This is a genomic window from Nitrospirae bacterium YQR-1 (genome assembly GCA_039908095.1).
Classification (GTDB): Bacteria; Nitrospirota; Thermodesulfovibrionia; order Thermodesulfovibrionales; family Magnetobacteriaceae; genus Magnetomonas.
This window is the reverse complement of sequence record JAMOBJ010000014.1, coordinates 1-57,671: the sequence shown is the minus strand read 5'-3', so window position 1 is coordinate 57,671 and position 57,671 is coordinate 1. Positions and strand designations below refer to the sequence as shown.

52 protein-coding genes and 1 CRISPR repeat array (1 of these 53 running past the window's edge) are annotated in these 57,671 nt (G+C 41.7%); of the genes, 12 read left to right on the top strand and 40 right to left on the bottom strand.

The genetic code is table 11. From position 1 onward, the window contains the following. Positions 1-234: the 3' portion of a DEAD/DEAH box helicase gene (locus tag H7844_08605; GenBank protein MEO5357344.1), read on the top strand. The gene continues 3,117 nt to the left of window position 1, outside the view; 234 of the gene's 3,351 nt are visible here — the last part of the coding sequence; its start codon lies beyond the left edge, outside the window; the stop codon is at positions 232-234. A 39-nt stretch (positions 235-273) separates the two neighbouring features. Here the strand turns inward: H7844_08605 and H7844_08600 are convergent, their stop codons facing one another. Together H7844_08600 and H7844_08595 are read right to left on the bottom strand one after the other, a co-directional pair. Next, positions 274-1,458: a hypothetical protein gene (locus tag H7844_08600; protein ID MEO5357343.1), complete on the bottom strand. Its 1,185-nt coding sequence runs from the start codon at positions 1,456-1,458 to the stop codon at positions 274-276. Positions 1,459-1,519: 61 nt separating this feature from the next. Continuing rightward, a complete protein-coding gene (locus tag H7844_08595) occupies positions 1,520-2,599 on the bottom strand; it encodes a GNAT family N-acetyltransferase (protein MEO5357342.1) in 1,080 nt (359 codons plus the stop codon). Positions 2,600-2,894: 295 nt separating this feature from the next. Between H7844_08595 and H7844_08590 the strand changes: the two genes are divergently transcribed. Further along, positions 2,895-3,455: an acyltransferase gene (locus H7844_08590; GenBank protein ID MEO5357341.1), complete on the top strand. Its 561-nt coding sequence runs from the start codon at positions 2,895-2,897 to the stop codon at positions 3,453-3,455. Positions 3,456-3,481: 26 nt separating this feature from the next. Here the strand turns inward: H7844_08590 and H7844_08585 are convergent, their stop codons facing one another. Beyond that, positions 3,482-4,459 carry a glycosyltransferase family 2 protein gene (locus H7844_08585; GenBank protein ID MEO5357340.1) on the bottom strand — a complete coding sequence of 326 codons (978 nt, stop codon included), beginning with the start codon at positions 4,457-4,459 and terminating at the stop codon, positions 3,482-3,484. A gap of 30 nt (positions 4,460-4,489) precedes the next feature. Then, the gene (locus H7844_08580; GenBank protein ID MEO5357339.1) at positions 4,490-5,641 is read right to left on the bottom strand and encodes a DegT/DnrJ/EryC1/StrS family aminotransferase; all 1,152 of its coding nucleotides are present in this window, start codon (positions 5,639-5,641) and stop codon (positions 4,490-4,492) included. 221 nt (positions 5,642-5,862) lie between these two features. Here H7844_08580 and H7844_08575 point away from each other — a divergent pair, with 221 nt between their 5' ends. Both H7844_08575 and H7844_08570 read left to right on the top strand, forming a co-directional pair. Further along, complete coding sequence (locus H7844_08575; protein ID MEO5357338.1) at positions 5,863-6,381, top strand: Uma2 family endonuclease; 519 nt, start codon at positions 5,863-5,865, stop codon at positions 6,379-6,381. A 376-nt stretch (positions 6,382-6,757) separates the two neighbouring features. After that, positions 6,758-7,420, top strand: coding sequence for a DNA alkylation repair protein (locus H7844_08570; protein ID MEO5357337.1), 663 nt, complete (start codon positions 6,758-6,760; stop codon positions 7,418-7,420). Positions 7,421-7,615: 195 nt separating this feature from the next. Here H7844_08570 and H7844_08565 read toward each other — a convergent pair whose 3' ends face one another. From H7844_08565 to H7844_08555, 3 genes are all read right to left on the bottom strand, one after another. Next, positions 7,616-8,131: a CBS domain-containing protein gene (locus tag H7844_08565; GenBank protein MEO5357336.1), complete on the bottom strand. Its 516-nt coding sequence runs from the start codon at positions 8,129-8,131 to the stop codon at positions 7,616-7,618. A 240-nt stretch (positions 8,132-8,371) separates the two neighbouring features. Next, complete coding sequence (locus tag H7844_08560) at positions 8,372-8,746, bottom strand: response regulator (protein MEO5357335.1); 375 nt, start codon at positions 8,744-8,746, stop codon at positions 8,372-8,374. Between the two features lie 84 nt (positions 8,747-8,830). Then, positions 8,831-11,896 carry a PAS domain S-box protein gene (locus tag H7844_08555; GenBank protein MEO5357334.1) on the bottom strand — a complete coding sequence of 1,022 codons (3,066 nt, stop codon included), beginning with the start codon at positions 11,894-11,896 and terminating at the stop codon, positions 8,831-8,833. Positions 11,897-12,452: 556 nt separating this feature from the next. On the opposite strand from H7844_08555, the gene H7844_08550 reads away from it, so the two are divergent. From H7844_08550 to H7844_08535, 4 genes are all read left to right on the top strand, one after another. Next, the gene (locus tag H7844_08550) at positions 12,453-12,632 is read left to right on the top strand and encodes a universal stress protein (protein ID MEO5357333.1); all 180 of its coding nucleotides are present in this window, start codon (positions 12,453-12,455) and stop codon (positions 12,630-12,632) included. A gap of 448 nt (positions 12,633-13,080) precedes the next feature. Then, entirely contained in the window at positions 13,081-14,043 is a 963-nt protein-coding gene (locus tag H7844_08545) for a sulfite exporter TauE/SafE family protein (GenBank protein MEO5357332.1), read from the top strand. 25 nt (positions 14,044-14,068) lie between these two features. After that, positions 14,069-14,485 (top strand): hypothetical protein, encoded by a 417-nt coding sequence (locus H7844_08540; protein MEO5357331.1) that lies wholly within the window; start codon positions 14,069-14,071, stop codon positions 14,483-14,485. Between the two features lies 1 nt (position 14,486). Then, the gene (locus H7844_08535; protein MEO5357330.1) at positions 14,487-15,338 is read left to right on the top strand and encodes a universal stress protein; all 852 of its coding nucleotides are present in this window, start codon (positions 14,487-14,489) and stop codon (positions 15,336-15,338) included. Positions 15,339-15,481: 143 nt separating this feature from the next. Here H7844_08535 and H7844_08530 read toward each other — a convergent pair whose 3' ends face one another. The 7 genes from H7844_08530 to H7844_08500 form a co-directional block, all read right to left on the bottom strand. Next, a complete protein-coding gene (locus H7844_08530) occupies positions 15,482-17,581 on the bottom strand; it encodes a response regulator (GenBank protein ID MEO5357329.1) in 2,100 nt (699 codons plus the stop codon). Position 17,582: 1 nt separating this feature from the next. Continuing rightward, positions 17,583-19,493, bottom strand: a complete 1,911-nt coding sequence (locus H7844_08525) for an ATP-binding protein (GenBank protein ID MEO5357328.1) — start codon at positions 19,491-19,493, stop codon at positions 17,583-17,585. Then, positions 19,493-20,311 carry a substrate-binding domain-containing protein gene (locus tag H7844_08520; GenBank protein MEO5357327.1) on the bottom strand — a complete coding sequence of 273 codons (819 nt, stop codon included), beginning with the start codon at positions 20,309-20,311 and terminating at the stop codon, positions 19,493-19,495. Before H7844_08520 ends, H7844_08525 begins: the two co-directional genes overlap by 1 nt. A 254-nt stretch (positions 20,312-20,565) precedes the next feature. After that, a complete protein-coding gene (locus H7844_08515) occupies positions 20,566-21,360 on the bottom strand; it encodes a prepilin peptidase (protein MEO5357326.1) in 795 nt (264 codons plus the stop codon). Then, positions 21,360-21,674 (bottom strand): hypothetical protein, encoded by a 315-nt coding sequence (locus tag H7844_08510; protein ID MEO5357325.1) that lies wholly within the window; start codon positions 21,672-21,674, stop codon positions 21,360-21,362. The genes H7844_08515 and H7844_08510 overlap by 1 nt, the downstream gene beginning before the upstream one ends. A 35-nt stretch (positions 21,675-21,709) precedes the next feature. After that, entirely contained in the window at positions 21,710-22,810 is a 1,101-nt protein-coding gene (gene nusA, locus H7844_08505; GenBank protein ID MEO5357324.1) for a transcription termination factor NusA, read from the bottom strand. After that, positions 22,807-23,262 carry a ribosome maturation factor RimP gene (locus tag H7844_08500; protein ID MEO5357323.1) on the bottom strand — a complete coding sequence of 152 codons (456 nt, stop codon included), beginning with the start codon at positions 23,260-23,262 and terminating at the stop codon, positions 22,807-22,809. Before H7844_08500 ends, nusA begins: the two co-directional genes overlap by 4 nt. A gap of 189 nt (positions 23,263-23,451) precedes the next feature. Between H7844_08500 and H7844_08495 the strand changes: the two genes are divergently transcribed. Then, complete coding sequence (locus tag H7844_08495) at positions 23,452-24,174, top strand: formylglycine-generating enzyme family protein (GenBank protein ID MEO5357322.1); 723 nt, start codon at positions 23,452-23,454, stop codon at positions 24,172-24,174. Between the two features lie 106 nt (positions 24,175-24,280). Continuing rightward, positions 24,281-26,215: a hypothetical protein gene (locus H7844_08490; protein MEO5357321.1), complete on the top strand. Its 1,935-nt coding sequence runs from the start codon at positions 24,281-24,283 to the stop codon at positions 26,213-26,215. Between the two features lie 102 nt (positions 26,216-26,317). Here H7844_08490 and H7844_08485 read toward each other — a convergent pair whose 3' ends face one another. Both H7844_08485 and H7844_08480 read right to left on the bottom strand, forming a co-directional pair. Further along, positions 26,318-26,785: a hypothetical protein gene (locus tag H7844_08485; GenBank protein ID MEO5357320.1), complete on the bottom strand. Its 468-nt coding sequence runs from the start codon at positions 26,783-26,785 to the stop codon at positions 26,318-26,320. Then, positions 26,778-27,527, bottom strand: a complete 750-nt coding sequence (locus H7844_08480; protein MEO5357319.1) for a ParA family protein — start codon at positions 27,525-27,527, stop codon at positions 26,778-26,780. Before H7844_08480 ends, H7844_08485 begins: the two co-directional genes overlap by 8 nt. Before the next feature lie 146 nt (positions 27,528-27,673). Here H7844_08480 and H7844_08475 point away from each other — a divergent pair, with 146 nt between their 5' ends. Then, the gene (locus H7844_08475; GenBank protein MEO5357318.1) at positions 27,674-28,612 is read left to right on the top strand and encodes an SDR family oxidoreductase; all 939 of its coding nucleotides are present in this window, start codon (positions 27,674-27,676) and stop codon (positions 28,610-28,612) included. 51 nt (positions 28,613-28,663) lie between these two features. On the opposite strand, the gene H7844_08470 is transcribed toward H7844_08475, so the two are convergent. From H7844_08470 to H7844_08420, 11 genes are all read right to left on the bottom strand, one after another. Further along, on the bottom strand, positions 28,664-29,821 hold the full coding sequence (locus tag H7844_08470; GenBank protein ID MEO5357317.1) for an 8-amino-7-oxononanoate synthase: 1,158 nt from the start codon (positions 29,819-29,821) through the stop codon (positions 28,664-28,666). Between the two features lie 308 nt (positions 29,822-30,129). Next, complete coding sequence (locus H7844_08465; protein MEO5357316.1) at positions 30,130-30,558, bottom strand: peptidylprolyl isomerase; 429 nt, start codon at positions 30,556-30,558, stop codon at positions 30,130-30,132. Positions 30,559-30,660: 102 nt separating this feature from the next. After that, complete coding sequence (locus tag H7844_08460; protein ID MEO5357315.1) at positions 30,661-31,857, bottom strand: Fe-S cluster domain-containing protein; 1,197 nt, start codon at positions 31,855-31,857, stop codon at positions 30,661-30,663. Position 31,858: 1 nt separating this feature from the next. Next, positions 31,859-32,452 carry an electron transport complex subunit RsxA gene (locus H7844_08455; GenBank protein ID MEO5357314.1) on the bottom strand — a complete coding sequence of 198 codons (594 nt, stop codon included), beginning with the start codon at positions 32,450-32,452 and terminating at the stop codon, positions 31,859-31,861. Positions 32,453-32,542: 90 nt separating this feature from the next. Next, positions 32,543-33,190, bottom strand: coding sequence for an electron transport complex subunit RsxE (gene rsxE, locus H7844_08450; GenBank protein ID MEO5357313.1), 648 nt, complete (start codon positions 33,188-33,190; stop codon positions 32,543-32,545). Next, entirely contained in the window at positions 33,159-33,758 is a 600-nt protein-coding gene (locus H7844_08445) for an FMN-binding protein (protein MEO5357312.1), read from the bottom strand. Before H7844_08445 ends, rsxE begins: the two co-directional genes overlap by 32 nt. 4 nt (positions 33,759-33,762) lie before the next feature. Next, positions 33,763-34,764, bottom strand: coding sequence for an RnfABCDGE type electron transport complex subunit D (locus tag H7844_08440; GenBank protein ID MEO5357311.1), 1,002 nt, complete (start codon positions 34,762-34,764; stop codon positions 33,763-33,765). A gap of 21 nt (positions 34,765-34,785) precedes the next feature. Beyond that, entirely contained in the window at positions 34,786-36,102 is a 1,317-nt protein-coding gene (gene rsxC / locus H7844_08435; GenBank protein ID MEO5357310.1) for an electron transport complex subunit RsxC, read from the bottom strand. 133 nt (positions 36,103-36,235) lie between these two features. Next, the gene (locus H7844_08430; protein MEO5357309.1) at positions 36,236-36,718 is read right to left on the bottom strand and encodes a hypothetical protein; all 483 of its coding nucleotides are present in this window, start codon (positions 36,716-36,718) and stop codon (positions 36,236-36,238) included. Positions 36,719-36,740: 22 nt separating this feature from the next. Next, positions 36,741-38,204 (bottom strand): glycoside hydrolase, encoded by a 1,464-nt coding sequence (locus H7844_08425; GenBank protein MEO5357308.1) that lies wholly within the window; start codon positions 38,202-38,204, stop codon positions 36,741-36,743. Positions 38,205-38,381: 177 nt separating this feature from the next. Beyond that, entirely contained in the window at positions 38,382-38,969 is a 588-nt protein-coding gene (locus H7844_08420; protein ID MEO5357307.1) for a UbiX family flavin prenyltransferase, read from the bottom strand. 120 nt (positions 38,970-39,089) lie between these two features. Here H7844_08420 and H7844_08415 point away from each other — a divergent pair, with 120 nt between their 5' ends. Further along, positions 39,090-40,415, top strand: coding sequence for a hypothetical protein (locus H7844_08415; GenBank protein MEO5357306.1), 1,326 nt, complete (start codon positions 39,090-39,092; stop codon positions 40,413-40,415). An 82-nt stretch (positions 40,416-40,497) separates the two neighbouring features. On the opposite strand, the gene H7844_08410 is transcribed toward H7844_08415, so the two are convergent. From H7844_08410 to cas3, 13 genes are all read right to left on the bottom strand, one after another. Further along, positions 40,498-41,421 carry an LD-carboxypeptidase gene (locus H7844_08410; protein MEO5357305.1) on the bottom strand — a complete coding sequence of 308 codons (924 nt, stop codon included), beginning with the start codon at positions 41,419-41,421 and terminating at the stop codon, positions 40,498-40,500. Between the two features lie 66 nt (positions 41,422-41,487). Then, the gene (locus tag H7844_08405) at positions 41,488-42,261 is read right to left on the bottom strand and encodes an SH3 domain-containing protein (GenBank protein ID MEO5357304.1); all 774 of its coding nucleotides are present in this window, start codon (positions 42,259-42,261) and stop codon (positions 41,488-41,490) included. A 103-nt stretch (positions 42,262-42,364) separates the two neighbouring features. Then, complete coding sequence (locus tag H7844_08400; protein ID MEO5357303.1) at positions 42,365-44,182, bottom strand: BatD family protein; 1,818 nt, start codon at positions 44,180-44,182, stop codon at positions 42,365-42,367. 340 nt (positions 44,183-44,522) lie between these two features. Beyond that, positions 44,523-45,599: a 3-isopropylmalate dehydrogenase gene (locus H7844_08395; protein ID MEO5357302.1), complete on the bottom strand. Its 1,077-nt coding sequence runs from the start codon at positions 45,597-45,599 to the stop codon at positions 44,523-44,525. A 496-nt stretch (positions 45,600-46,095) separates the two neighbouring features. After that, complete coding sequence (locus H7844_08390) at positions 46,096-46,509, bottom strand: hypothetical protein (GenBank protein MEO5357301.1); 414 nt, start codon at positions 46,507-46,509, stop codon at positions 46,096-46,098. Between the two features lie 324 nt (positions 46,510-46,833). After that, positions 46,834-49,566: direct repeats of the CRISPR family, unit length 32 nt; unit sequence GTTTCAATCCACGCTCCCGCGTGGGGAGCGAC. A 181-nt stretch (positions 49,567-49,747) separates the two neighbouring features. Then, complete coding sequence (cas2, locus tag H7844_08385) at positions 49,748-50,035, bottom strand: CRISPR-associated endonuclease Cas2 (GenBank protein MEO5357300.1); 288 nt, start codon at positions 50,033-50,035, stop codon at positions 49,748-49,750. 29 nt (positions 50,036-50,064) lie between these two features. Further along, complete coding sequence (locus H7844_08380) at positions 50,065-50,229, bottom strand: hypothetical protein (protein MEO5357299.1); 165 nt, start codon at positions 50,227-50,229, stop codon at positions 50,065-50,067. Continuing rightward, positions 50,220-51,251, bottom strand: a complete 1,032-nt coding sequence (gene cas1c, locus H7844_08375; GenBank protein ID MEO5357298.1) for a type I-C CRISPR-associated endonuclease Cas1c — start codon at positions 51,249-51,251, stop codon at positions 50,220-50,222. The genes H7844_08380 and cas1c overlap by 10 nt, the downstream gene beginning before the upstream one ends. Before the next feature lie 15 nt (positions 51,252-51,266). Beyond that, positions 51,267-51,926 carry a CRISPR-associated protein Cas4 gene (gene cas4 / locus H7844_08370; GenBank protein ID MEO5357297.1) on the bottom strand — a complete coding sequence of 220 codons (660 nt, stop codon included), beginning with the start codon at positions 51,924-51,926 and terminating at the stop codon, positions 51,267-51,269. Continuing rightward, positions 51,916-52,869, bottom strand: a complete 954-nt coding sequence (gene cas7c, locus H7844_08365) for a type I-C CRISPR-associated protein Cas7/Csd2 (GenBank protein MEO5357296.1) — start codon at positions 52,867-52,869, stop codon at positions 51,916-51,918. The genes cas4 and cas7c overlap by 11 nt, the downstream gene beginning before the upstream one ends. Position 52,870: 1 nt before the next feature. After that, complete coding sequence (gene cas8c, locus H7844_08360) at positions 52,871-54,778, bottom strand: type I-C CRISPR-associated protein Cas8c/Csd1 (GenBank protein MEO5357295.1); 1,908 nt, start codon at positions 54,776-54,778, stop codon at positions 52,871-52,873. After that, positions 54,775-55,518, bottom strand: a complete 744-nt coding sequence (gene cas5c / locus H7844_08355) for a type I-C CRISPR-associated protein Cas5c (GenBank protein ID MEO5357294.1) — start codon at positions 55,516-55,518, stop codon at positions 54,775-54,777. The genes cas8c and cas5c overlap by 4 nt, the downstream gene beginning before the upstream one ends. A gap of 13 nt (positions 55,519-55,531) precedes the next feature. Further along, on the bottom strand, positions 55,532-57,671 hold a 2,140-nt coding region (cas3, locus tag H7844_08350; protein ID MEO5357293.1), incomplete at its 5' end, for a CRISPR-associated helicase Cas3'.

Below are 57,671 nucleotides of genomic sequence, written 5' to 3'. Positions count from 1 at the left end.
TGGTGGAATCCGGCAGTTGAGAATCAGGCCTCAGACAGGGCACACCGTATAGGGCAGAAGAATAAGGTAATTATCACCCGGCTTCTTATGCAGCATACCGTGGAAGAAAAGATTATGCACCTGAAAAAACAAAAGTCGGAAATATATAACGCCATTATGGACCCTGCCACAGTGACGGACAAGGTGGTTTTATCTAAAAAAGATTTCGAATATATTTTAAACGTTACAGCGTGATAACCGGCTGCACAGGAGGCGCCGGTGTCAGGATTTTTTTTAAAGGTTTTTGCCGCTGTTAAATCTTTTTTGCGGTTTCTCAACGGCATGGGTAACACTAAATAGCCCGTATAGGGCGGAAAATGCTATAAACCCTGAAATATACTGTCCGCTTGGCACTATTATCAATCCAACCAGAGAATTAAAAGCTATGGCAAACCATAGTGCCAGCTCCATAGACCATGGTTTTTTATAAGTTAAAGAAGCTATGATTCCTATATTAGCAAAGACAAGAAAATAAATATACAGAACAGCCAGCTTTGTTCCCAGATTTATAATAATAACCCATGGATTGTTCTTTACAATTTTAAAAAATTCCTTTTTTAAAATTTCATGATATTCTTTATACGCCGAGTGAACTGGTATCTCCGCTAATTGTGGATTAATTTCCTTAACTTTCTGCTCGCCGACATAATCAGAATAGAACGGTTTGACAATATCATTTTCTGCATATGCAAGCCCTATGTAGGCGGAGTGCCACAGTGGTTGAGACATCTCTATCAGATCAATCGCTGCAAATTTGTCTCTCAAAAAAGCATTCTTCTCCGGTAACAGGACATTTTTATAATAGAACCCGGGAATACTCATGGAGATTACTATTACAGCACACACCAGAAGTTTTAATTTGGTAGTATATTTAACATGTAGAATTACCAGGGTGAGGATAAAAAGTAAAAGCCCTGTAACTGAATGGCTTCTGATTAAATTGGTAATTGATAACATAAAACCAATAATAAAATATATTGAAAGGAGCTTATAAGTTTTATAGTCTTTTTTAAATAAAATTAAAATCCAGGGAACGAATACTACAGATACCATAGGGGAGACAAGGTATTCTTCCGTAATTTTACTTATCATATAAAAATAAAAAATGAATAAATAAACAAAAGAAACGGCTAGTTGCGGAAGTTTATTTTTAAACAGAATAATAAAACCGGTTACAGAAAAAACCAGAGATAGCACTACAAGGCCTCCCCAAAAAACATTAATGGCCTGGTCAATAGTCAGCCCGAAATAAAAAGCGATTTTAGGAATAAAATAGTAAATACCCGGTGAACCACCCCATCCGGCTGGAATAAACTTACCATCTGAAAAACCAACTAACGGGATTTTGGTTCTAACATAACCCTCGTAGGCTTCGACAAGAAAATCATACCGGCAACCCTTTATTACAAATGATTTCATTTATTGGGTTGTATTGTAGCAAATATGATTTTTTATTTCAATCCGGTGTTATTTCTCAGCTTTATTGCAGGGGGGCCCTGTAAAGAGGGAAGTACTGTACAACAGTCTCTGTGTTACACAGGGAACACAAGGCGTCGTATCTTTGTGAGTCGGTAATCACGCCGCCTTTGAAGCAATCAATCAGTGTGTTGGAAAATCTCTTTTTATATTCCAGCAGATTAGGACGGTCAGGATGTCCGCCGCCAAGAAAAAAACAATCGTAGCCATTTTGGCAGCCCCACTGCATAATCTTATCCAATAAAAAGTCATTTGCCCTCATAGTCTGTCCATAAGCTGTAGATGCCGATAGAAAATAGTGAATGCGCCTGCCATACACTAAAACTATAATGCCGGCAACGGCAACCTCATTGTGGTATAGCATGAAGTATTTACAGTGCGGGTAGAGTTCAAGCGAAAGAACCCTAAAAAACTCTTCGGAGAAGTGGTAAAATTGATTGGCTTTTACTCTGTCCATCGTGTCCGTATAAAGCAATTTAAAATCCGGCAGTGCGCTGGAGAGTTCCTCCACCTCATGGCATATGCGGTATTTTATATCTGCTCTGTTTGCTTTTTTTATATTTCTTGAACGATACCCTGCTCTTACAGCTTCAATACCCTGATTCAAATTTACCACTACAACTTTGTCATTGTGTACATAATCCAGATATTTTCCGAAATAATCCTTATAATTAAAAAGTAAAGGGTTAAATCTTATGAAATGTGAGACGATATGTTCTCTCTTAAAAAAATCCTTTAATGCGCTTAAATATTCATCAAACAGTGCCTCAGTCATATGTCCGTCTGAACAAACCGGACCGCAGTAACCATAAGGGGATAGTGAGTCCTGCCAATTCCACTCCAGGAGCTCTCCATATCTATTTGTGTAAGTGGATTTGAACTCATCAAGCTCTCTTAGACAGAAAGGTTCAATAATACAGAAGTCCTCTTTTTTAAAACAAAAAAGGAAGTGTTTATTACCTGTAGCCGCCTCAAATGCCCTGGCATAACCATGCAGAAAATAAATATCCACTTCATTTAAGCATTCAATTTGCTTCTGCCACCTTGTTTTGTCGGCAGTTGAGACAACAAAGACATCTGTCATATTGCAGAGATACCTCCTGTGACAGGATTAATACCAAGCAGCCCTCAATCGTCTAACTTTGTCGGCATCGTCACAAGCTCCGGGGCGTACGAAAAAGTACGCCTGCGTTTACTTCTGACTGCAGCTTAGTATAAATGCTATGATGCAATTATACAGGCTACATACCGGAAAATGTCAATAATCTTGAAATGCAGGAATTTGTAACTTGGTATTAGACTTGACAACTATGATGTAACAATGATAGTTTGGAAAGCGGGAGAGATATATTTAACAGGTAATATTATGGAGGTTTTTTATGTCATTTCTATCACAAGAGCAGCTTGAAAAAATGAACTTTAAGAAGATTGGGTCAAATGTTCTTATAAGCGATAAGGCATCAGTCTATCAGGCAGAGAAAATAGAAATAGGTGATAACTCGCGGATTGATGATTTTTGTGTGATTTCAGGCAAGCTGTCAATTGGCCGAAATGTACATGTAGCAGTATTTTGTAACCTGGAAGCCGGCACTGAAGGAATTGTTTTAGAGGATTTTGTAACTCTTGCATACGGCTGCCGTGTGTTTTCAGAAAGCGCCGACTATAAGGGCGGCACTCTCACCAACTATACCGTACCTGCTAAGTACAGAGTAGGATTCAAAAAACACGTTCACATAGCACGACATTGTATTGTTGGCACAAATAGTGTTGTTTTTCCCGGTGTTACGCTGGCTGAGGGAACATCCGTGGGGGCAATGTCTCTGATAACAAAGTCAACTGAGCCATGGTCAATATATGCAGGCTGCCCGGCACGTAAGATTTCAGAAAGGAAACGTGATTTATTAGAGCTTGAGAGCAGATATCTGGCTGAGCAACAATGATTTCTTCATGTACATTTCGTTGGATTTCACTTATTGAAGCTGCCGGTGTCTTGCCTTTCATCGGTGAGCACCTCATCTATTATGTAAACAGGCCTCTTTCTTACCTCATCGAGTATCCTCCACAAATATTCGCCGATTATACCCAATGTAAACATAATAAGGCCCCCAAACATTGTTATTAAACAAGCTATAGAGGTCCATCCGATGTACCCTTCAGGATGCAATAGTTTTTGTACGGATATATATATTGCGTAAGTAAGGCTCAAAAAAAACACTATTATACCGGTTAATGACATAAACCTGATTGGAGTATAGGAAAAGGATACGAAGGTGTCAATAAAGAGTTTAAACTTTTTAGCAAATGTCCATTGAGAGCGGCCATAGATACGTTTCTTTCTTGTATAGAGTATGATTTCATGTGAAAAACCTAACGAAAAAATAAGAACACTTAAATGTGTGTTTTTCTCCTCCATTGTTCTTAAAATGTTAACTATCTCTCTGTCCATCAGGCAGAAATCAAAACCTCCGTAAGGATAATCTCTGACGGCAAACATATTTACCAACCTGAAATATAAAAAGGAAAAAACCTTCTGCAATAAAGGGTCTTCTCTATTTTGTCTTTCTGCAATAACAAGTTTTGTTCCTTTTTCCCATATTTTCAACATCTCTGTAAAGAGCTCAAAAGGGTCTTGCATGTCGGCTGATATTATTCCGGTGCAGTGGCCCTTAGCTATTTGTAGGCCTGCATAGATTGCGGAAACCTGGCCGAAATTTTTAGTAAGCTTTACCCCTCTTATAATTTCAGGGTGAGAAGTGCAATATTTTTTGATTATTTCATAAGAATTATCTGTCGAACCATCGTCAACTAAAATTATTTCAGTCTTATATGCCTCTATTTTTTCTATAACTGACAGCATTAAAGGTATTGCAACGGTAAGACTGCCCTCATTTTGATATACTGGTATAACAACGGAAAATATCTTTTTATTCTCGTTTGATTCCATTGAATAAAACCTCCACCGGCATCATAATAATCAGTGTTCCTTTATATATTTTATTATATCGCATATTTTCTCTGCATCTGAAACACTCAGAGCACCGTAAAGGGGAAGACAAAGCACTTCATCAGCAATAGTATTAGCTGCCGGCAAATGGACTTTTGACGATGAATAATGCTGCCTGTAACAGGCATACTCACTGCACAGAGGGTAAAAATACTTTCTCGTGATTACATTATATTTTTTAAGAGCACTGTGAAGCTCATTTCTGTTTTTTCCAAATATCTGCTTATTTACCCTTACAACCATGTATTGATAATTGGGTAAAACCTGCGGCATTGTTTCAGAGACGCCGCTACAGATGGTTATTCCGTCAATGATGTTAATATGTTCTTTGTAAACACCAAAGAGGGTTTTTCTTTTTTGTATTTCCTGCTCTAATATTTCAATAACTGAAATACCCAGAGCGGCCTGAAGCTCATTCATTTTGCCGTTTATCCCGGGCATAATAACTTCTTCTTCGTTCTTAATTCCGAAATTTTTCAGAAAATCGATTCTTTTCTTTAAATCCGGGTCATTAAATGTTAAACAACCGCCCTCGGCTGTATGAAACATTTTTGTAGCATGGAAACTAAACATTGAAATATCTCCAAATGTTCCTATCCCCTTGCCGTCAATTTCCACGTTAAACACATGTGCGGCATCGTATATGACCTTCAGGCCGTAGAATTTAGCGATTTTCTCTATACCGTAAACATCACAAGGCCTGCCAAATACATGTACGCCCAAAATAGCGCTGGTTTTTGGTGTTATCAACATCTCAATTTTTTTAGTATCTATGTTAAGAGTCTGCTCGTCAATATCGCAGAAAACAGGCACAATGCCGTTCCAAACCAGCACATGGGGGGTGGCGGGGAAAGTAAAAGGGGTTGTTATTACCTCTCCGCTTAAACGAAGGGCCCTGCAGGCAATAATAAGGGCTATCGTGCCGTTATTAAATAAGGACAGGTTGGGAACTTTCAATTGTTTCATTAACATTGACTCCAGCTTATTATGCTGAGCTCCGTTATTTGTAAGCCACCTCGATTGCCATATTTCCTTAAGTTTTTCTACATAGTCATCAATGGAGGGAAGTAACGGAGATGATATGTACAAGGGTTTTTCAAAAGATGCGGGCTCACCAGCCACGATGAATACTCCCATATTCAGTCACTTTTAAACCGGACAGAGATTTGCTTGCCACAGTAAATGTGCCTAAACTTTTCTTCATATTGTTTTCCGCCGGCATATCAACATAATCTTCCTAACAGCTGCTATAATGACACATGTGTTATACATAAGTCAATGATGGTGAATTCTGGATATCAAGTTCTATTGACAAAAATGTGAGTTTGGCACTAAGATAAACCATGACTACGGAAACCATAGTAACGGATTTAGACTTAACGGAAATCATTAACGGAGAAGAGATTATGGGACCTAGTCCATTTAGATATCATCAGAAGGTTAGCAGCAACCTAAATTACATTATTCACCATTATGTTAAAACAAGAGACTTAGGTCAGGTTTACTATTCGCCTTTAGACATAATCTTTGATGAAGGTGTTAACAGACTTCAACCCGATATACTGTTTATAAAGAAAGAAAACCTGAGTATTGCCCAGGACTGGATAAGAGGCGTACCGGATATGGTTTGTGAGATAATATCAGCAGGCAGTTATGAGATGGATACAGCAGTAAAAAAGGCTATCTATGAAAAATACAAGGTGCCGGAGTACTGGATAGTTATGCCGGAGCCGCAGACGATTGAGGTATTAACAATCATTGGTGATAAGTATAAATTACACTCCTTTGCGGCAATTGAAGGTTTTGTTACATCTGAAGTCATTGAGGGCCTTCAAGTTAGCATTACTGAGGTGTTTGAGTAACCTGTAGAAGTATAGTGGACCCCATTGTCAAGAACACATTACGCAAAAACAGGAATATTGTATAGAAACATTGTGAATATAGGGGTTTCTATTGCCATGTTTAAGATATTTCACAAAGAACCTCTTAACATAAACTCTTTTAAAAAAGCTAACAGGCTTTTTGCAGTAAAAAAAAATCTCTGTGCAGGCTTTATCAGCAACTAATACCAAGTTGCAGTCAGAAGTAAACACAGGCGGTAAGGAGAAAGCGACACCTCCCCTTACAGGGGATTCCTTTTAGGGGAGAGTACGCCCCTGAGCTTTTGACCAAGCCAACGAAGTTAGACGATTGAATGCAACTTGGTATAAATACAAATATGAGAAAAACGGTGATAACATGAATATTGAAAAAAAGACATACGAAATTATTGAAAAACTGAAATCCCTTGCAAACCCTGAAAATGTAAAGGGTATGGCACGGTATGGAATAAACCCTAAAAACACCCTTGGTGTAAGTATTCCTGCTCTTAAGGCAATCCTAAAAGAGGTTGGTAAATCCCACGAGCTGGCATTGAAACTCTGGGACAGCGAAATCCACGAGGCAAGGATTCTTGCAGCACTGATGGATAACCCCAAAGAGGTGACTGAGGCGCAGATGGAACGCTGGGTTACGGACTTTGACTCATGGGACGTCTGTGATCAGGTTTGCAGTAAGCTATTTGATAAAACCCCTTTTGCTTACTCTAAAGCTGAAGACTGGTGCAAACGGCAGGAGGAATTTGTAAAACGGGCTGGATTTGTTCTAATAGCCGCCCTGAGCGTTCATGACAAAAAAGCTGAAGACAACGAATTTCTTAACTTTTTTGCCTTAATCAGAGAGGCTTCCACAGATGAGCGTAATTTTGTTAAAAAAGCCGTCAACTGGGCACTAAGACAAATCGGAAAAAGAAACCAAACTCTGAGGCCGGAAGCCATAAAACTGGCACATGAGATTTATAACATCGGAACAAAATCGTCAAAATGGATAGCACGTGACGCTCTGCGTGAGTTAATGGACTAAAAATGGCCTGGTACCAAGTAGCAGTCATTCGATTAGCTATAGTGGATTCCGAAAATGAGACAATCAGTTAAGATAGAGCTGGTTGTATAAAATGTAGGGAAGAGAAGAAAAACAAAATTCCAGTCAACCGTAAACTTTGGTTTGAATACTCCAAATTTTCCGGAGAGGGTGGAAATCCTTCCGGATTGGCAAGAACTACTCTTTTAATACAGCATTTGATAATACATCAAAAACCTCGGCTATCCTGACAATACCTATTAGTTTTTTCTTATTCTCAATAACCGGCAATACATCGAGGTTGTTGTGTGCCATCAGGTAAGCAGCTTTACTCAGGGGCTCGTCCGCATCTACAAAGTAGCGGACAGGAAGCATAATATCACTAACTGGTTTGTGGGCCTGCTCATCATCTTTATTAAGGTCAAACATAGTGTCCCACGGCAAGGGTGGTAACGATTGGTCCTGTTCTGTAATCTGCTTATCTGTAGTCAAGTCTCCGGGCTCAAGCCCTCTCAAAATCTCCTTCACACCCACTATACCGACAAGATTATACAGTTCATCAAAAACCAGTAAAACCTGCGGCGGTAACATTTTTGAGTTTGCACTCATCTCCACCAGCAAAGTGATTGATTGTTTTATATTGAACCAATATGGCATATGTGGTAATTCCAGAATACCTATCATTACATCACGAATTTTCCTTGATTTCAACATGTCTTTTCCTTACTAAATAATAGTGTGTAGAGCTGTATTTCTTTATAACGCACTAAACCGAATTTTGCAACCATCCCCCTACAACTGTATTGAGTTACGATAGTATCATGTTTTTTTTATTAAGTCAATAGTTTTTTTAGTTTTATATCAGCATCCAGGTTCCCATTTATTATCTGTGCTGAAAATGATACAACACTGAATCTATATTACCGGGGAGCGTTTATGGCACAAATAATGAAGTCATCTCCCCAGAGCCTTCAGAATTGAGTTTATCAATTGTGCTATCTCAGGCGGTTTACCCAAAATGTCTGAGATACCCACTGCCTGTGCCTCCTTTATATCCGCCTCATTCGAATAACCGGAAAGTATTATCACGGGCAGGGTTGGCATAGAAATCTTAAGCCGCCGTAAAACCTCAATGCCATTCATCAGAGGCATTTTCATATCCAACACTACTATATCAGGCTTTAGTTGCTCTACACTATTAATAGCATCCAGACCGTTATACGCAACGGAAACATTAAATTTTCTCAATTTTAATCTCATGGCTAAAGCATCCACAAACTCCTTTTCATCGTCAACCAACAACACCTTTGTATCTGATGGAGTTTCCAATTTCTCTCTCCTCTTACGAGTTAAATTTCAGACAGCTCTGATAATCCTATACTTACACGTTGTTGGGTATTATAGCAAATCTCTTCACATCTCAATCCTAAACTCACACCCGTGATCAATGTTTCTTGCTATAATGGCGCCTTTCATATTTTTCTCTATTATCATCTTTGCCATATACAATCCCATTCCAGTTCTTTGTGATTTATCTTTTGTAGTGAAGTATGGTTGAAACAACTTATACATTATATATTCAGGGATTTCACCACCATTATCTGAAATGGATAATATTACTCTGCCGGTAGCATTCTTATTTAACTTTATTTTGATAATTCCACTCGTTATATTTTTTTCTTCAAATTTATCCGTAGCATTTGTAAGAATATTTAAAATTACATGGGCAAATTCATTCGGATAGCCATGCATCATCAAACTCTCGTCTAGTTCTTTAACAATAGCAATACCCCTATCTTTGATGTACCCTGAGATAAGCATTTCAGCCTTGTTTATCTCATCTGCTATATTAAATTCTTTTTGTTCCTTTTCATGGATGTAAAAACTTCTAAAATTATCGATTGTCTGTGACAATTTCAAAAGTTCAGTCATAGCATTTTTAACATTTTCGGCGGCATATGCCTCATCTAATTCACCATGCAGGTATGCATCTTTTATGTCCTGAATTGAAACTCCAATTGCACACAGTGGTTGTCTCCAGTGGTGCGATATATTTACAAGTAATTCACTCATGGATACCTGCCTGGATTGTTCAAACATCAGCCTGTCCTTAGTACGGCTTTTAGCTACCTCTTCCTCAATTCTTTTTTGTAAGTTAAAGTTTACAGCCTTTATTTCATCCTCAATTTGCTTACGTTGTGTTATGTCTCTTATAAATGAAAACATTATGTTATCGCTTTTAATAAAATTAACACTTACCTCAACATCAATAACATTGCCATCCTTGCACTTTTGTTTTGTTTCAAATCTGTCTCCTCCCGTCTCTTTTATTTTTATTATGCGTCTTTTGGTTTCATCAGAAGACTCTAATGCATCTATATCATTTACTCTCATTTGTAATAACTCTTGCTGTGTATATCCTGTCATATTACAATATGCTTCATTTATTTGTATTATTTTCCCTTCTATGTCCACTATCAAGAAACCATCAGTAGATGTAGATAAAATTGTTTCGTATCGCTGTTGTAATTTTACTTTTTCTGTAATATCCCTCAAGATAATGGAAGTTCCAATAATCCGTTTACGGAAATCATATACAGGAAAAATAAATACTGATACCAAAATGTTTCTTCTGTCCACAGTATTAAAAGCTGTTTCAAAGTGTGTAATTATTTTGCCTGAAGCAATACGGGATAAAGCCTGTTTGTATTCCTTTCGCTGGTCAGATGAGAAAATATCTATTATAGGCGTTCCTATTTTCTCATCGGAAGAATAACCCAAAATCCTCTGGGCTTCATGGTTCCAGCTAATGACTATTCCCTCTTTGGACAGTACAATTATAGCATCTTCTGATGCTTCAACAATTGCATCCAGTTGAGCCTGTCTATTTCTATGCTTGAGTTGCTCTGACGCCAGCCTGTCTACACGAATCACAATTTCTTCATTAGAAAAGGGTTTAACTATGTAATCTTTGACCCCTGTCTTTAGCATTAGTAGCCGCAAATTGTCGTCGAGTTTGGCAGTAAGTAATAAAATGGGGATATCAGCTGTATCAGGATGTCCACGCAACTCCATCACCATCTTGTCTCCGCTCATCCTGGGCATCATAATATCAGAGAGTATTAAATCAGGTTGGAGTTCTTGAGCCTTAAGTAAACCATCCTTCCCATTGAAAGCAGTGGCAATATGATAATGCCCTGAAAGCAATGATACAAGGTATTTGCTCATATCCGGATTGTCCTCAACCACAAGAATTAATGGTGCATCAGGTCTGTTGGAAACCATCGAAATCTGGTTTTTAGATTGTTCTCCGGCCATCCGTAGCTCCTCTATTGCTTGTGTGCTGATTTCCTTATCTAACATGGTGGGTTTTGAGATGATAGCCGTTCCTTCCGGAGCTTTCAGAGGAAGTCTGATGACAAACAATGCTCCTCCGCCCGAAGATTCACCAACTGCAACCGTACCCCCATGTAATTCTGTAAATTCTTTAACAATGGCTAAACCCAGACCAGTACCTCCCTGGGTGCGTGTAGCATCACCATCTATTTGACGAAACCTCTCAAAAATTATTTCGCGCATATCCGTTGCAATGCCTATACCGTTGTCCTCTATACTTAACACTGCCTGATTGTCAACTACTTTTACAACGAGTTGGATTTCACCCCCATCCGGAGTAAATTTGAAGGCATTGGAGAGCAAATTCAGCAAAATGCGCTGTACCTTCTCTGCGTCTGCATGGGCAAAAATCGTTTCAGGAACTTGTGTAGAAAAACTGATGTTCCGGCTCTGGGCTAATACCTCAAATTGTGAAGCTATCACCCTTGCCAAATGTGCAAGGTCTGTCTCAGAGTACTGAAGAATCATCTTTTGTGCTTCTAACTTGGCGACGTCAAGTAAATCACTAACATGGCGATAAAGAAAACGGGCGTTACGCTCCACGACTTCTAATCTTTGTCTTAAATTTTCAGGTAATTCATTATTTTCAGCAATAGCATGGATAGGACCGAGGATTAACGTAAGCGGAGTCCGTAATTCATGGCTTACATTGGCAAAAAAATTAGACTTGAGTTTATCAAGTTCACGAGTCTGCTCGTAAAGCTTCATGATTTCGTCTTTGGCGGATCTAGTTTCTACAAGGGCCTCTTCCAACATTCGGTTAGCTTTATTCAACCGTCGCTGTGAATCGCTAAACAGATATCCCATAATCAAAAATAATCCTATTGAGTAAAGGTTTTCTTTGTTTTCAATACGCCATGATAACTGAGGGGAGATGAAAAAAAACCAGACCATTGCGGTGGAAAGAAAAGTACTGGCAAGCCCGCCCCACAAACCACCTATACGGGCGCTGAAAAAAACAGATGGGAAAAAAAGAAACCATACAAAAGGCTTGATAAACGGCCATAAAGACCACTGTATTACAAGGGCTAAAAATGGAATCAAACAGGAAAGCAATATTCTCGTAGAATTAGTTATTTTCATGTTATATTCCCTTTCCCATGTCAGATTAATTGGCGGAATGCAGCTTATACCAAGTTGCATTCATTCAATTAACTTCGTTGGCTTCGTCGAAAGCTCCTCACCGTACTCTCCCCTAAAAAGGGGATTCCCCTGTAAGTGGAGGTCGCTTTCTCCTTGCCGCCTCGTTATGCTTCTGACTGCAACTCGGTATTAATCTCTCACGCTACATCCTGTTTAAATAATTTTGGAATTCGTGTTCAAAGTTATCACTAAATAAACCGGCGCCGAGTTTTTCCTCAATCTCTCCGATTTGGTAGAATTTCACTGCTTCGATTTCCTCAGCGTTAAACGCTATCTGTCCGTCATAAGTAAGGCAGTAGGAATAAGCTAGTCTGATTCATATGCGTTTAAATGAATGTATTTATAGAGAAACACTGGAGCTTCTTTTATACCCAGCCTGAAATATTCCACCAAAAAATTACCTCCGGCAGATTTTAATATTAAAAAAGTACATCTGTAATTCTATCACTAAGTGATAAAACTTTTCAATCATTTTTCTAAGAAACTCCCAAAGTGTGTGTTTAAATCGAACATTCATAATAATGTGGTTAACGCCTCCATGGAATCAGACGCAGACTTGGTAATAATAGGCTCACACGGTAGAACCGGTATAGAGAAACTCCTAATGGGAAGTGTGGCGGAACGCGTTGTAGCACTTGCCCCTTGTTCGGTTCTTGTTGTTAAAACAGCTATGTAGTAATACAACACATTCAGAGGAGAGAGCAAATGTTGCAACGGTAAAAAAAGTTTAAAAAAAATATGACATGTGGATGACGGCAGTGTGACTTCATAAAAAACTCAGCAGTCTTTACATGAGTGGATATAATTAAATCAGTGACTTAAGTTCACTCATATAAAGCAGTAGAAAGAATTTCGTGGGGCCTTCCATTCGGTTTTTTTGATAGAGTAGAAATTTGTAAAAAAAAATATTGAAAAAACAGGCTTTTTTGTTTATACTAATCGAACCTGTAGAACCGGGTAAAAAACAGGCTTTAGTAACTGTTTTTTTTGGTTTAGATATTTTTTTAGGTTAATGATTGTTTTAGGGGAACAAAATCCTAAAAAAACCTAAAAAAAATATATTACTGGATAAAACGTTTAGTATATTTACACAATATAAGTAATCAATAAGGAGGCCAATGTAGATGCCGGATTTGAGAAAGTATTTGTTGGTAACTATGGTGATTTTAGTAGTGCTAAGTGTATGTAACGGCGTGTTTGCATCGTCAGGAGTAGAGGAGCCGGTGAAACAGGCTGCAAATGTACCATGGTGGGTGTGGCCGCTTTCCCTTTTTGTATTAACCTTTGTACTAGGCATTGTAGCAGTGCTTGGCGGTGTTGGAGGTGGAGTGCTTTTCGTTCCGATAGTGGGAGGTTTTTTCCCATTTCATCTTGACTTTGTAAGAGGGTCAGGATTATTGGTGGCTTTAGCGGGAGCATTGGCGGCAGGCCCTGGGCTTCTGAAAAAAGGTATGGCTGATTTACGTCTTGCGCTTCCGGTAGGGCTAATCGCCTCAACCTGTGCTGTAGTCGGCGCTATGATTGGTCTTGCTCTGCCCACTAATGTTGTTCAGATATCTCTTGGCGTAACAATACTTGGTATAGTAATCATTATTATGAAGGCTAAGAAGTCGGAGTTCCCTGAAGTTAAAGAAGCCGACCCACTTTCCACAGCACTTAGAATAACCGGCGTATATCATGAGGTATCTACAGGACAACAGATTAACTGGAAAATCCACAGAACTCTTAAGGGATTCTTCCTATTTATAATAATAGGAGTAATGGCCGGCATGTTTGGCCTTGGCGCAGGGTGGGCAAATGTGCCGACTTTGAATCTTCTTATGGGAGCGCCTCTTAAAGTGGCCGTTTCATCATCTAAATTTTTACTTTCCATAACTGATACGTCTGCCGCCTGGATATACATAAATAACGGCGCAGTGTTGCCTATGATAGTGGTACCATCAATTATAGGTATAATGCTGGGCTCAATGGTAGGTGTTAAGATATTGGCAAAGACCAAACCGTCCGCCGTCAGATATGTTGTTATCACGATGCTTCTTTTTGCGGGTTTAAGGGCGCTTTTAAAAGGCCTTGGCATATGGAATTAATCTTTTAATAAAGGAGAGCTACGTTATGGGAAAAGAAATACATGCAACGGAAGAGCAGCTGCGATACGCAAAACTACTTGACATAGGAATGAAACTTGGAATGCTGATGCTGATAGTGTCTTTTGCACTTTATTTAACCGGGGTACTTAAGCCGGAGGTACCGGTGGATGAGCTGCCTAAGCTCTGGGGACTCTCTGTACATAAATACCTTGAGGTGAAGGGGTTGCACGGCGGATGGTCATGGCTTTACCTGCTTAATAAGGGGGATTTTCTAAACTTTATAGGTATTGCTTTTCTTGGTGCTGTAACAATTATTTGTTTTCTTGCCATAATCCCCATTTTGTTTAGAAAGAAAGACACCGCATATGGCATTATAGCCTTGGTAGAGGTGATAGTGTTAGTTTTAGCGGCATCAGGGCTGTTAAAGACAGGAGGCCACTAACATGGAAAGTGACAAGTACAGAATGCACTTGATGGGGGACTTAAAGTCCATCATTTTGGCAACCGATGGTTCAGATTACAGTAAAGGCGCCATAGCCGAGGCAATTAGTTTTGCACGTGCATGTCAGACAAGACTGACAGTACTGAGGGTTTTTGAGTTTAACCCTGAGTTGGAAACAGAAGGCATGAAGTATGTTGAGAAGATGGAAGAGGAAGCCGGCAGACACTTTGAGGCTGTCAGGGATTTAGCCGCAGAGGAAAACGTTGAGTGCGATATAGTGGTAAGGAGGTCAGTTCAGCCCTATGAGTCTATAATAGATGAGGCAAAGAAGAGAAAAGCTGACGTCATAATAATGGGAAGGCGCGGCAGGACCGGCCTTAAACTGATGATTATGGGGAGTCAGACGGCTAAAACCATAGCCTACTCTCCGTGCAAGGTTCTTGTAGTACCCAAAGATACAGAGATAAAAGGTGAGAACATTATGCTTGCCACAGACGGTTCAAAATACAGCATAGCTGCTGAAAGTGAGGCCATCAACATGGCGGCCAGTTGTCCGTTTGTGAAACATTTTCTGGCAGTTGCAGTTGCAAAAAACAAAGAGGGATTGCATGATGTCGAGAAAAATCTGGACAGAGTAAAAGAAAATGCTGCCAAACGAGGTATTGCCGTTGAAACACTTATTCTTACCGGCGAACCATATAAGGCTATTGTGAACGCTTCAATGGAGTCAGGCGCTGATTTGGTTATCATGGGTTCACATGGTAGAACCGGCCTTGACAGGCTGCTTATGGGCAGTGTTGCCGAACGGGTTGTATCACTTGCACAGTGCTCTGTGCTTATCTCTAAAGTGTAGTGCTAAGGGGGAAGATGCCACCCGCTACAGAGCGGGTATCTTCCCCCTACCCACTGATACCAATTTGCATTCAATCGTCTAACTTCGTTGGCTTGGTCAAAAGCTCCCAGCCACCTCGTTACTCTTTTGACTGCTACCCTGTATTAGTGCTCTCCGGTATATTTCTTAATGATTTGAATCAATTCTGCAGCTCTGATAGGTTTTGTTATGTAGTCGTCCATTCCTGCCTCTATGCAACGCTCCCTGTCTCCTTTTAACGCATGTGCAGTCATTGCAATAATTGGAATTTTGCGGGTGGTTTCCGAGGCCCTTATTATTTTTGTCGCCTCAAAGCCATCCATCACCGGCATTTGCACGTCCATCAAAATCAAATCAAACATTACCTCTGAAGCAAGTTCAACAGCCTTTTGTCCGTCCACTGCCTCAGTTATAATAAACCCATTTTTTTTCAATATTCCTTTGGCTACCACCCGGTTTGTCTGATTATCCTCAACCAACAGGATTCGCAAAGAGGAATCCACAGCTTCAATAGACGCCGGTAAAGCTATTTGCACCTGCTCTGCCTCTGTTTTGCCCGATTGTTTAGAAGAAAGTACCCTGGTAACGGTGTTTATTATATCCTTATACTTTATCGGTTTAATTATATAGGAAGATGCCCCGGTCTCTGTGCATCTCTCCAAATCCCCCGCTCTCTGGTTTGAGTTTAACATCATAACGATTGATGACGGGATACCGGAGTCGGCTTTTATCTTCTCAGCCATTTTAAAGCCGCCTGTACCTGAGAGACGGACGTCCACAAAGATAATATCATACGGGCTGCCGGATGCCTTTGCAGCCTCCAGTTTCTTAAGTGTTTCTTCCGCCCCGATTGCCTCACTTATCTCATTACCTGAGTCAGTAAGAATGTCCTTTATTATGTTGCGGCAACTGGAATAATTACAGGCTATCAGTACCTTCATGTTATTAAAATTACTCATCACAGATGTATTTTCATCGGCGATTAGCGCAAAACATGCCGTGAAATGAAACTTGCTTCCTTTACCCTCAGTACTCTGTATCCATATCTTGCCGCCCATCAGTGTTACCAATTGTTTCGTTATAGTAAGCCCCAGACCAGTCCCTCCATATTTCCTTGTTGTTGAGCTGTCTGCCTGAGAAAAGCTCTCAAATATTTGGTTAAACTTTGAAACAGGTATTCCTATACCGGTATCGCTTACGGAAAAATGTAACATGACGGATTTATCATCAGTACTGTCGGGCTGTTTTTCAACTTCTACCAATATTTCCCCTGTTGTGGTAAATTTCATCGCATTGCCCACTAAGTTAAGAAGTATCTGCCCAAGGCGTGCCGGATCACCTTTTAATTTTAAAGGTACTCCGGGCTTTATATGGCTTGAGAGTTCCAGGCCCTTTTTGTGTGCCTGAATCGAAAGTGGTTCACACATGTTTTCCACTAACTCACGCAAGTCAAAATCGGTCTCCTCAAGCTCAAGTTTCCCGGCCTCAATTTTTGAAAGGTCCAGTATGCTGTTTATAAGACCTAAAAGAGTATTGGCTGAATTAAGCACAGTTTCGATGTATTCCCTCTGCTGCCGTTGTAGCTCTGTATCAAGAACAAGCTCAGTCAATCCAATAATGGCATTCATAGGGGTGCGGATTTCATGGCTCATGTTGGCTAAAAATTCAGTCTTGGCAATGTTTGCAGCCCTTGAAGCCTCTTTTTCTATGATTGCCTTCTCAAGGTCTCTTTTAGTGTTCTCAATTGTTAATATGTCTCTGTATGTCCTTAAGGATAAAATCATCACAATATTAAATTTGTCTATTGTCAATTCGGTTTTTTCTATGTAATCATTGATATCGTAATTAATTATAACATCATGTTTTGGAGCCTGCCCTGGTTGGCCTGTCCTTAGAATGATCCGTACATGATTGTTTTTCAGCTCTTCTCTGATGTATTTTGTAGCATAAAGTCCGGAATGGTCGTCCTCCATCACAACGTCCAAAAGAATAACCGCAGTATCAGGGTTTTCAGCAATTAGCTTTTTTGCCTCGCCTCCGGAGTAAGCGCTTAAAAATTCCAGAGACTTGCCTTCATAGACAAAATTATTCAATGCTAATCTCGTCATCGTGTGCACTTCGGGCTCATCATCTGCTATCACTACCTTCCACTTTTCAGCAGTCTCTGACAGATTGCCTAAATTCCCATCCTGATAGAAAAAACTGTCGTTATCATGGTTAAACATACTATCCTCTTGCCGCAGCAGGAAAATTAATAATAAATTCCGCTCCTTTTCCCAACATGCTTTTACACTCGATGTGTCCGCCAAGGGTCAGCGTAACTATATTATATACAATATGTAGCCCAAGCCCTGTGCCGCCTGTCCCCCGGCGTGTTGTAAAAAAAGGGTCAAATATCCTCTTTAGATTCTCCTCTGGCACACCCTTGCCGTCATCTCTGTATTGTACAATAATTTCCTGTTCAAAAGCGATTACTTCAATTGTTATTTTGCCCTTATCTCCGGGTTCATATGCATGCAAAATAGAATTCATCAGGAGGTTTGTTATTACTTGTGCAAATGCTCCCGGATAGCTGTCTGTTTCAATATCTTCTGAACATCGAATTTCAACAGTATGCGGGTGTTTCTTGAGTTTGGGCTGAAGACTCAGCAGTATCTCCTCTAAATAATCCTTTATCTTAAACTTTCGCCTCTCTTGTGTTATCTGATCTGTTGATACCATCTTGAAACTCTTAATTAAGTCGGCAGTGTGAAGAAGGTTTTTTAGTATGATGGAGCTGCCTGCTCCCATCTCAGTTATGTATTGCTCAAGTTGCAGCTTATGAAGAGATTTATCGTTGAATGCCGCCATTATATCTCCGGTAGTTTTAACAATAGATGAGGACAGTGTAATAGCAATGCCTACAGGCGTGTTTATTTCATGAGCGACCCCGGCCACCAGTTGCCCGAGAGAGGCCATCTTTTCCGCCTGCACCAGTTGAGCCTGACTCTTTTTGAGATACTCATAAGCCGCCTCTAATTCCTCAAGGTGCATATCGCGGGCCTGCTGCGTTTTTTTTAAATCTGTGAGCATATTATTAAAGGATCTTGCTAAAACTCCAATCTCATCTTTTGTATTAATGTCGGTTATCTGAGAATAATCCCCTTTGGCTACCACCTCTGTAAATGAAATAAATCTTTTTAGCGGATTGGTTATATTAGTGCTTATGTTAGTGGTTATCATCGTAAATATAACTCCGCTTATCGTTAATACAGCAATTAATATACCAAATGTGATATATTTAACCTTGTTTGCTTCCAGGTGAAACTCCTTATACGGTACAACTACCATTAATGACCAGTCGGTCTCTTCAATGGAAGTATGGGCAACAATGCTGTCAATTCCTAAGATAAAAGCCCTGCTGATCCCTTTTGGCAATGATACAGGTTTGGTGATTAAATCATGGGAACCATCATACTTTTCAATCAATTTGCCTATAATTTTATGCTTACTATCGGGATAAATGATTGCTTTTTCATTGCTAAACAATAAGATAAACCCTGTCTCTCCCACTTCTATGTCAGATAGAACATTTGTGATGTCAGAAACAGGCACGATGCCTTTTATATATCCAATAACTTTATCACCAAAAAAACTATATTTTGGTGTAATAAAAGAAATTGCCGGAATGCCAAGTTCAACATTGCTTTGCACGGTTGAGATAATAGTACTGTTGGGCGCCGTCATTATCATTTTAATATTTGAGGAATCCCTGATGTTGTTATAATCTCTGGATACTATGCCGTTTACAACTTTTACCTCCTCCACCTCAGCTCCGGCAGTATTTATATAACTTAACACTGGAAATACTTTTGAAAATCTCGCGAAATACTGCACAAGGACAGGCTCCTGATATTTCTCTGCGTAAAAATCCACTTCCCTGCCATCAAGTATCCGTTGTAAAATGGATACTTTATTGGCAATGCCGTCAAGTATCCGAAACCTCATCATGTTGGCTGTAAATTGCAGGTGTTTAGCCTCATCAACGGTAACATGGTTTGTGATAAACCAGAGGCTGCTTATCCCTATTGCAAGTCCAACAAATAAAACCATGCCAAAATGAGATATCAATATTCTGCTTTTGATTGATAAAAACATTATTCCGTCTTAGCCGGGACTGTTCCGTTTTTAATTATAATTGCCTGAGCTTCTTTAGTAAAAAGAAAATCAACGAAATCTTTTGCAAGGCCGGTAAGTTCCCCTTTCCATACAAGTCCAAAAGGCGACATTAATTTATAGCTGCCGTTTTGAACATCTCTAATTGAGGGATAAACACCATCTATTTTCAATACTGTTAAGCCTGTGTTTACTACCATAGAAATGTGCCCATAACCAATGGTGTTTTTATATCGTTTCAAAATATCAATACTTTCAGGCGTGGTATATGCTGTTTTGCCGGCTGTTTTTTTTATGTCCTTGAATCCGGGTATGCCTTGCTCCAACACATTCCTTGATGAATCATCCTCTTGTCTGTTTAATACGTATATCTGCTGCTTCTCACCGCCTAATTCCTCCCATGAGGTGATCTCGCCCGAGAATATGCCTATAATTTGCTCTGAGCTGAGATTATCAGGTTTCTTGCTATCAATATTGGCAATAAAAACGACTGGACTATATGCAAATTCCTTGTAGTTGAGGTTATACACTTTCTCCTTGTCTTTCAATTTACGTGCCGTTCTTCCCATAACGCACTTTCCATCGGCTACGGATTTGATACCACCTATAGTGCCGATAGTATCGGGTACTTCAATGTGCATACCCTGATGATTTTTTTCATATGCCTTTGCCAATATTCTCAGCAAATTCTGGCTGTCGCCCGTGCCTTCAATTACGATTTTTTCCTCAGCTGAAGCTTGATTGCTTATTCCAAAAATTATTACTAATAATAAAAATATGTGCAGCAGTGTCTGTTTCATGATTTTCTCCCTGTTAAAGTTTTATGCATCATTTAAAACTCTCTTGCTATCGGTTATACCAAGTTGCATTCAATCGTCTAACTTCGTTGGCTTCGTCAAAAGCTCCGGGGCGTACTCTCCCTTAAAGTGGAATCCCCTATAAGGGGAGGCGTCGCTTTCTCCCAGCCGCCTGTGTTTACTTCTGAATGCAACTTGGTATTATATTGTTTCATTAACAGCCCTTATATCATTACATTTTCTACGAAAAAAATGTCTTAAAAAATCCTTCCGGCATTTAAATATAAAAACAACAATTCCCTTCCGAAATAAAGGCTGATGAGTGTTCCGATAGCCAAAAACGGGCCAAAGGGAATCTTGGACTGCCAATCTCTTCCTTTTACAATAATCACGGAGATTCCATAAACTGAGCCGATAAAACTGCCGGCAAACGTCGCAAGGAGCACCGCCTTCCAGCCTAACACCGCCCCGGTCATTGCCATCATTTTAATGTCTCCTCCACCCATCGCCTCTTTTTTTAAGATTTTCTCACCCAAAAAAGCTATCGTATAAAAGATGCCAAAGCCAACACCCAGCCCGATTAACGAGTTCACAAATCCAAGCCTCAGCGCTGGGTTAAAGACATCGGGCAGTATGAAGGAAGCCGCTATGACTCCTGCTATTGCCCCCGGGATTGTTATAACATCGGGAATTATCATGTGGTCAAAGTCTATAAATATTATTATTATTAAGGCCGATAAAAATGCCATGTAAAAAATGCTATGAGGAGTTGCTTGGAATTTATACAAAGTAAACACATACAACAGAGCATTTAAAAGCTCGATTAACGGGTATCTGAGTGAGATGCTCTCCTTACAATTCCGGCACTTTCCCCAAAGTATAATGTAACTCAGGACGGGGATGTTATCCCACGGCCTGATAAAAGAGTGACAGTGCGGACATGATGACAGCGGGCTTACTATAGATTTTTCAATGGGAAGTCTGTAGATGCAGACATTTAAAAAGGAGCCGATAACCAGCCCAAAACTAAACGCCAATATATAATAAAACACTACCCCTCCGGTGTGCTTACTGTTGAGGCCTGCTTTTTAAGTTCCTCTATCTTGCCGTCAAGCTCGGTAACAGAGCGCAGATTTTTTGATATTTCAGGATGGGTATAAACGTCAACCGGCGATAAGTGGCTTAATTCATGCACCTTTTGCCCGATTTCAGCATACAGTGCGGTCTTTGATTTTTCAAGGTCGTTGATTTTATTCAGAAGCTTAAATAATACAATCTCAGTCTTTAATCTATCGGAAATAAACGCTGAGGCCCACTTAAGCCTATCCACACCGTTTTGAAAGTCATCTTTAAGCTCACTCCACAAAAAACTCCCCCCCACTACACTTTCCGCTGTAAATATTAGTTGCTATGTTTTTGCTCTAACAAAATATCGTCAAAGTCTTTATCGGTTCCGTCCTGCCGTATCTTGGAGTACCTTGATTCACTTATAATGTCTATATCCCATCCGGTAAGTTTCATTGCAAGCTTTACGTTTTGCCCCTTTTTCCCGATAGCAAGGGACAGCTGTAAATCATCGACAACGACCATGGCGGTTTTGTCCTCTTCGTTAATGCCGATTTTGTCCACCTCGGCAGGGGTCAGCGCCTTGGCTATATAGACTCTGATGTCATTGGTCCAGTGGATTATATCTATACGTTCTCCCCGCAGCTCCCTTACAATGGCCTGCACACGGGTTCCTTTCATCCCAACACAAGCTCCCACCGGGTCTATAGAGTGGTCATTAGAAAATACGGCTAATTTTGTTCTCTCTCCGGGCTCCCTGACAAGGTCTTTTATAACAACAATGCCGTCATTAATTTCCGGAACCTCCATCTTAAAAAGCTCTGCTACAAAACTAGCAGAGGTACGGGAGAGTATTATCTGCGGCCCCTTTGAGGATGGGTTTACTGAGGCTATATAGGCCCTTATCGTATCCCCCGACTTAAGATATTCCCGCGGCAGAGTATCCCTTACCGGCAGCACAGCCTCCGCCTTCCCAATATTTATAAAATACATACCCTTTTCTTTTCTCTGCACTACGCCTGAGACCACAGTGTGCACCTTGCCTATAAACTTATCATAAATAACGTCTCTTTCCGCTTCCCGCACCTTTTGCATTATCACCTGTTTGGCTGCCTGGGCGGCTATACGTCCAAAGTCCTTTATATCAAGGGGGTCAGCTATCTGGTCTCCCACCTTTGCGTTTTTATTTAATATCAGTGCATCCTCAAGCGATATTTCCATATCGTTATCCGCAACCTTTTTTACTACAGTTTTTGTTTTAAACACACTAAGCTCATAACTCTCAGGGCTTATCGTAAGTCCAATATTTTCATTCCTTATGAACTTCCTCTTTACAGCAGTAAGCATAGCCGACTCTATCGTGGCTCTTAAATGGTCTTTCGATATCCCTTTTTCATTGCTTATCTGTTCTATTACGTATCTGATTTCTTTGCTCATCTTATCTCTATCTCCACTTTGGCTCTTGATACGTTGTCAATAGGGATTTCCACCAGTTTCTTCCCATCCGAAAGGGTTATTGAATTCTCCTCAACGCTTTGAAGACGTCCCCTGAAAAAATTCCCGTTAGCTATCTTTTCCGCTGTCACCACATTAAGAAGATTTCCTATGTTTTTTATAAAATCCTTTTTACCCTTTAGCAGCCTGTCTATACCGGGAGATGTCACCTCCAATGTATATGAGTTAGGAAACATATCCTCAACATCCAAAATCACAGCCACTTCACGGCTGACCCTCTCACAGTCATCCAGAGTGATTCCCCCCTCCTTATCCAACGTCAATCTCAAAAGCGTACGTCTTCCCTGCCCCTTCACATCAATCCCCGCAACCTCCACGTTGCTTCTCTTTGCTACCTCCTCAACGAGGTTTCTTATTTTCTTTAGTGTTTCCATAACACAAAATAAAAAAGTGGGTTAAGCCCACTTGTTAAGTTAGATAAACAGCCCAAACCATATGTCTGCCCGCTAACTTCTACAATAGCACTTTTAATTTAAAAAAGTCAAATGTATTTTACTGGAATTAATAAAGCTCTCTGTGGTACAATTAACAGAGGTGCACAAAGCGGGGGTAGAGAAAAGGCATTGGAAGAGATAAAAATAAATGAACACAGAAACATAGCCGGATATACGGATGCTCTTACGGGTATGGAGTTTGTGTTTGTAGAGGGCGGATTGTTTCAAATGGGGGATACGTTCGGGGACGGATTTAAAAATGAAAAACCCCTACATGAGGTTCGTGTAGATGATTTCTATATAGGTATTTACCCCGTGACTCAGGGGCAATGGATAAGTATAATGGAAGACAACCCCTCTGAGTTTAAAGTTAGCAATAATCACCCCGTGGAACGGGTAAGTATGCACGATGTTGTGGAGTTTATAAGGATATTAAATGACAGGACAGGGGCGAGGTATCGTTTACCGACTGAGGCTCAGTGGGAATACGCCTGCAGAAGCGGAGGCAAAAGAGAGAAGTACTCAGGGGGCAATACCGCCGACAAGTATGCATGGTATGGCAGCAATTCAGGCAACGGAACATCTGCCGTAGGCCGTAAAAAATCAAACGGACTGGGAATATACGATATGAGCGGCAACGTGTGGGAGTGGGTTTCAGATGTGTATGACGATGACGCCTACAGTAAGCATTCCTGTAATAATCCTCTGCATGTAGGGCACAACGGTAGTTTTGTTATCAGGGGAGGCAGCTGGAGCAGTGTTATAGAGTATGTACGTTGCTCCAACAGGCAGGATGCCGACGCAGGGCGCATCCTCAACTGTCTGGGGTTCCGCCTTGTTATGGATAAGTAATTATTTTACATATTTATGTTATACTAAACTTGTTGAGACAAAGTGCCGATGTATCAGGTAGTGATTAAAAAAGCAGTATGAACGAAAAAGGTTAAAAGAAGGTACTATGGGACTATTTAATGTATTTTCCGGCAAAAGTGAAAGCCCTAAAAGTATTCCTCAAAAACAGGATGTAAAAGAAAAACCTATAAATAACCGCCGCAGTATAAGATATGTAATAGAGGAAATCTCTGCCGGGCAGCCAGGGACTTTGGTTGAAATAAGCAGAGGCGGTTGCAGGTTGAAAAAGACCTCACCTGAGCCTATTGATGATCTTGCACCTAATATTAAGATAGCAGGTAAGGAGTATCGGACCAGGTTGGTATGGCAGGACGACAAGTATGCAGGGCTTGAAATCCAGGGTGGCTTTGATGCTCAGGAATTTATAGTAAAGAACTTGAAAAGGGTCAGAGATATAACCATCAGACCGCTGAGAAGACTTTCAGAGGACGCTATAAAGGGTTTTTTGGAAAAGGACTTGTTCAGCATTATGATAAACCTTATGGCGGAACTTGAGGCTCCACACTGTGATATTGAACGCCTTAAGCTATTTGTTTGCAAACTTCCCGGACTAAAAGAAGCCGTTGCTGAAAAAGCCGGTATTATCAGAAAAGAAGAGGAAATAGTAACTCTCAAAGACGTTGATTACGCTGTAAAAAGAGTAGGAACAGATACAGTAAAAAAAGTAGCTCTTGAATATATAAAAAGGAAATCCTCTGAAATCGAGGTGCCGGCGTGGGGAGCAGAGTTCTTCAGCTCTTATAAAATTCTGAAAACTGTGTTTTTTTCTAAACTTGCCCCATTTTTTGGGTACAAGGACAATCAGAACCTTGCCGAGACAATTTTAAATCTTGAGACTAAAGGGATAGATATTTTTCTTCAGAAAGTCAATCCAAACTTCAGGAGATTTTACAATTCACCCGCCAAAATATACTCTGAGATGACAAGGTTTTTTGAAAAAATTAACTTTGGAAAAGATTTAATACAGGTAAACAAAATTTATATAACCTCAGTAAGAAGACCCACAGCAGGTCTTTACGACGGCTATGTACTTGCACACCTTGCACGATACCCCCATATTACTATTGACAAGGAGATGAAACTTTCATTAAATAAAATGGTTCTGAGCTTTTCTTTGATTTATACCCTGGCGATGCTTGCCACCGAGGCAATTATTGAAAAAGACAAGTATTCCAGCTCGGTTTTAGTAAACAGGCTTAAACGCACAGGAATGGATGAAAATAAATTGCTGCTCTTTATGGACAATATTGTAAATGAAACAAACAGAATAATGAATGATATAGGAAAAAGTGGTAACGTAAAAGGAATCAGCATAGTCGGCTCACCTATAAGGGTAAGAGAATTTCTGGCAAAGGAACCACATACTGAGAGGTTTCTTAACTCTTTTAACGAGTTCAGAAACACTAAGCGCCTTGTTATTAAATACGAGGATGACACTTACACACATTATATATTAGGAAGAATCATGGACTCTGAGGAGTTTGGCCTTAGCACAAAGTTAATTTGTGTAATACCATGTGAAAACCTCACACTGGAGGACTTCAGTGCCGAGCAGTTTTCCTATTTTAACGTTGTTGTGTTTAAACACATAGATCAACTGCCTAATTCCCTCCTGAGGGCTTTTATTAAAATGTGGAACACCTTTGAGGGAAGTATCATCTTAACTTTAAGCTCCTACAGCATGATAGACTACAACAACAGAGACCTCCATACCCTTTTAAGAAAATACATTACAGACTTTCCCTCTTATTTTGCCGATCAAAAGATTTACCTCAAAATGGTCGAACATGCTACCGGCTATGTAAGAAATTACACAGAAACCAGTAATTTGGATAGTTCTCTATATACAAACAATGTCATAACAATGGACCACATAAGGGGAAGCGCTCTTTTGCACACAGCCCCTGAACCGGATATGGAGGAAGGCGAGGAAGACAAGCGGGAAGTCAAACACAAGGCCTACAAAAATCTTGGACAGTAGGCTAATACCAAGTTGCAGTCAGTCGGAAGTAAACACAAGCGGCAAGTAGAAAGCGACGCCTGCATTTACTTTTGAATTAGAATTGGAATTACAGATACCGGGTCATTTCTTTTCTTTGCAGGAACTCACAAACACGTTGTTAACTATGTTTGCTATGCTTTCGGCATTAGTCTTAAAAATATCAAAAGATACTATCATTGATTGTTTCCACGTGTCTATTATAATTGCATTGATTTTCCCTATCTCATTAAGCAAAATCTCACGGATTCTAAGCATGGCCGACATGTTCTCAGCAATAAGACTGATGTAACCCGGCTTGACCTCAGTCATAACGTAAGAGTCCGAACATAGCGGCACACTAACAGTAATATCTGCGGTCTGCGCTGAGGAGGCCTCAACAGTGGCACTATGCCGCTTATGCGCCGCCATTGCCTTATGCGCCGCCTCGGGCTGTTCTTTAACAGAGGGTTCCGTTGAAACATCCGGTGTTTCACTTACTACTCTTGTGTTGGTTGGAACTGCCGGCTTAAGGGCGCTTAACCGTTCCATTACATGCTTTTTGTTAGCCATTTAGTATCTCCTCAATGAGTTGCTGAAAGTCCTTTGCGACATTGCTTCCAGGGTTGTAATCAATAACGCTCTTATGTTGTATTTGCGAGCGCACTACGTCAATACTTAATCGTATAGTGGTTTTAAAGAGTTTATCGGGAAAGCTTTCCTTCAGTGTGTCAAAAACCTGCGCAGACAAAGACGTTCTTCTGTCATACTTACAGGCAAGAACTCCCAATATGGAGAGTTTTGGATTTACTATTTTTTTGGCAAGCTCTATTTCCTCAAGCAGTTGCTTAAGGCCAAGGAGTGAAAAGTATCCGACATCCACAGGGATGATAATATGCTCGGACATAGCCAGTGCGTTTTTAGTGAAAGCGTTGATGCTGGGCGGGCAATCCAGGATTATGTAATCATAGTCTTTGGTAATAGGTGCAAGAGCTTTCTTTAAAACATCATAAGATTTACCATTTACCAGGGTTTCCTCGATATCTTTCAGAGCATTATTGGATGGTATGATTTCAAGAGAGCTCACGGTTGCCATAAAATCCCGCGGATTTCCGCCCTCAGCCATCAGGTCTTTGATGGTTTTACCTCCGCCCTCTACTATAAGCCCAAGGGATGCCGAGGCATTTCCCTGAGCATCCATATCAACAAGCAGGGTTTTCTTCCCTCTCTTGTTTAACCCTGATGCCAGATTCACAGAAACAGTAGTCTTACCGACTCCACCCTTTTGGTTTGTTATCGCTATTGTTTTACCCATAAGCTTTTTGCCTCACTGTTTTTTCAGAGTATTTAATCATACATCCGAGTCACGGGAAAAAGCAATATTCTAAAAAAAATTTGATTTTTTCCCGCTAAAAATATAAACTAAAAATAAAACTGTACAAAGGAAGAGGACCAAATAAAATGAAGCGAATAATGGTGACAGGCGGTGCCGGTTTTCTGGGCTCGCATCTGTGTGAGAGGCTGCTTAACGAGGGTAACGAAATCATATGTGTGGATAACTTTTATACAGGCAGAAAAGAAAATATAGTTCATCTTATGGATAACCATTTTTTTGAGGTTCTCCGTCACGATGTCTGTTTTCCGGTCTATGTTGAGGTGGACCAGATATATAACCTTGCCTGTCCCGCCTCCCCGGTACACTACCAGTTCGACCCGGTTCAAACAACTAAGACCTCAGTCCACGGCGCTATAAACATGCTGGGACTGGCAAAACGCCTTAAAATAAAAATCCTTCAGGCATCAACATCCGAGGTTTACGGCGACCCCAATACCCACCCTCAACCGGAGTCCTACTGGGGAAATGTTAATCCCATTGGAATACGAGCCTGTTACGACGAGGGCAAGCGCTGTGCCGAAACTCTGTTTTTTGACTACAACAGACAACATAAGCTGAGAATTAAGGTTGCACGGATATTTAATACCTATGGCCCTAAGATGCTCCAAAATGACGGTCGCGTAGTTAGTAATTTTATCGTACAAGCCCTCAAAGGCGACGATATTACCGTATATGGCGAGGGAAACCAGACAAGAAGTTTCTGCTATGTTGATGACCTGGTTGACGGTCTGGTCAGACTTATGAACTCACCCGATGACTTCACAGGCCCGGTTAATCTTGGCAATCCCGGCGAGTTTACAATCCTTGAACTTGCCGAAAAAATCATTCAGCTTACCGATTCTAAATCCAAAATAGTCTATAACCCGCTGCCACCCGATGACCCCACACAACGGCAACCGGATATTACTATTGCTAAAGAAGTACTAAACTGGGAGCCTAAAATAGCGCTTGAAGAGGGGCTTGTTAAGACTATCGCCTTTTTTGAATCTCTGTTGGGAAAATAAATACAACGGGTTGCCTTTCTAAAGACATTTTGTTTTACTAATGTCCATCGGTTATCTTGTAAGAAAAAGCGCCTCCTTCAGGGCATAAACAAGTGATCTCAGCTCATCACCTGTGTGAAGGGCCGTTACCGATATTCTTAAACGTGGAATCTTAACGGTTTTTGGTCTTATTGCAGGAACTCTGAAGCCTTTTTCCAGCAGATACTCGGATGCTTTTAAAGTCTCTGCCACCGTGCTAAAATAAATCGGCACAATGGCGCTGTCCTGGAAATAGACGGTAATTCCAATGTCTAACAGACAACTTTTTAGAAGTCTTACATTTTCAGCCAGGCGATTTACAATATCAGGATTTTGCATTATAAACTCAACAGATGCAATTGAAGCAGCAGCAACATAAGCAGGCAGGGCGGTGGAAAATATAAAACCTCTCGCCGTATTGATAAGATAGCTGGTTAATACCTTTGCTCCGGCGATAAAGCCACCTATTGAACCCAGTGCTTTTGAGTATGTGCCCATCTGAATTATATGAGACTCCGGCTCCACCCCAAAATGAGCAAGAGCCCCCCTTCCCTTCCCTATTACGCCTGTACCATGAGCATCATCGATGTAAAGCAATGCATTATGAGCCTTGCACAGCTCGTTTATGCTTTTAATTGGGGCAACATCGCCATCCATGCTAAAAACCGATTCAGTAATAACAATCTTAAAAGGATTCTTGTCTGCTTGCATCAACTCCGACAGGTGGTCAATATCGTTATGGTGATAAATATGCTTAGGGCTGCCGCTTAGGCGTATGCCGTCAATTATGCTTGCGTGGTTTAGTTCGTCACTAAATATTGATGTGTTCTTACCGGCAAGGGCAGGTATAGCTGTTACATTGGCAACATATCCGGATGAGAAAGTTAAGGCGGATTCGGTTTGCTTAAGGGCGGCTGTTTGTGCTTCCAGCTCAGCATGCAAGAGCGTACCACCGTGAAGGAGCCTTGAGGCGCCCCCGCCGGTGCCATAAGTTTCTATGTATTTCTGAGTACGTTTTATAATTTCAGGGTTACATGACAGGCCCAGGTAGTCGTTGGAACTAAAATTAATAAGGCTTCCGCCTTTAAGCGAAATGGTTCCACCCTGCCCGCTTTCCTTGTCAATAATGCTTCTATAGAGGTTTTCACTCTTAAGCGCCGCTAAATGTTGTTCATATCTTCTTAAAGGCATCTGCTGTGATTTTATCAAATCGGGATGATTAATACCAAGTTGCAGTCAAAAGAGTAACGAGGCTGCAAGGAGAAAGCGACGCCTGCGTTATACTTTTTAATTAGAATTGGAATTAGACGATTGAATGCAACTTGGTATAAGTTTAGTAACCAACAGCAGCAATACAACACATGCAAAGTACCAGCTGCCGGAGGACTTTTATGTGTGGCGCCTAACACTAGAGCGTAACACTTTCCTCTGTCATTTATGGCGGGACTCCAGCTTGCCCACAGGGGCTGTGTCCCACCAAAATTATCTTCTCATCTCCCTTAAATTACTTTTATCAGGGTTATATCAAAATTAAGCTCTTTGCCGGCCAACGGATGGTTTCCATCCAAAGTGATGGAATTCCCGCTAATTTCTGCAACAGTTACATTTGCGGCTGAACCATCATTAGAGCGTACCTGCAGCACCATGCCGGGATAGGGGGTTATAGCGGGCGGCACCTGGGTCTTTTCCACAACAAGCACCATATCATCTCTGTAGGGGCCATAGCCGTCTTCCGGTGAAATCTTAACCGTTTTAGTATCTCCCTCACTCATTCCTAAAACACCGTTTTCAAAACCGGCTATCAACATCCCTTCCCCCATCGTAAACTCAAGGGGTTCCCTCTCTAAAGAGCTGTCAAATACACTACCGTCACTTAAATACCCTTTATAGTGGACACGCACTTTATCACCTATTTTAGCCTGCGCCATTTTTATCTCCTTTTAAATGAAAAAACATCCCCTCACAGGATGCCAAATAGTTATTAATAAAACCGAAAAAAAACAGGTAAACACTAAAAGAGCAATTAAACTTTAAGATTTTGTTTCTGCACTTACCTTCTTCTTCAGTTGAGCCCTTTCATATACCTCTTTGAAATTAAAGGTACCACTAATAGCCGTAACGGGACATTTCGCCGTACATATGCCGCAACCTATACATTTTGTCTGGTCAATAGTATGTTTTTTCTTCAACTCTCCATATGCTGCATTAACCGGACACACTTTCATACACATATTACAGCCTATACACATACTCTCCGTTATAAATGCCTTCGGTCTTGAGGGCAGAAGATCAACAATTGCCTTTGTCGGACATTTTGTTACACAGAGGCCGCATACTCTGCACTTATCTATATTTATGCGGGAAAGATTGTCTTTTACCTCCGCTGCATTGAACGGACAGACCTTTTCACACATGCCGCAAGCAATACAACCAACCTGACAGGACTTTCTCGTATCTGTGCCTCTGTCTTTGCAGTGACACGCAACAACAACACCCTTACTTGCCGGTAATATCTCTATCACTTTCTTTGGACACACCTGAGCACACTTCCCGCAACCGGTACACTTCACAATGTCCACAACGGGAAGAGCCTCTCCCCCCATATGTATTGCATCAAAGGGGCAAACTGTTGTACAGGTGCCGTAGCCAAGGCAGCCGTAAGTGCAGGCCTTATCACCGCCACCGGCTAACACCGCCGCAGCGCAGTCTTTTACTCCCTCATATTTAAACCTCTTTACGGCCTTATTTGCCCCACCCTGACACATTACCCTTGAGTACTTAGGCTCCGTCACCTCAGCCTTTTTACCGGTTATCATAGCAACCAGTTCAGCCACATGTGCGCCCCCTGGAGTGCAAAGCGTTGAGGGCACCTCAGGACGCTCTACAACAGCCTCAGCATACTGCTGACAACCCGCAAACCCACACCCGCCACACTGCGCACCAGCTAAAATATCCCGTACCTGTTCCACTTTAGGATCCAGCTTTACAGAAAACTTCTTTGCCGCAAAGGCTAATCCAAAACCAAAGATTACCCCTATTCCGGCTACAAATATAACTGTAAATTTAATAGTGGCTGCAACATCAATGCTCTCCTTCGCATCAACTCCGCCGCCCACTCCCGCTAACGGGATTGGAAAGTGGTCTATGAAATTCCCAATTCCCAAATCACTGAGAAGCCGGAAAAATTCCGATATCAGAGTCGCTATATGTATCAGAATATCTGCCATTTTATTGTGTTATTATCCCGGAAAATCCTAAAAATGCCAAAGCTATCAGCCCTGTTGTCACAAACGCTATCGGAAGTCCCTGAAAAGGCTTCGGAACATCCGCCAGCTCCAGTTTTTCTCTTATGCTTGCCATAATTATAAGCGCCAAGGCAAAACCAAGTCCTGAGCCAAGCCCAAGCGTTATAGATTCAATAAAGCTGTATTTGTCCCCGGCATTTATTAAAGGTACAGCAAGAATTATACAGTTTGTTGAAATTAACGCAAGATAAACCCCTAACTTATAGTAAAGCCCCGGACTGACCTTTCTCATAATTGTATCTGAGGCCTGCACAAAGGAGGCTATGATACCGATGAATATAACTATCTTTAAAAATGTCAGATCAAGCGGTACCATTATGTAGTTAAAAACAAGCCAGCTAAGCGCAGCCGAGACCATCATAACCGATGTAAATGTTATACTCATCCCCACCGACGTCTCTACCCTCTTTGTTACTCCAAAAAATATACAGAGGCCCAAAAAACGGGTAAATACAAAGTTATTAATCAACGCTGAGGCAATAAATATTTCAAATAATTTCAGGAATTCTTTTTCCACTACCACACCCTCCATGCTAAAACCACATTATAGTCCTTCCCGGTCTTATTCATGAATTCTTCCGTCTCATATCCGCCTGTAGCAATCATCTTAATGTCCACCTGCGCCACCTGCTCCCTTGCCGCCATAAAACCTTATATCTATCCAGTTAAAAAATCCCATCAACAGGCCGGTTGCGATAAAGCCGCCGGTAGGTAAAAGCATTATCAAAAGCGGCCTTGCATGAATTATCTCCATTCCCCAAAGTGTTCCCTTGCCCAAAAATTCTCTAAAGAAACTTATACAAATCAACGCTACCATAAAGCCAACTCCACTGCCTATACCATCAAAAAACGACGGAACAAATTTACTCTTACTGGCAAACACCTCCGCCCTCGTAAGAATTGAGGCAAATGCCACTATCAACTGAATGTATAACCCCATCTGCTTGTAAGCATCCCGGGCAAAAGCCGCCATAGAAAGGTCTGCCACAGTGACCCACCCCGATATTATCAACATGAAAATCGGTATTCTTATTTTAGGATGAATAAAAGCCCTGATTGCCGATACCGTTATATTAACCATCACAGTAACAAACACGACCGCTATGCCCATAAGCGTACCGGTTTTCAAACCCGTTGTGACCGCTATTGCCGGACACAGGCTTATAGCAAGCCTGAATATGGCATTCTCTTTGAAAATGCCTATTAAAACAAGGCTCCAGTAATTAGTGCTCTTTTGCCGGGCTTGCATTTCCATGACTACCGTCTCCTTTCAGTGCTCCCTGTAAAAACTCCAGGCCTTTCTTCACACCATCCTCTGTTACCGCCCTTGAGGATATGGTTGCACCGGTTATCGCCTGCACATACTCTTTTGTTTCCTCTTTAACCACCTTTAGTTTATCAACCTGCTTACCGGTAAATTGCCCTTTAAACGACTTGGTCTCTATCTCATCACCAAGACCGGGTGTTTCACCCTGTTTCAGTATATCCATATTCTTTATAACAAAATCCTCTCCGACTGAAAACAAAATGTTTATGTAGCTTGAATAGCCCTTACCAAAAGTCTGAACAACATAGCCAAGCACCTGTCCGTCTTTTTTAGCGACAAAGTATTCAGCATGTTTTTCGTGTGGATACCAATCTCCCAGTTTCTCTACCTTCTCCGCCTCAGGCATCATTCTTTGAAGAGCTTCCTTCTTTTCCCTTTCATTTGCCTTAAATATCAATGGTGAGGTCTTAGCATAAACGCCGGCAAGCAGTATCCCGCCTGCTATGTAAATTACCAATAAATTAATTGTTATTTTTATTATTTCTTTTGTACTCATAATATTATGCTTTCTTCTTAGCTCCAAACACCTTTGTTTTAAATCCTCTGTCAATTAACGGAGTAAAACAGTTCATTATTAAAATAGCAAACATGACGCCTTCCGGGTACCCCGCCTTAAGTCTTATTAAAATGGTCAGCAGACCACAACCGATTCCAAAAAACACCTGTCCCTTTTTTGTGGTTGGGCAGGTCACATAATCCGTTGCCATATAAAATGCACCAAGCATCAGGCCGCCGCTAAGGAGGTGTATTAACGGATCCCCTGTGAAAATTCCCTGCTTTCCGCCAAAGACCCAGGCCCCCGCTGCAACAGAACCTAAAAATGCAGCAGGTATCCTCAGTGTGATGTATCCACGTACAAGCAAAAATGCAGCACCAACTAATATTGCTATAACCGAGGTCTCGCCCAGCGAGCCGGCCCTGTGTCCTAATAACAGCTCCGAATACAGGTGCATCTTGTCGCCAAATACCTCTAAAAGTTTATCAACACCTTGCTCCTTCAGAATTCCAAGCGGAGTGGCTGTAGTTTTAGCGTCCATACCGGTAAAATCTGCTGTAGGTTCAGCCCACGTAGTCATCGCCCGCGGCCAGGTTATAAGGGCAAAGGCGCGTCCCATCAACGCAGGATTAAACACATTGTAACCAATACCACCAAACAACTGCTTAGTTATTGCTACAGCCACAAAAGAACTCACAAGTGGTATGTAATACGGCACACTTGAGGGCATGTTCATTCCTAAAAGCAGACCGGTCAGAACAGCACTGCCATCTTTTAACGATATTTCCTTACCGGCAAGTTTTTGGACAAAATACTCACTGCCCATTGACCCTAAGATACAAAAAAGTGTGACAAATACCGCCTTTGGCCCAAAGTAGTAAAATCCCATGGCATATGCCGGCAACAGGCTTGCAGTCACCGTCCACATGATTCTGTTTATACTCTCACCACTTCTGAGGTGTGGGCTTACAGAAACTATTAAGTTATTATTTTTACCTGCTTCCATTGTCTTTATTAAAGTTTTTCTTTATGGTTTAACCTGCGTCTTAGCAAGCTTAATCTGCTGCACAATCGGCCTGTTTGCCGGACACACATATGTACATGACCCGCATTCAAAGCAATCGAAAAGTTTATAATCCTTAGCGTCCGCATAATGGCCCTTTTCCGAGTACAGGCTCAACATAAGAGGCATGAGCCCCATCGGACATGCTTCAACACACCTTCCACAACGAATGCAGTTATAATACTTATCGTTGCCTGTGGCGTCCTTATCCTCAAGCACAACTATGCCGGATGTCCCTTTGGTTACCGGAGTGTTTAAATCAAAAAACGCAAAACCCATCATCGGGCCGCCCGATATTACCTTCCCTGCCGATGATTTAAGCCCCCCACATGACTCAATAAGTTGCGAAATGGGAGTGCCTACCTTTACTCTCAAATTTTTAGGATTATTTACCCCACCGCCTGTGACACTTACCACTCTTTCTATAAGCGGTTTACCGTACCTGCACGCCTCATAAATTGCATATGCAGTTCCTACATTCTGAACAACGACACCGACATCCATAGGCAACCCGCCTGCCGGTACTTCCCTGTCCAATATGGATTTAATAAGCATTTTCTCGGCGCCCTGCGGGTACTTAATCTGAAGAGTCCGCACCTCTATGTTAGCGCCCTTTGCCGCCTCAAGCATCCTTTCTACGGCATCGGGTTTATTTGCCTCTATTCCCACATATCCTTTGGATACGCCAAGTACTGTCATAAGGATTTTAAGCCCCTCTATAACCGGCTCAGGGCTCTCCAGCATAACCCTGTGGTCGGCACACAGGTAGGGTTCGCACTCCGCCCCGTTAATTATAACTGCATCAATGGGTTTTTCCTTCGGCGGGCTGATTTTTACATGTGTTGGAAAGGTTGCCCCGCCCATTCCCACGATACCGGCTGCTTTTATTCTTGATTTAAGCTCATCGGGAGAGCGTTTCAGATAGTCTTTATCGTCCTGTGCAGGGTGCCACGCCTCATCTTGGCGATTTGCAGGTCTCTCAACAACAATAGCAGGCACCATCCGGCCAATAGGCATTAACACGGACTCAAAGGCGGCCACCTTACCGCCTATTGAAGAGTGAACCGCCGCCGACACGAAACCCTCCGGCGCCCCTATCACCTGCCCGGCTTTAACCTCCTGCCCTACCTCTACAGAGGCCTTACACGGCGCCCCTATGTGCTGACTTAACGGAATAATCACTTTTTGTGGAGATTTCATCTCCTCAATAGCTGACGCCGCCACTAACTCTTTGCGCTCCGGTGGATGTATCCCACCAAGCTGAAATGTCGTAAAACTCAATCAGCCTCCAATACGGTTTAACATCTAACTTATTTTTGATATAACCTGATAAGCGCTAAATTATAAATTGTTATTCAATTTATGTCAAGCACAATATTTTCTAATTAAAAATAAAAAAACTTGATGGGACAGGTCAATATGCCAGTGTGTTTACACCATCATCACAGGTATGTCCTGTTAAGTTACGTTTTGGATTTGTTGTTCCCTGAAAACAACTCATTGGGACATCACTGCATGATACGCCTGATGTGGCGGTAAAGTCCACTTTGCCGCTGAAACTACCGCCGGTTATATCCGATAGTGTGATTGCTGAGGAGCCGGTGGTTAAAGTAGTGCCGGAAAATGTTAACATCTGAGTCGTGTTTGCGGCTATACTAAAACTTGCACCTGCTGTTTGAGAAGCTGTACCACCTTCTGTTGACATTGTTGTAAATATGCCTGTTATTGAATTTGATGATATATTCCCTACAACACAGTAAACCACATTGTTTGTATTTGTATGAAGATAGGGCATATAATATGACGCAGAGCCGGCTTCAGTGTTGTTGCTTGTTGATATTGCGGTAAATCCTGTTATTAGTAATGCAATGAATGCATATAATATTTTTTTTCTCATTAATATTCTCCTTTATTCAAGTCTAGTGGGCATAATCGCTACTGCTTATAGTGCTGCCGTCGTTACACAGAATTCCTGAAATGTTTCTCTTAGGTGAGGTGGTTCCCATAAAACAGGACAAGCCAATAGTTTTACAATTCGTTGCATTATCATTGGAACTGAATGTTACCCTGGCTGAATACATTACCGAGGAATTATCAGCACCTCCTGTGTTATTGAGCAAACTTATTGATGTTGAGCCGGCTGTCAGATTCTGTCCCGAAAACGTCAGCATGGATGTGGTTTTACCGGCAAGTGAAAAGGTTGTACTTTCATTCGATAATGTGGGTTTAGTTGCTGCGCTGTTAGCTATTACCATAACATAACCTGTAGCCGCTGAAGAGGTCATATTACTTGCTATACAGTAAGCCGCATTATTAGTGTTTGCGTGAAGATATGGTATAGTATATTTTATATTTTTAGAACCGCTTGTTGCTGAAGATGTTGCATCGCTGACACCGGTATAAAGAGCCCCTTCATAAGCAGCGGCGGCAAGTTTTATTCCATCTGATGAACCTGTTATAGAAAACCAGTATCTGTAACCTGCGGTTGTTTGTGCAGTCCATGTAGCGCCTGAATCGGTTGAGGTATAAATATAGCCGGGATAGCTTACAACGGCAAGATTCGTTCCATCAGAGGATGACACTATAGCTCTCCAATCTCTAGTGCCTGCGCCTGTTCGCTCCGTCCACGTAGCACCTGAATCGGTTGAGGTATAAATATAGCCGTACCATGATGCGGCAGCGAGTTTAGCTCCGTCTGAGGATGACGTAATTGCCATCCAGCTTCTGGGCCCGGCAGCTGTTTGTGCGGCCCATGTAGCGCCTGAATCGGTTGAGGTGTAAATATAGCCGTTACCATCAATTGCAGCTAACTTTGACATATCGGATGAGGACGCTATCGAATACCAATATCTGCTGCCGGCGCCGGCTTTTGCAGTCCATGTAGTGCCTGAATCGGTTGATATATAAATGTAACCGCTGGTGTCACCGTTAGCATAATTACTACTATAGCCACTGGTAACTCCGGCAACGAGTTTAGAGCCATCAGAGGAGGATGCCAGTGACCACCAAGATTTGCTGCCGGCGTTTTTTCTTTCTATCCATGTGTAGCCTGAGTCTGTAGATGTATAAATATATCCGCCCATAACAGAGGCGACCAGTTTTGTTCCATCTGATGATGACACGATTGACTTCCAACCTCTGACACCTGCATTACTACGATTGGTCCATGTAGCGCCTGAATCTGTTGAGGTATAAATATAGCCGGCATAATCACAGGCTGCCAGCTTAGTGCCATCTGATGACGATGCCACAGATGTCCAGTTCCTGTTTGCATCTCTTTCAGTCCAGCTCCAGCCGGCATAAGAAATAGCAGGGATAAGCAGTGCCAGCGCTAAGAGCAAAATTATTAGATTTAAATATCTGTTAGATTTAAAAACCGCCACTATTTTTCACCTCCTGAAAATCGTGGTGGAAATACCACCATTGGACGTATATTATACCAAAACACCTAATAATTAAAAATCATTTCCCAAAAATAATATTTACGATTTCATAGCGTTTATTTATTGTTATATTTCAGACTTTGGGTGGTTCCGGTAAGAGCCGGCATTAGAAAAACTTCAGCTTCCCCACCTTTTAAACAGATTATGCGATATGGAGAGATTATCAAGAAGTTTTCCTGTTATGAAATTTATCATATCGTCTATAGTTTGTGGCTTTGTATAAAATGCCGCAACCGGAGGCGCTATAGTAACGCCGATGCGGGAAAGTTTCAACATATTTTCCAGATGTATTGAGCTAAAGGGCATCTCTCTGGGTACTAAGATTAAACGTCTGCCCTCTTTTATCGTTACATCGGCAGCCCTCTGAATTAAATTCTCTCCGTAGCCGTTTGATATACCTGAGAGGGTTTTCATAGAGCATGGAATCACTATCATTCCGTCATTTAAAAATGTACCACTTAACACAGGCGCATATATATCTCCCTCATCATAACAGAACAACCGGTCGCTCTTAAAATATTCTTTTAACTTACGATGGGTATCCATGCTCCAGTCGTTTCCGGTTTCATCCTTTATCACTTTGAATGATGAAGAGGATATCACAAGATGTACATCCGAGGTTTTTAACAGCTCATCTATAAACCTTAAAGCTAATAGAGACCCGCTTGCCCCCGTAACAGCCGTTATATATTTTTTTCTTTCCATACGTTACCCTGCCGCTCCCTTAAAACCCATATCTTTACAAACTATACTCAGCATTATATTATAATAAAAGGGTGTTTAAAAACGCTTAGTTCTAAAAATATTTTACAAAGGAGGACACACATGAGTGGGCTTGAAATTGTAATACTGTATCCTCTGTTGATGAACCCCGCAGTTTTAGCCGCCGCAGGAGGAGCAGTTATTGGAAAAGCTATTGGTACCGCCCTCTACAATGCCTATAAGGACAGTAAAGCTACCAAAGAAAAAGATGCTTACATAAACAAATTTGACAAAAACCTCGATGCGATGACAAAAAACATCATGGAACTATCTAAAACACTGAATAACAACTTTCAGCAAGCCATAAACACTGAACTAACAGGTTTTGATAGCCTAAGAGCCAATATAAAATCAGCGGGGTCGTCTATAGACATGGAACATCTTATTATCCAGGCCGGAGATGTTTATAAAAAAATAAGGAAAAACATCGAGATTTACAGGCTGCAGCAAATAGAAGCGCAGTGGAAAGACACTGACATCCCTGAGCTAACCGGAGAGACCGAAAAAACTCTGTTTAGCCAAAAAGAAATGAAGGAAGATGTCATTACCTTAAAAAAACCAGTTGAGAAAGAACTGTTTGTTTCTGAGATACATAAATATCATGCACTTATAAAGACGTATGATATGAAAATATACACTGAGCTTGCGCCGATTTGTGATGCTGTGAAAGGTGAAAGCTTGACACAGAGAGTAAAAGCAGTCAGGGATGAGGTATTATTAAAGTACGGAAAACTGAAAGAAGAAATTGCGTGGACTAACGTATATAAGGAAACAATCGGTGAGTTGATAAACGAGGCTTTAAAGTACCCCGCCAATGAAAACACGGTTAGCGACGCATCTAAGTTATTAAACAGCAAGTATATTTCAAAAGACAACTACGACAGTGTGTCAAAAATACTGAGTGAGTTTATAATTAAAGCCGAAAATAAAAAAAGCAAATTAGCAATAGCTGCTAAGATAGGGCAAACCCTTAGAAACCTTGGCTACATGGTAGATGAAAACGATGAAACCACAGTTTCAAAACTTGACAGTGGTGAAATAGTTTATTTCGATACGGAGCAGACAGATTATAAGGTCATGGCAAAACTTAGCAGTGAAGGTGAGCTGACGACAAGACTTGTGCGGTTTGTATCATCAGAGGATGAGACTAAAAGCATTACAACCCTTGAAAAACAAAGAGACAGCGAGGCCGCCAAAAAGTGGTGTGCGAATTTCGACAAATTTCTGGAAAAACTCAAGGATGACAACATTTACTCTAATGTTATCCTCAGAAAAGAGCCCGAGGAGCTTGAGATAATGTATGTGGTCAATAAGGATATGGCAACATCTAAAAAGAGCGTAAATGCCGATGCGGAAATAGTTTCTTCTTCGCGGAGAAATTCGTTCTGAGATGTTGGAGGTTATTCCCCGATAGCCGCTAACTTTCCTCGTATGGAAATCAGTGTTTAGAGAAGATTGTACAAAATATAATCTACATCATAACAGTCTTGCCGACTATTTCATATATTTTTTTATCAGCATCCAGTTCAATCTCTGCGCCAATAGGTAACACCGTGTTTGGGCAACCATGGCCGAAGTCCCTTGCCTTTAGAATCGGGAAATCAAAATCCACAGTCTCATTTAACAGGATATCTTCCATCTGTAGTGTATTGTGATTTTCAACCTCCATAGAGTAAACAAAGCCTACTACAGCACCAGTGATTTTATCAAAGACCCCTTTGTTCCGCAAAATCTTGAAATACTCAGTGCATCGTCTTTCATCAATCGTATGGGACTCAAACATCAGAATTGCTCCGGTAAAATCAGGCCAAAACGGTGTCTCTGCAAGTTTAAGAAGGCATCTGAGGTTGCCGCCCAGAAGCCTACCCCTACCCTTTCCCCCTCTTATTGTCTCTCTGAGGCCTGAGGGGTTTATCTTACCACCGAGGCCGTTAACCAATCTCTCTGTAAACTCCGCCCTGTCATACTCACACGGATTTCTGCCAAAGTGGTATCTAACATCACCGCCGTGAAATGTTATAACAGAGGTCTGTGTAAAAATTGCATTTAAAAACACTGTAACATCACTTAACCCCATAAATACTTTTGGATTTTCACTTACGGCTCTCCAGTCAATAAACTCAAGGACTCTTTCTGCTGTGTCACCACCCTGAGCCGACATTATCGCTTTAATATCAGAGCGTCGGAAAAAACCGTTTATATCCTCCGCCCTATCTTTTGGATTTGCTGAGTGAAGATTCTTTCCAGCCTCAACGTCAAACCCCATGTTTTCAAAAAACCTGATACCATAGTGAAGCTCATCTCGTTGCTTTTGGCTTGTAATCTCATTTGACGGGCAAACAACACCGATTGTATCCCCAGGCTGCAGCCTCCTGGGTAAAACCGGATTATTCATTGTCTTATTTGGCTCCCTGACATTTTGCGCAGGCAAAATTGTTCAATTACCACTCATAATAACCAATTATATAACACCAATACTATCGTTATGTATCCAACCGGTTTTACCATCGGAACGTTTGACCTTGAGCCAGTGGTTGTTTCTGTCAATTACAACAACTTTCATACCCTCGTACAGGGTGAAAAAAACAGTTGCCTTATCGAAAGGTTCGTATCTGGCCTCCGCTTTTTCATTTACAACTACGGCCTCTGTGGAACTTATCCGCTCATACAAAATGTAGGACGACGGAAGCAGTAAGAGAGCTGCCGTTAATATTATCAGTCCGGCATATTTCTTTGCTTTTTCATTGTATATTGAAATAGTGAGCACAGTTGTAATCAATGTATAGAGCAATGATAAGAATATGGTGAGGCCGTTTGTAGTGAAAAGATTGTAAACTCTGTCCAATTGCCGGTTTATCCATGATTGGACAGTGGCGGTTTGGCGATTTTTTGTTAAAGAAACAGCATAGTCATGGTTTGCCCTCAAGTCGGCATCTGAAGGGATAAGGCGTTTTGCTTTTTCGTAATATAGGATTGCATATCCGATATTGCTCTTTTTGATATAGCAGTTGGCCATGTTGTAATAGAGATTGCCACTTTCGTAGCCCTCTTTGAGCAGACTGTCATATTGTTTCAGTGCGTCATCGTATTTGCCTTCCATGTAAAGGGCGGATGCCTTTTTGAATATATTACCGGCGGAATCAGATGCGGCTATGGAGGGTAGTATGAGGACGGTAAAGGTCAGGGAAAATATAATTATACCAAGTTGCATTCTATCGCATAACTTTGTTGGCATCGTCAAAAGCTCCTCACCGTACTAAAAGTACGCCTCCGTTGCTTTCTCCCAGCCGCCTCGTTATGCTTCTGACTGCAATTCGGTATTAATTTAATACTATGATTCATTTCAGATCCTTTTCCATTTTGATAATAAAGTCCTCAAGGTGTTTATATATTTTCTCCATTTCGGATATTTGTTCTGTGCCTGCCCTAGCATATCTTGCAATATCACAGGCATTAAATATCTCTCGTAATGTCTGCGTCTCAATCCCTTTTTGTTCTAACAGTGTGAAGATTTTATCGCCTGCTGTTTCACCTGGGGGCAGATGGAGTTTACCGCCTAAGTACTCATAAACGGTCTTGTGCACAGCGTTGTAAAATCCCTCTGGATTAGTGGCCCTGAGATAGTTTCCTGCAAGCTTTATCCCTTCTCTTGCACGCTTAGGAGCCCGTAGTGCTTTGGCATATCCGGGATTGTTACGTAGTGCTCTGCTCCTCTTGGCGTGTATAAGTGCCCCTGTGTATATTAACAGTGGCAGAATCAAGGCTAGTAAAAATACTGGATTTTGGTAAAGCTGTCGCTGTGTATCCTTTATTTTAATAAGTTTGCCGGGGTGCTCTTTTATAAACACCACATCTTTTACCAATACCTCTTTCTCGGCAGAAGGTTTGCCGGTTGTGGAGGGCTCCACAATTCTTGCCGCAGCAGAGGCAGCCGCAGCCGTTACTTTTATCGGAAACGGCCCTTTCCTTATTGTTTTGTAAGACTTCTGCTCAGGGTCAAAAAACGAAAAAACTATTTCCGGTATCTCAGTTACAGTATTAGTTAGTGGGATAACAGCCTCCTCAAAACTCTTTGAATCCTTATCCTGTTTTGTCTGAGGTTCGTAATATCTGAGGTTGGCGTTTTCAGAGAGTTCCGGCTTTGTGATGGTGTTAAAATTACCATGTCCGGTAAAGGCCATTTTTAGAGTAACCGGGTCTCCGGTTTTTACATTTTCCGGTGTGACGGAGGTATTTAGTTCAAACTTTCCGATTGCTCCCTTAAATCCATTCGGCTTTCCCTCCTGCGGCAGCGGCAGCACTTTGAGAGCCACGGCCTCGGATTTCAGCTTAACGGGTTCAGCCCTGACCGTACCCATGACATTGTTGAAAAAGTCATCGTCAAATATTCCGCCGGGAAACATCCTACGGGTTTCCTTTATCATGATACTGCACTCTAAAGTGGCAGGCCCCAGTTTTAATGAATCAGCGGCAGTGGCGGCAAAGGCAGTAGCCGTAAACTCCAAAGTTTCATAGGTTATTCCACTTATGGTCTCCCTGCTTTGAGCCGGTTTATTGAAACCACTCACTGATAACCCACTTTCAGCTACTAGTGGAAAGTTAACATCCCCTACTGAAATATCCCTAACATGGAGCTTAACCTTAACCGTGAAGATTTCATTAATATAGACAGTAGTTTTTGACGGTTTAAGGGTTATAAATACTCTGTCTTTTATATCTCCGGCGTCTTTTGATTTTTGTGGAGTGTGGCCTGGTGGTGGTTGTGCAGAACCTACCTGAGCATCTGTCACGTTGAGGGTTATGGCATTGGATGTGTAAGTCTTACCATCGTGTTGCACTGAAAACGGGCCTATTTTAAATTCACCTTTTTTCATCGGCACCAATGAATAATTGTACGAAACCGAGCTTGTCATTACACCGTTTACCATTGACATCCTTGTTGAGGAGCCGATATAGTTAATCGAGAAATCATCTATCGGCGGGATTTTCGGCTGAGGCAGACTCCTGTCGCCGTTAAATGTCAGGATTAACTGAGTACCCTCGCCTTGTGCTAATGTGGTTTTACCTGCGGATAACTCGAAATTCACATCGGCTGCCGATACCACAGCGGCCACTGTCAACACCATCAATAACAACAGTACTGTCAGTTTTTTCATTTCTATATATTATACACAAAATTGAGGAATTTGAAAATATTTATCCTGACACCTCATTAAAATCTTATGTTACACTTCTATAGTAAAGATATATTTGTTCAATCAGACAAAACCAAAACTTAAAGCCGGAGCAAGTTTATAAATAAAATGAAGGCCAACCTGCAGTCATAAGTAAACACAGGCGGCTGGGAGAAAGCTTTAGTACATCCCAGAGCTTTTGACAAAGCCAACGAAGTTAGACAATTGAATGCAGCTTGGTATCAGACACAAGGTGCAAGTGTAAAATCAGTGTTCCTTTGAAGTAACCTGTTTCCGGTTAAACATTGCCCCCGCACATATATCATTTAACCACAGAGACGCTAACCCCGTCTGCAACCATGTCTCCAACCTCAGAGGTAGAGTGTCCCATGTGTCCCGCGGCAAGGCTCTTAAGACGCTTACCGGTAACCTCCATAACAACCTGCTCTATGGCTTTACCAGCTTCAGTCTCTCCCAGATAGTCCAGCAGCAGGCCGCCGGCACAAATAGCGGCAAGCGGATTTATGATGTTTGCTCCGGTGTATTTAGGGGCTGAACCACCAATAGGCTCAAACATCGAGGTACCACCGGGGTTTATATTGCCCCCTGCGGCGATTCCCATCCCGCCTTGAATCATAGCTCCAAGGTCTGTGATTATATCTCCAAACATGTTGTCTGTTACAATAACGTCAAACCACTCAGGGTTTTTAACAAACCACATCGTTATGGCATCAACATGTGCATAGTCCGCCTTGATGCCTGGGTATTGCTCTGCAACCTCATAAAATACCCTCTCCCAAAGGTCAAAGGCATAGGTAAGCACGTTAGTCTTACCGCAAAGGGTTAGTTTATTTCCTGCATTTCTTTTTTTGCAGTACTCAAAGGCATACCTAATGCAACGCTCAACGCCTTTTCTTGTGTTTATGGATTCCTGTACAGCTACCTCATCCGGAGTACCTTTCTTGAAAAATCCGCCGGCTCCGGCATAAAGCCCCTCCGTATTCTCTCTTATAACGACAAAGTCAATATCTGCAGGGGTTTTATCCTTAAGCGGACACTCAACGCCGGGAAAGAGCTTTACCGGCCTCAGATTTATATACATATCGAGTTCAAAGCGAAGGCGGAGCAATATTCCCTTCTCCAATATGCCTGGTTTAACGTCAGGGTGCCCTATCGCACCTAAAAGGATGGTCTTATGCCTGCGTAACTCATCCACCGCACTATCCGGCAGAACCTCACCGGTTCTCAAGTACCTAGTACCGCCGAAATCATATTCCGTAAAATTCACTCCGAAGCCGAAACGCGCAGCAGCAGCCTTCAGCACCTTTACGCTTTCCCGTATAACCTCCGGTCCGGTTCCATCCCCTGCTATTACCCCTATATCATAACTTTTTGCCATTTATTTAGAACCTCCATTCTTTTATTTAAAACCTTATCTTTAATAGCTGTCCTATAAAAAGTAAAAAACACGCTGTTATATTAACATTACCCTGTGAATAAATTAAAGAAAACTTTGAGGAATACCTTGTTATGACACACTTATACCAAGTTACATTCAATCGTCTAACTTCGTTGGCTTTGTCAAAAGCTCCGGGGTGTACTCTCCCCTAAAATTTGATATTACATGTGAGGATTATTAATAAACCCGAAATCGCTTTGTTTTATCAGTGTCGCTGCACATAATCATAACGGACCTCAGACATTGTGGCTGCCTGGGCTTATGTTATTAGTTATTGGCGCCACAAACCAACTAACAACACACATAATATTATAACAAATTAAGGGGGAAGCAGCAATAGCTTTTTTAACAATAGACCTAAACAACATCAAAGAATTTGAGGACGTCTATTAAGATAACTGTCAGGGCAACCGATTTAAAGGAATTTAACGTCAGGCTATTTCCTGAAGGCCGGCAGACGTCGCTCCTCAAGGCCATAGGCCATGGTGGCGGAGGAACTTCTGTAGCCCATTGTGCCATGTCTGAGCTCGTTACGATACTCATAAATCTTAACATTGAGGGAATTTACAAACATGTGCAATTGATATGTAAAACGGTTGTGGCCGATTTTGTTGATTAACTTGTGGATGTCCTCAAGGTGGTCGATAAGTTCACGTTTGAAAGGGTTAATGATGTTTTCCCTTATAATGAGATCGGTAATGGTGACGCCGAGGTAATCGTTTATGTAATCTATGTCTTTTTTTAACCTGTAAAACGGGATATAGTGGAGAAACCTCGAATATTCAGGCCTCGGCAAGCCTACCTCCTCAATATCATGCTCTATTTTCTCGATAGCCATTAGACAAAACATTTTGTATTCTCTCCTTTGCACTACCTAAATGTATTTTAACATAAAGTTGTAATTATAATGTAAAATATATTTTTAATTAACAAAATAATTCAGAAGGTATTTTAAAGAGATTTAATACCAAGTTACAGTCAGAAGTAAATACAGGCGGCAAGGAGAAAGTGACGCAGGCGTACTCTCCCCTTATCCCTACTTCATCACTTGAGAGAGCTAACATACTGATATAAAAGGAAATAGCTAAAAAACAGGGCACTACATTTTATTTATCTTAAAAAAGTATCATGGAGAAAGTGACTTTGGAACAGCATTGCCTTAAGTCTAAATTACGTTTCAATCCACGCTTCCGTGTGGGGAGCGACAGGCGAGAGCGTTAAAGTGGAGAGATATAAACCTCGTTTCAATCCACGCTCCCGCGTGGGGAGCGACGTAATATCTCCAGTTATCTCAGCGGCAATTTCAGTTTCAATCCACGCTCCCGCGTGGGGAGCGACTAGGCATTTCACAAGGTTCTCTTTCAGATATCGAGTTTCAATCCACGCTCCCGCGTGGGGAGCGACTTAAAAACAAAAGCCATAAGCAGTAAAACAATTAGTTTCAATCCACGCTCCCGCGTGGGGAGCGACCAGACAAAAAATAGGGGAGGTAAGGTTGTGTCTAGTTTCAATCCACGCTCCCGCGTGGGGAGCGACCCGGCATTATTGACTTTAGCGTTAATACCGTAAAGTTTCAATCCACGCTCCCGCGTGGGGAGCGACGTCTAAATCAAGCACACATCCTGTGAGTAAATCAGTTTCAATCCACGCTCCCGCGTGGGGAGCGACCTATTGCCAACGCAATAGCGGCAAAAGAAGCAATAGTTTCAATCCACGCTCCCGCGTGGGGAGCGACCCAAAAATAATTGACACTTCCTGGTTTTTTGGAGTTTCAATCCACGCTCCCGCGTGGGGAGCGACCAGACCTTGAAACCGCTGGGTTGATCTCAAAAAAGTTTCAATCCACGCTCCCGCGTGGGGAGCGACTAATGCTTATGGTTTATCAATTGATGAGCTCAAGTTTCAATCCACGCTCCCGCGTGGGGAGCGACACAGGGTGTAAGACCGAGTGAGGCAAGAGCGTTAGTTTCAATCCACGCTCCCGCGTGGGGAGCGACAAAACACGTTTTGGAGCAAATCTGTTCTAAGACGTTTCAATCCACGCTCCCGCGTGGGGAGCGACGAGCAGATGGCAAAAGATTTGACAACGTTAATGCGTTTCAATCCACGCTCCCGCGTGGGGAGCGACCGGATAATAAATGTATTGCACCTTGGATGACATGTTTCAATCCACGCTCCCGCGTGGGGAGCGACCGCACAGGCGGACATGATGAAGACACAAACTACGTTTCAATCCACGCTCCCGCGTGGGGAGCGACACATACAAACCGTGTGAATGACACTATCTATAGTTTCAATCCACGCTCCCGCGTGGGGAGCGACCGCTGCTCAGTGGATATTGCAATTTACAGTTTAATGTTTCAATCCACGCTCCCGCGTGGGGAGCGACTCTTATGAAGTTTTCAGGTCCTTCCAGCTCAGGAAGTTTCAATCCACGCTCCCGCGTGGGGAGCGACCTGAAAGAGCTTGTCTTTGATAATCTCACATGTGAGTTTCAATCCACGCTCCCGCGTGGGGAGCGACTCTTGTCAAAAACAATGCAACTCTCACAATAAAGGTTTCAATCCACGCTCCCGCGTGGGGAGCGACGCATATTTTTTCTGAGGGTCTTTCATTGTAAAATGTTTCAATCCACGCTCCCGCGTGGGGAGCGACGTATGTATGATCTTATAAGCACCGGTGTGAGTATGTTTCAATCCACGCTCCCGCGTGGGGAGCGACAGGTTGTCGCCGATCTTTACAAAAAAATCAGCAGGTTTCAATCCACGCTCCCGCGTGGGGAGCGACCCCTAAGTTGATTTTTGTTTTATCCAGCATCTTTGGTTTCAATCCACGCTCCCGCGTGGGGAGCGACGCACTACAAAACCGGCAATCGCTCATCAGAGCTTGTTTCAATCCACGCTCCCGCGTGGGGAGCGACGGGATCGGTTTCAGTGAAAAATGTGTCCAATAAAGTTTCAATCCACGCTCCCGCGTGGGGAGCGACAAACGCCCAGGCCGACATGATGAGGACTCAAGCGTTTCAATCCACGCTCCCGCGTGGGGAGCGACAAGCAGTGATAAAGTTGCTTTGCCTCATCGATGCTGTTTCAATCCACGCTCCCGCGTGGGGAGCGACCATAAATGCCGCATACGGTCAGGTCTATAATATGTTTCAATCCACGCTCCCGCGTGGGGAGCGACAGGACGGGTTGATAGATATAAACATAGAAAAGACGTTTCAATCCACGCTCCCGCGTGGGGAGCGACTCTGGGGGGACGGTGTTTTTAATGCCTGACATAGTTTCAATCCACGCTCCCGCGTGGGGAGCGACCGACAACAAGCTCAGAGGGGATAGTCGTTTACGGCGTTTCAATCCACGCTCCCGCGTGGGGAGCGACCCGATGCCGTGGAAAGCATATCCTTTTGCTTTAAGGTTTCAATCCACGCTCCCGCGTGGGGAGCGACTAATTACAGTTATTATATTAATTGCGTCAGAAGCGTTTCAATCCACGCTCCCGCGTGGGGAGCGACGCCTTCCTGATTACATCATCTCCACTGTTGACTCCGTTTCAATCCACGCTCCCGCGTGGGGAGCGACTAAAAGCAGAAGTCTTTTATCGTTATGAGTTTTGGTTTCAATCCACGCTCCCGCGTGGGGAGCGACCTCCGGCGGCGCTACTATTTTTGGCATCACGTCGTTTCAATCCACGCTCCCGCGTGGGGAGCGACTTTAAGATTGCCAAACCCTCGATAAGTTATGCAGTTTCAATCCACGCTCCCGCGTGGGGAGCGACAGCGGAAATGGCCTTTTCCTCTGTCATTCCCGTGTTTCAATCCACGCTCCCGCGTGGGGAGCGACCTTGCGCAGTCGCTCCCAGTTGATCACACAATAGTTTCAATCCACGCTCCCGCGTGGGGAGCGACGGTCACATATGTAACTTGCTGATAATTATAGCTTATTTGATCACTATCCGCCAACCTCATTTTTAAATTAAAAAGTAACATAGTTTTCAAAGAGCAATATTCATAACTAACTGTTTTTAAATACTTTTTTAGGTCTGCGAACCTCCCGGGGGAAATTATGTCCGCTTAGGGTTCGCACTTCCTAAAATACCAACGGACCATCCTGATCCAGTCCACCTTTTGCTCCTATATGCTCCACGCGGTGCTTCCAGTTTGAACCAAGAAAATAGAATCGAAGACTGTCATGCTCTTTATCTATCTCCTCTATCAATCGCTGTCGCAATACCGCCCACTGCGCAGGATCCAGCAAACACTCAAATACTGAATACTGCACTCTCTGGCCATAGTCCTGACAAGCTCTCGCCACACGCCTTAATCTCTGCTTACCGTTGCCGTCTATCGCCACATCATAACTTATCAGTACCAACAATGTGTTTCACTCCTCCCCTGTCATTACTACTACACATGATTTACAAGGTTCCATCCAGAAGTAAACACAGGCGGCAATGAGAAAGCAGCACCTTCCCTTGCAGAGGATTCCCATTTAGGGGAGAGTATGCCCCCGGAGCTTTCCACGATGCCAACGATGTTAGGCGATTGAACGCTGCTTGGTATCACTGCCATATAAACGGTGGATAACCTTCCAGATCATTACGTGTAAACCGCGCAAACAACATCGCCTGAATGTGAAATAATATCCCAACCGATACCTTCTCATTAAGAAACGGATGCGTTATCTCATCCTGTTTTCTCTTTTGATATGCCACTAAAACTACCTTGCGTGTTTCATCATCCATTGTGACAGCCCCAGTTTCAAGTTTTTTAAACCCTGAGGGCTTGACCTGATTTAAGTTTATTAGACTAAGCACCAGCCTGTCTGCAAGATATGGCCGAAACTCTTCTAACATATCAAGCGCAAGCCCCGCTCGCTCCGGGCGATCCCTGTGTAGATACCCCACTGCAGGATCAAGCCCAACCGTCTCACACGCACCTCGTATGTCATGAAGCACCAATGTATATAAAAACGACAGCAGGCAGTTGACCCTGTCCATCGGTGGACGCCTGCTTCTTACCTTAAAAAAGAATTCTTCCCTTTGGCTTATTATCAGATTGTCAAAAACACTAAAATAATGATGTGCCGCATCTCCCTCTATTCCCCTTAACTGCTCAAGTGAAGCGGCACTCTGAACCTTTCTAAGCGATATACCCAGACGTTCCGCAGCTTTTAACATATCATCATTATCAAGGCGTTCAGCATGGTCCCTCAACATGCGCCTTAACACAGTGCGGCTATTGGAAATTTTTCCTATTAATACAGACCTTGCTACTTTTGCCGATTCATCCGCACTGTCCGCAAGCCGGTACTGCTGCCGGCGCAATAACACATTGCCTGAGACCGGTCCCTGCACTTTTGCTAAAAAACGTCCGTACTCCGTCAGAAAACTCATCGAAACATTTCGTTGTGCACAAAAACCCATAAGTGGCGGACTTACCATCACTTGCCCAAAACAAACAATGCTGCAGAGCGTATGCACAGGCACCTTCCCAAGCGTATCATCCCCGACTTTCACCACCACGGTCTCGCCCTCTTTTGTTAGATACGCTCCCTGTGTTGTTACGTATAGTGTGTTTAGCAGCCTTTTCATAGTTGGTTCACCGCTTTATTCCGCATCCTGACTCAGGCATTTTTTAATATAGGTTTCCACCGATAAATTCCCTTTTGTTATTTTCTCCGGCAGGCAAATATCTGAAAGCGAACAGTTTTTGCATTTAGCACCATAGAGCGGCGGAGGCGTCTTCCCGGACTCTACCAGTTCGTGAAGCCGCATAGCGGCCTGTTCGGTTTCGTGTCTCAGTCCGGCATCAAATGTCACATCAAATCGTCTTCTGGTTTTGCCATAAAACAGCGCTCCGTGTTTTATTTCAGTGCCGAGCATTTCCTCAAGACAAATAGCCTGAGCGCACAACTGCACTTTATCGCAGTTGTCACGTTTGGGGCTGCCGCGCTTATACTCTACCGGAAAAGGCTGCCACGTAACCTTCTTTTTAGCTGAATCGCCCCGGATTTTATGGAATTCCACAACATCGGCCTTACCGGAGAGCCCCAATATTAACGACCTAAGCGGCACGCCTGTAGCAATTTTAATATCGCCCCTGTTTTCGCTTTTACCTGAGTCAACATGCTCGTGCATAATACGGCCCTCCGCAGTGTAGAGGTTCTCATCCCATACCTGCTCTATGTGTATGAGCGCACACTGCCTCTCACAAAAAACCAGATGCTGCAACGCCGAAAGCTGTATCAGCTCATCCTCAGTAAACATTCACTTCCGGCCATTCTTTAATCGTAATACCAGTTGGGAGGCTTTCTTTGTTAACAACAATATCATAATCTGCTTTTTTTCGAGGCAGTTCAGTATTTTTCGTTACTGTCACCCGCTCAAACAACTTGCTTGAAAGCTCATTACCTAAATGGTAATCATGCTTGAATATAACCAGTTTTACAGTGCTCATCTCCCCACGGGCAGCAGCCCGGTCATTTTCAAAAGCATTGATTAACGATTTCCATAGTAGTGTGAGGTCAACTTCTGTAAACTTTGTTTTCTGTGCATCATTAGCTGAAATAAAACCATTCATCCTGTAAAGACCATACGGTACAGTCGCTTTCCTGCCAAAAGTAGAAGCAAATTCACGGTCCTTTTTTAACTGTTCATTTTTTTCTTTTTCAGTAGTAACACAGCACCTTGTTATTGAATGTTCTGCTTGATAAATACGATCCTCCGATCTTGAAAAAGTAAATTGCACAGGGCCACGGACTGTCCCTGCTCCTCTTATTTTGCCCTTCTTTTGATTTTTAACTTTAGTTTCAATTTCATTTTCCTCGTCTGATGCTTCACCACTTTCCTTTTCTCCAGTACTTAAAACAGCGCCAAAAGTTCTGATATCCCAATAATCAGCACACAAACTCATACGTTTTTCAGATGCGTTATCACCTTTTGCTTTTCCAATAATTACATTCAAATAGCTATCTTCACTGTTAATATCTCGCTGTCTGATAAAAATATTATTGGGAGATTGCAGATTATGTACAAGTTGAACATAATTCCTTACTTTCCTTTTAATACAAACATCCGTAACCAATCCATGTTGGTCCTCAGCATCAGCCCTAGGTAAGTTAACCTGATCTGGGTCACCATTAGGGTTGCCGTTTATTACATCAAAGAAAAATATAAAATCGTAACGATTCTTGATTGTTTCATTGTTCATGTTATCTCTCCTTTTTGTTTTCTTTAGAACAGTTAAATTGTAACTGCCTCTGATGATAGTATCCTATGGCAAACTGTCCCTGTTCAATTAACGAAAAAGTGGCCGGAAAACAATTAATATCTACATCCTTGCACAATAGTTGAAGTTCACAGTCCATATTAACAGCTAGACCAGGCTTGTCATTTTTCAATTTTGTAAAATGCTTTGAATTTAGGTTGAATAATCGCCCGAATGCAGATGATGGCGATGTCATGGCAAATGTAAAAAATTTCTCTCTAATTCCTGCGTTTTTTTCACCTAATGCAAAATATTGAATACTTTCCAGCTTTGCAAAAATCTGTCCACAGACATATGCCGCCGGTCTATTACCCTCTACAATTTTCTCAGTTATCACAAAATTTCCTCCTTCATTTTGCCGATTTAAGATTAATTTGATTAAAGCCGCCCGTTCTGCAGTAACACCATCAATATGTTTTTGTACTTTACTTTCATTTTGAGGTTTGCCATTAATACGAGCACGTTGAAGAACTTTTGTCAATATCCACAATGGTGGCTTGACGTTCTTTAATGCAGCGTTCCATAAGTTTGCAGCCACTCTTGACAACGACTTATCTTCTTTATCATAAGTGCCATCAGTGTTTTTTCTTTGACAGCATCTTGCCAGATCATAAAGACCGGCATAATTTATCTGCGTATTTTTTAAGTCATTATCGTATTCAACAATAGCGATATCTTGAAACCATTTTGCAATTGATTCTTTAAAATCGACTAGGCTTGTTTCAATCCAGTCTCGTACCACTACACGCGCTGCTGAGCCGGAAAGTGTACAGGAATAGAAACGGTCGTGTTCAAGATAACGACTATCACTTTCTTTTGCAGATGTCACTGAATCAATAAATTTTGCAACTTCCTCTGATTTTGGCCTCTCAAGGAAGTCGGCTACATCCAACTTTTTGTTTTCTCGTGTCCAAAAAACCATTACAGTGTCCATTCTAAAACTTGCACTTCTTGTAAGTGGCCATCTATTCGTATAACGTATATCATCTTTATTTTTTTTATTTTTAAATATAGTCCCTTCTGATAATAGCCAATTTAGCCCTTCAACATATGTTTTTGAGCAATTAGTGCAAATCATGCTATTTTCATTACCGACCATTCCATATGACTCAAATGGATTGTTATCCCCGTTATACGAAACTAATTTGCGTCCCCCGGCAGGTTCTTTAGAACCTGGAATACCTTTAATTGGAAAATGGGTGAAATCACCAACTGGATATTGCCATCCACCGCAAATTGAGCATTTCCTCTTAATTTTTGATATGAAATCTTTTTGTTTAAGTGTATAGACATCAACTATTCTTTGATAAACGACATCATGCTCATGGACATATTTATCCGTGTTTGATACTAACAATGCAATATTACCACCTCGATCCTTTTTCAGAATATTCTTCATAAAATAATCCTGAGTAACAGTATCTATACCACTTTGTTTGTTGGAATCATAAAACTTAAAAAGAGGTTTTATCTCATCCAAATCAACAAATTCATTTAAACGGTCCTTAAATAGCTCCAGTTTTTCAGACGTATCTTTTTTTAAAATATCATGAGCTTTTTGCTCGCCCATTTTTTTGGCCTTCTTTTTAAAGTCATTGCCATCATAATCATAAACGCCAAGGACATAACCACAATTATCTATTAATAGCCTTGCTCCTTTCCCACTTGTTCTTTGCACTGCCTCCGCTATCGTTTTTTTCTTCTCAATACTTCTCAAAGAAACAAAACTGCCATCATGCTTAATTGTTAAAACAAGGGAAATATCTACTTCCTGAAGTGCATCGTTTACCCAGTTGTTTTCAGTTTTCTGACTTCTGAGACTTTTCCCAAATTCGCTAAATTCTTTAATCATAAACCAGCCTCCCTTTCCTCTTGCAGGTTAAACTCATAAATCTGGGCAGATGCTTCACTGTCCATAGGCGGTTGGACATGGCTTGATTCCATCATCTTATCATTTTCCGGTACCTCACAATTCAAAATACCATTGCGTATCGCAACATCATAAAAAAACAAAGGAGCAGGTTTTCCTTTCGTGTCATAAAAGATGTCAAACAGCATACTCCCTATCGGAACAGTTTCCGTTATCGGTTGCTCAGTTCCATCCGGTTCCATAAATTCAGCGGTAAATTCACGAACACCAAGATATGGCCTACGCCAGCATTGCCCTTTTTTAAGTCTTCTGTTAAATATTCCATCATTTTTAGAATCAATACCTTTTCTCCCTACGTATTTTTCAGGTTTGTTTTTCTCTGATACTTGACTCTGATAAATTGATGCCTCAATTATATAGGCCACATCCCTGAGCACTACACTGTTTCGTTGCACTCGATTCTCCTCAATAATAATTGGATGTTTACTTTGTTTTGAATTAATCTCATTACGCTTAATCGTTGCAAACCGAATTGGTTTCAACACAATTATTCGCCTGATGTACCATTGAAACTCCGGCTTCCATAAAATGGAATCAAGAATACCCCTTGCTGCCGATGGCGTCATACACGGATATGTCATACGTTCAACTTTTAGATCTGGACGTGTAAACAAAGCAAAATCGCCTTTTACTTTTACTCTTACCTCACGTTTATCGAGCATTTTCACCTCCCGGTTATACAATGAGTTTGTCAGCCTCTATTGGTGCTACAGAAATACCTGTTTCACTGTCGTAGTTGCCGTACCATACCTTAAACCCTTGTGGCATTACTTTAAACATAGATTTATTCCGGCTCAGAAATTGATTATAAACTGCAACTGTAAACGTCTGCATTTCCCGGTAATCATCTCTTGATAAAAATTTCTTATGATCGAGTGAATGCAGTAACTGCTTGCTTTCATCGCTGTAATGATAGATAAACAAACCCTCTGTAACGTCATTAATTATTCGATAAGCACCACTTACAGTTTCAAAATCAAACCTTTTGCGCGCTTCATTGATTTTATGTTTATCAGGATCAACATAAAGCTCTACTACCTCTGCATAATACTTATTGAATACATCGTAACAGTGTAATCGGTTAATATTTTGTTTAATTAGCTCCTCTGCATGACCTGCGCATGCTGCATATGTTTTGTCAGGCATACCGCTGTCTTGTAATTTAAACAAGAACACTTTTCCACCCATCTCACCCAAAGTGCCTTCACGATTGCATCGGCCTGCGGCTTGGATAACAGACTCAAGCGGTGCCATAGCTCGAAATACAACTGGAAAATCAAAATCAACACCGGCTTCAATAAGTTGCGTTGACACCACCAATATTTTTCTCCCGTGTTCTGGGTCAATGTCTTTTCTAATATTTCCAATGACGGCTTTCCGGTGCTTCGGACACATTGCCGTTGATAAATGATACTTCTTTTCCCAATCAAGAAGGTTATTAGTGCATTGATAAAACTCTAAAGCAGCCTTTTTTGTATTAAATATAATAAGTGCAGCAGTTCCTGTCTGAGTTACAGCCTCAAGCAGCCTGTCGTAGTCAATCGGTTTTAAATCATTTACCAATAGATACTCAACTCGTTTTGATTTTTCGTAAAGTATTTCGGGATTGTCAATTAAGGGACAAATCGAAGTTATGCCATCAAACCTTTGTCTTTTAAGAAAAGCAGGCTGAGTTGCCGTGCAAAAAAGAAATGATGTTTTCATAACAACGTGGACATCCTCAAGCATCCTCAGTGTTGGCAATATTACTTCTTTTGGAAGTGACTGAACCTCATCAAATATAACCACAGACTCGGCTATGCTATGAATCTTGCGACATTGAGAAGGTCTGTTGCTAAATAGCGACTCAAAGAATTGAACGGTGGTAGTTACAATGATTGGATAGTCCCAATTCTCACAGGCTAATTTTTTTCGCTCAAGCTCTAAAGAATAATATTCTGCTTTATCTTTGGCAGATAGTGTGTTCTCGTTATAACTGCTATGGTGCTCTAAAATCCACTGCTCGCCGAAAATATTTTTTAAAACATGTGCCGTCTGATCTATAATATTTACATAAGGAAGGACTATTATTATACGCTTCAAACTATTCTTTTTTGCATGTCTTAACGCCCACTCTATTGATGTCAATGTTTTACCCATGCCGGTTGGCAGTGCTAACGAATAAAATCCGCAAGACATTTTAGCTTTCTGAATTACGAGATTTCGGGCGCTATTGCGCAATTGGTTAATTTCACTATCTTTGCCTTTTTTAGCGAATTCAGATTCAAGATTAAATATCATCTCCTCTATTGGTAAGGAGGTCTTCAGACGCATATTAAACGTATCCTTGTCAAAATGTTTTTCTGTAGAGAGCCAATCACTATCGGTAAGAGCGCTAAACAGGTACCTGATAAAAAGTTCCTGATTTGATGAGCCGCTCTTAAAATCGAAAGAATTTGTCATTTTGATATCTGCCTCATTAATGCCTATGTCATTGAGAAAAATTTGTTTAATATTGTCAAAATTAAAAACATCATGATGTTTGAATGGATCAGTGTCGCTCTTCCATGTCGAGTTATCAGGCAATCCTTTATGATGCCCGTCAATTGCTACAGACGCTTCAGTAAATCCAAGAAGCCTTGAATAACCAGCCCCCCATGACGCATGTGCAACGCTGCCACGCTTTCCACCATTGCTCAGATAATTCTGAAATTCCGGCTGGTATTTACCGAGGTCATGAAGTAAACCCGTTATCTTAAAACGGAAGTTCCGAGTGTCAAAACGTCTAAGGGTTTGAAAACAGAGGAGAAAAGGCATATTCGGTAAAAATATGTAG

Excerpts from the sequence above, each read along its gene's own strand:
- H7844_08445 (MEO5357312.1), bottom strand. The coding sequence starts at position 33,758 with ATGAGTACAAAAGAAATAATAAAAATAACAATTAATTTATTGGTAATT.
- H7844_08470 (MEO5357317.1), bottom strand. The coding sequence starts at position 29,821 with ATGCCTTTAAGAAGATATGAACAACATTTAGCGGCGCTTAAGAGTGAA.
- H7844_08590 (MEO5357341.1), top strand. The coding sequence starts at position 2,895 with ATGTCATTTCTATCACAAGAGCAGCTTGAAAAAATGAACTTTAAGAAG.
- cas4 (MEO5357297.1), bottom strand. The coding sequence starts at position 51,926 with ATGTTTACTGAGGATGAGCTGATACAGCTTTCGGCGTTGCAGCATCTG.
- rsxE (MEO5357313.1), bottom strand. The coding sequence starts at position 33,190 with ATGGAAATGCAAGCCCGGCAAAAGAGCACTAATTACTGGAGCCTTGTT.
- H7844_08545 (MEO5357332.1), top strand. The coding sequence starts at position 13,081 with ATGCCGGATTTGAGAAAGTATTTGTTGGTAACTATGGTGATTTTAGTA.
- H7844_08490 (MEO5357321.1), top strand. The coding sequence starts at position 24,281 with ATGGGACTATTTAATGTATTTTCCGGCAAAAGTGAAAGCCCTAAAAGT.
- H7844_08535 (MEO5357330.1), top strand. The coding sequence starts at position 14,487 with ATGGAAAGTGACAAGTACAGAATGCACTTGATGGGGGACTTAAAGTCC.
- H7844_08595 (MEO5357342.1), bottom strand. The coding sequence starts at position 2,599 with ATGACAGATGTCTTTGTTGTCTCAACTGCCGACAAAACAAGGTGGCAG.
- H7844_08420 (MEO5357307.1), bottom strand. The coding sequence starts at position 38,969 with ATGGAAAGAAAAAAATATATAACGGCTGTTACGGGGGCAAGCGGGTCT.
- H7844_08475 (MEO5357318.1), top strand. The coding sequence starts at position 27,674 with ATGAAGCGAATAATGGTGACAGGCGGTGCCGGTTTTCTGGGCTCGCAT.
- H7844_08405 (MEO5357304.1), bottom strand. The coding sequence starts at position 42,261 with ATGCCAACAAAGTTATGCGATAGAATGCAACTTGGTATAATTATATTT.
- H7844_08585 (MEO5357340.1), bottom strand. The coding sequence starts at position 4,459 with ATGGAATCAAACGAGAATAAAAAGATATTTTCCGTTGTTATACCAGTA.
- cas5c (MEO5357294.1), bottom strand. The coding sequence starts at position 55,518 with ATGCTCGATAAACGTGAGGTAAGAGTAAAAGTAAAAGGCGATTTTGCT.
- H7844_08575 (MEO5357338.1), top strand. The coding sequence starts at position 5,863 with ATGACTACGGAAACCATAGTAACGGATTTAGACTTAACGGAAATCATT.
- cas8c (MEO5357295.1), bottom strand. The coding sequence starts at position 54,778 with ATGATTAAAGAATTTAGCGAATTTGGGAAAAGTCTCAGAAGTCAGAAA.
- cas1c (MEO5357298.1), bottom strand. The coding sequence starts at position 51,251 with ATGAAAAGGCTGCTAAACACACTATACGTAACAACACAGGGAGCGTAT.
- H7844_08500 (MEO5357323.1), bottom strand. The coding sequence starts at position 23,262 with ATGGAAACACTAAAGAAAATAAGAAACCTCGTTGAGGAGGTAGCAAAG.
- H7844_08390 (MEO5357301.1), bottom strand. The coding sequence starts at position 46,509 with ATGTTTTGTCTAATGGCTATCGAGAAAATAGAGCATGATATTGAGGAG.
- H7844_08430 (MEO5357309.1), bottom strand. The coding sequence starts at position 36,718 with ATGAGAAAAAAAATATTATATGCATTCATTGCATTACTAATAACAGGA.
- H7844_08530 (MEO5357329.1), bottom strand. The coding sequence starts at position 17,581 with ATGTTTAACCATGATAACGACAGTTTTTTCTATCAGGATGGGAATTTA.
- H7844_08400 (MEO5357303.1), bottom strand. The coding sequence starts at position 44,182 with ATGAAAAAACTGACAGTACTGTTGTTATTGATGGTGTTGACAGTGGCC.
- H7844_08600 (MEO5357343.1), bottom strand. The coding sequence starts at position 1,458 with ATGAAATCATTTGTAATAAAGGGTTGCCGGTATGATTTTCTTGTCGAA.
- H7844_08525 (MEO5357328.1), bottom strand. The coding sequence starts at position 19,493 with ATGTTTTTATCAATCAAAAGCAGAATATTGATATCTCATTTTGGCATG.
- H7844_08565 (MEO5357336.1), bottom strand. The coding sequence starts at position 8,131 with ATGTTGAAATCAAGGAAAATTCGTGATGTAATGATAGGTATTCTGGAA.
- H7844_08440 (MEO5357311.1), bottom strand. The coding sequence starts at position 34,764 with ATGGAAGCAGGTAAAAATAATAACTTAATAGTTTCTGTAAGCCCACAC.
- H7844_08480 (MEO5357319.1), bottom strand. The coding sequence starts at position 27,527 with ATGGGTAAAACAATAGCGATAACAAACCAAAAGGGTGGAGTCGGTAAG.
- H7844_08540 (MEO5357331.1), top strand. The coding sequence starts at position 14,069 with ATGGGAAAAGAAATACATGCAACGGAAGAGCAGCTGCGATACGCAAAA.
- H7844_08555 (MEO5357334.1), bottom strand. The coding sequence starts at position 11,896 with ATGAAAATAACTAATTCTACGAGAATATTGCTTTCCTGTTTGATTCCA.
- nusA (MEO5357324.1), bottom strand. The coding sequence starts at position 22,810 with ATGAGCAAAGAAATCAGATACGTAATAGAACAGATAAGCAATGAAAAA.
- H7844_08415 (MEO5357306.1), top strand. The coding sequence starts at position 39,090 with ATGAGTGGGCTTGAAATTGTAATACTGTATCCTCTGTTGATGAACCCC.
- H7844_08570 (MEO5357337.1), top strand. The coding sequence starts at position 6,758 with ATGAATATTGAAAAAAAGACATACGAAATTATTGAAAAACTGAAATCC.
- H7844_08465 (MEO5357316.1), bottom strand. The coding sequence starts at position 30,558 with ATGGCGCAGGCTAAAATAGGTGATAAAGTGCGTGTCCACTATAAAGGG.
- H7844_08460 (MEO5357315.1), bottom strand. The coding sequence starts at position 31,857 with ATGGCAGATATTCTGATACATATAGCGACTCTGATATCGGAATTTTTC.
- H7844_08380 (MEO5357299.1), bottom strand. The coding sequence starts at position 50,229 with ATGGCAGTGATACCAAGCAGCGTTCAATCGCCTAACATCGTTGGCATC.
- H7844_08395 (MEO5357302.1), bottom strand. The coding sequence starts at position 45,599 with ATGGCAAAAAGTTATGATATAGGGGTAATAGCAGGGGATGGAACCGGA.
- H7844_08520 (MEO5357327.1), bottom strand. The coding sequence starts at position 20,311 with ATGAAACAGACACTGCTGCACATATTTTTATTATTAGTAATAATTTTT.
- H7844_08485 (MEO5357320.1), bottom strand. The coding sequence starts at position 26,785 with ATGGCTAACAAAAAGCATGTAATGGAACGGTTAAGCGCCCTTAAGCCG.
- cas7c (MEO5357296.1), bottom strand. The coding sequence starts at position 52,869 with ATGAACAATGAAACAATCAAGAATCGTTACGATTTTATATTTTTCTTT.
- H7844_08410 (MEO5357305.1), bottom strand. The coding sequence starts at position 41,421 with ATGAATAATCCGGTTTTACCCAGGAGGCTGCAGCCTGGGGATACAATC.